This window comes from Streptomyces sp. NPDC057963, from assembly GCF_042887155.1.
Classification (GTDB): domain Bacteria; phylum Actinomycetota; class Actinomycetes; order Streptomycetales; family Streptomycetaceae; genus Streptomyces.
In genome coordinates this window covers 9,210-66,880 of sequence record NZ_JBHVPX010000010.1, presented here as the reverse complement: position 1 = coordinate 66,880, position 57,671 = coordinate 9,210, and the positions used below count along the sequence as shown (strand labels likewise).

Genomic DNA, 57,671 nt, shown 5'->3' with positions numbered 1-57,671 from the left:
ACCGCCACTGCTCGTCCGGCTTCTCGATGTCGTACGACACGTCGCTCCCTCAGCTCGACAGGTGGTCCAGGATCTGCGGGCCGAGGTCCGTGACATCACCCGCCCCCATGGTGAGAACGAGATCGCCGGGCTTCGCCATTCCCGCGACGGCCGCGGGAACCGCCGCCTTGTCGTGGACGGCGGTGACATCGGCGCCCGCCGCCCTCGCCGCGTCGATGATCAGGGCGCTGGTGACGCCGGGGACCGGGTCCTCGCGGGCCGGGTAGATGTCCAGGACCACGGAGGTGTCGGCCAGCGCGAGGGCCTGGCCCATCTCGGTGGCGAGCTCCTGGGTGCGGGAGAAGAGGTGGGGCTGGAAGACGACCAGGAGGCGGGCGTCGGACGCGGCGCCGCGCATCGCTTCGAGGTCCGCGGCCATCTCGGTCGGGTGGTGCGCGTACGAGTCGATGACCTGCACGCCCGCCGCCTCGCCCTTGAGCTGGAGGCGGCGCTTGACCCCGGTGTACGTGCCGAGGGCCGAGGCGAGGTTGTGGGCCGGGATACCGAGGGCGACACCGGCGGCGAGGGCGGCGACCGCGTTGTGGGCGTAGTGGCGGCCGGGCACGGAGACGGTGAACGTGAGGAACCTGCCGTTCAGGACCACCGTGACCTCGCTGGTCAGACCGCGCGGGGTGACCTTGTGGACCCGTACGTCGGCGGTCTCGGACTCGCCGTAGGTGACGACCTTCACCGACGAGAGCGCGCGCACCCGCTCGGTCAGCTCGACGGCGCCGGGCTGGTCGGCGGCGATCACCAGGGTGCCGCCGGGGACGATCTTGCCCGCGAACTTCTCGAAGGATTCGTAGATCTCGTCCATCGAGGCGTAGTTCGCGTGGTGGTCCAGCTCGACGTTGAGGACGATCGCGACCTCGGGGTCGTACTTCTGGAAGCTGCGGTCGCTCTCGTCCGCCTCGGCGACGAAGATCGCGCCCTCGCCGTGCGCGGCGTTGGTGCCGGGTCCGGCGAGGTCGCCGCCGATGGCGTACGAGGGGTCGAGGTTCAGTCCGGACAGGGCGACGGCCAGCATCGACGTGGTGGTCGTCTTGCCGTGCGTACCGGCCACCGCGATCGCGCGCGCGCCCTCCATCAGGGAGGCGAGCGCGTCGGAGCGGTGGACGACGGGGATCGACAGCTCGGCGGCGCGCACCAGCTCCGGGTTGTCCGGGCGGATGGCGCTGGAGACGACCACGCACGAGGCGTCGTCCGCCAGATGTGCGGCGGCGTGCCCGATGTGGACGGTCGCTCCCAGCGCCCGCAGCGCCTCGGCCGTACCCGATTCCTTGGCATCACTGCCCGCGACCTTCGCACCGCGCTGGGTGAGGATCTTCGCGATGCCCGACATTCCGGCGCCGCCGATGCCGATGAAGTGCGGCCGTTCCATGGCGGCAGGAATACCGGGTGCCATGCGTGTGTCTCCCAAAAGTCGATGTGATTCGCGCACAGCCTATTCGCTGTGCGCGAAGAGCTTGAGCACCGGTACGCCGACCTTGTGACGGGCTCTCGACGCCCAGTCCCGGTGGAAGAACTCCTCCACGTAGTGCGGCGCGGTCAGCACGATGACCTCGTCCGCCGCCGCGTCGTCGACCACGGTCTTCAGCTTGTCCAGCGGGTGCTCCTCGATCACCTGCCCGACCGCTTCGGAGCCTGCCTGCCGCAGCGCTTCGAGCGACACTTCGAGCGCCAGTTCGGCGGATTGCCGGGCATCCCCGCCCTCCGGCTCCTCGGCCTCGCGGGCGGCTTCCTTCAGTTCGCCCATCGCCAGGTCGTCGATGGCCCGCAACAGCACATCGGCCTGGTCACCGCGCGGCTGCATGAGCACGACGAAGGAGGTCTGCTCCTCCCCGTGCAGGGTGGTGACGAACTCGACGTCCTCGGAGGTGAGGGCCTTCTCGATCATCAAAACGCTGGTGAACACCACTGGCGCCCTTCTGCTTCAGTGACCGTCGCCGGTCTCTGCTGAAACCATCCTTCCCCGTGCTCACACGGGGTCTGCGAGAGTAATTGTGCCCACCGGAAGCTAACCGGAACGATAAATTCCGCTGATGGTCAGATCCGACGGTATCGGGTGAAGAGGAACCCGGCCTCTTCCAGCACCGAGGCCAGGGCGAATCGTTCCGGCACGGCCACCGAGGGGCCTCCGGCGATCCGCTGCGCGTCTCCGGCGGTCAGCATCGGAGAGAGGGTCAGACAGAGCTCGTCCAGTACGTCGGCCGCCACGAACTGACCCAGCATCCTGGGGCCGCCCTCGGTCAGCAGCCGCGTGAGTCCGCGATCCGCCAGCTCCCGTACGGCCCGGTCGGGGTCCACCCGGGAGCCCTCCCCCGCGATCACCACCTCGGCGCCCGCCCGCCGTGCCGCCGCGATCCGGTCCGCGGGGGCCCCGGCGCCGGTCAGCAGGAGGGTCGGGACGAGCGGCGAGACGAAGAGCGGCAGCGAGAAGTCCAGGTCCAGGCTGCCGCTCACCACGGCGATCGCCGGCGCGGCCCCCTGTCCGGCCGCAGCCCGGCGGGCGGCGAATGCCTCGCGCGCCCTGGCGGGCCGGTAACCCTCCAGCCGTACCGTCTCCGCCCCCACCACGACCGCGTCGGCCAGCCCGCGCAGGGTGCCGAAGATCCGCATGTCGCTCGCGCAGGAGATCGGCTGCGAGCGTCCGTCGTGCTGGGCGGCTCCGTCGAGCGTCGACACCATGTTGGCGCGCAGCCAGGGGCCGTCCGGCTCGGGGTACGCGTAGGCCGCGGCCAGATCGTCCAGGCTCCACTCCCCCTCGTCGTCGGCGGGTGTCAGGTCCGTCACAGGGAACAGGCGTCGCATGCTGTGCAGTCTGGCACGGCGCTTAAGCTAGAGAGTTGTGTCGTCCTCCACCGCCGTGCCGGGGCAGAGCCCCATAGCCGAAACGGCCCCGCTGTCCCTGTGCGCCCTTGAGCCGCACGTTCCCGCCGACCGCCTGGTCGCCGAGATGGTGCCACCGCCGCGCTTCGACTCCGTACGCTTCGATACGTATGTCCCGGACCCCGACCAGCCGAGCCAGGTCGAGGCGGTCGAGGTCCTGAGCGGGTTCGCGGCCGGGCTCGGCGGGGCGCACGCCAGCGGCTCGGGCAGGAGCAGAAAAGCGCGCGGCGCTTCCTCGGAGGGGTGGTGGCGGTTCGGCAACAAGAAGCCTTCGGCCCCTGCGGCCCCCCTCGGGGTCTACCTCGACGGCGGTTACGGCGTCGGCAAGACGCACCTGCTGGCCTCCCTCTGGCACGCCACGCCCGCCGAATCCTCGCTGAAGGCGTTCGGCACCTTCGTCGAGCTGACGAACCTGGTCGGCGCGCTGGGCTTCCAGCAGACCGTCCGGACGCTGAGCGGACACCGGCTCCTGTGCATCGACGAGTTCGAACTGGACGACCCGGGCGACACGGTGCTGGTGTCGTCGCTGCTCAGCCGACTGGTCGAGGCCGGGGTCGCGCTCGCCGCCACCTCCAACACGCTGCCCGGCAAGCTCGGTGAGGGCCGGTTCGCCGCCGCCGACTTCCTGCGGGAGATCCAAGGGCTCTCCGCGCACTTCCGTCCGCTGCGGATCGACGGCGAGGACTACCGCCACCGCGGGCTGCCCGAGGCCCCCGCACCATACTCCGACGGGCAGGTCACCAAGGCCGCGTACGCCACCGGGGGCGCCAGCCTGGACGACTTCCCCTCGCTCCTCGACCACCTCGCCCGGGTCCACCCGAGCCGCTACGGCGCGCTGACGGACGGTCTGCGGGCGGTCTGCCTCACCGGTGTCCAGCCGGTGCCGGACCAGTCGACCGCGCTGCGGCTCGTCGTTCTCGCCGACCGGCTGTACGACCGGGAGGTCCCGGTGCTCGCCTCCGGGGTGCCGTTCGACAGGCTGTTCAGCGACGACATGCTGAACGGCGGGTACCGGAAGAAGTACTTCCGGGCGATCTCCCGGCTGACGGCGCTGGCGCGCGACGCAAAGGCCCTGGTGGCGCAGTAGGTTCGGGGGCGTACCGTCCGGAGCGGGTTCGGGCAGTACCGGCCGAGGCCCCCCCGGGCGCCTCGGATCTCCCGTATTCAACCGCGCACACCGTTTGAAGGGATCCAGCATGGCTACCACGCGTCAGGCGCACACGGTCTGGGAAGGCAACCTGATCGAGGGCAAGGGCGTCGTCACCTTCGACTCCTCCGGCATCGGCGACTACGAGGTCTCCTGGCCGTCGCGCGCGGAGAAGGCGAACGGCAGGACGAGCCCCGAGGAGCTCATCGCGGCGGCCCACTCCAGCTGCTTCTCGATGGCGCTGTCCAACGGCCTGGCCACGGCCGGCACCCCGCCGACCCGGCTGAACACCCGGGCCGAGGTCACCTTCCAGCCCGGTACCGGCATCACCGGCATCCACCTCACCGTCCAGGGCGAGGTGCCGGGTCTCGACGAGGCGGGCTTCGTCAAGGCCGCCGAGGACGCCAAGGCGAACTGCCCGGTCAGCCAGGCGCTCACGGGCACGACGATCACGCTCGCCGCTTCCCTGGCCTGATTCCACGGGCCCTGCGGGCCCGTGACACACAAGAGGCCCAGTGGCCCGCATGGTTCCCGCGCGCGGATACGCGTGGTACACACATGCGGGTCACTTCACCTGTCCGCCAGCAGGGAGTTGCCTCATGTCATCAGCTGTGTCACGACGACCCGCAACACGACGACAGGTCCTGGCCGGCAGCGGCGCGGCCGTTGCCTCGATCGCCTTCGCCGGGGCGTTCTCCGAACTCTTCGCGGGTACCGCCGCCGCCCGGGGACACAGCGGCTACGGCCCGCTGGTGCCCGACCCGGACGGTCTGCTCGACCTCCCGAAGGGCTTCCGCTACCGGGTCCTGTCCCGGGAGGGCGACCCGCTCCGCTCCGGCGAGGGCCGGGTCCCCAGCAACCACGACGGCATGGCCGCCTTCGCGGGCCGGCACGGACACGTCCGTCTTGTGCGCAACCACGAGAACCGCGTCACCGCCACCATCGCGGTCCCGGCCGTCGAGGGCCTGACCTACGACCCGATGGGCAAGGGCGGCTGCACAGCCCTGGAGCTGGACGGCCGCAACAACGTCCTCGGCGAACGCGTCGCCATCGCCGGTACCGCGGTGAACTGCGCGGGCGGCCGCACTCCTTGGAACACCTGGCTGACCTGCGAGGAGACCGAGGACAAGGCCGGCACCAACGGCTACACCAAGGACCACGGCTTCATCTTCGAGGTGGACGGCGCCGATCCGCACCGCACCGGGGCGGTGCCGCTCACCGCGATGGGCCGCTTCCAGCACGAGGCGATTGCGATCGATCCGAAGAGCGGGATCGTGTACGAGACGGAGGACGCCTTCGACAAGCCGTTCGGGCTCTTCTACCGGTTCCTGCCGCGAAAGCCGCTCGGCGGGACCGGTTCGCTGCAGGCGGGCGGCCATCTGGAGGCCATGCGGGTGCCGGGCGTCCCCGACCTCTCCGTGGTCCAGGAGACCGGTGCGAGCTTCGAGGGCATCGAGTGGGTGCCCGTACCGGATCCGCTGGCCGCCGGGACCCCGATCCGGTTCCAGAACTTCGGCCCCGGGGGCATCACACACGCGCAGAAGCTGGAGGGCTGCTACTGGGGAGGTTCCGCGGTCTACTTCGTCTCCAGTTTCGCGCGGAGCTCGCAGGGTTCGGCGGCCGACCACTACGGCCAGGTGTGGCGGTACGAGCCGAAGCGGCGCCGCCTCACGCTGGTGATCGTCTTCGGCCCCGGTACGGACATCCAGCTGCCCGGCGAATCCCCCGACAACATCTGCCTGGCCTCCGACGGCGGGCTGATGGTGTGCGAGGACGGCGGCGGCGCGCAGCATGTGTTCGGCCTGACGCGGGGCGGCGAGGTGTACCCGATGGCGCGCGGCCGGCAGAACATCGGGACGGCCGAGGAGCCCGAGTGGGGCGAGTTCGCCGGGGTCACGTTCGCGCCGGACGGCGGGACGATGTTCGTCAACTGCTACACGCCGGGAACGACGTTCGCGGTGACGGGGCCGTGGCACTGACGCACTGACGCGTCGGGGGGCGGGCGGTCGCCGTCCGCCCCCTTCTGCCGTCCGCCCCCCTCCTGCCGTGCGCCCCGGCACGAGGCGGCGACGTGGTCACGCATCCGGCCGCCGAGAAATTCGCGCACCGGAACGCCGAACCTCCTGCCGGGTCCTGGCACCGACTCGCCCAGGACCGTGGACGCCCTCGCCGGTGTCGGCCGCGGCTGGCACCGTGCTGTCGCCGCGGTCGGGGGGAGCCGGCCCTTCGAGGCCGGTGATCTCCATGCCGCACTTCCATGAAATCGTTCCCGCAGTTTCATGACGGCCATCGGGATCGCATCCCAGCGATGAGCGGGACTCGGCACAACCCCCCTGCACACAGCGGATTTCCCTCAGAGAAGTGCTCTTGACACGCCTGGGGACGTTCGCAAGGATCCTCCACGTTCCGCAAGAAGCGAGAGGACAGCCGTGGCAGTCACCATCCGGGAAGTGGCGAGCGCCGCGGGCGTCTCGGTGTCGACGGTGTCCCGTGCGTTCACCGCGCCCGGCCAGGTCCAGGCGAAGACCCGGCAGCGCATCCTCGACGCCGCGGCCGGGCTCGGCTACTCCCCCAACCCGGCGGCGCGGAGTCTGCGGGGCGGCAGCACCGGAACCCTCGGGCTGATCGTCCCGGACATCACCAACCCGTTCTTCCCGCCGATCGTCAAGGCGATGCAGGCCCGCGCCCGGCGCCTGGACTACACGGTCCTGGTCGCCGACAGCGACGAGCGCGAGCAGGACGAGCTGGACACGATCACGGCGTTCTCCCAGCGGGTCGACGGCCTGATCCTCTGGGCCTCCACGCTTGCCGAGGACCGGCTGCGCGAACTCGCCGCCCGGATGCCGGTGGTGATCGTGAACCGCCATGTACCGGGCATTCCCGAGGTACGGATCTCGCTGTCGGCCGGCATGTCCCAGGCCGTCGAGCATCTGGGTGCCTACGGCCACCGGCGCTGTGCGTACATCAACGCCTCGCGGCCCGAGCTCAACCGCAGCAGGCCGATTCGCGAGTCCTTCGAGGCGATGGGCCTCTCCCTCGTCGAACTCGGCCCGTACGAACCGCGGTTCGAGACCGGTGTGCACGCTGCGACGCTGGCCGCCTCGCACGGGGCCACGGCGGTCGTCGCCCACAACGACCTGGTCGCCCTTGGCGTGCTGCACCAGCTGGCGGGCCTCGGCGTCAGCGTGCCGGGGGACGTCAGCGTCGTCGGCATCGACGACACACTGCTGGCCTCCGTCTCCACGCCCAGCCTGACCACGATCAGGATCGACCCCGAGGAGGTGGCCGGCCGGGCCGGCGACCTCCTCATCGAAACGATCAACAGCCGAACGAACGGCAGCCGAACGGCCGGCCACCGGACGACCGGCGACGGGACCCCGTACGTGGAGATCGGCTCCCGCCTGATCCCGCGCGCCTCCACGGGGCCCGCTCCGGCATCCGCACCCCCCGCGGCCGGCCCCGACGGGAAGTGAACGATGCTGGCCCGGCCGCAGCCCGTCACGCTCCGCCGGATCGACGTCCTCGCCGATGACGACGTCAACGAGGACCTGATCAACCTCCATCACCACAAGGCCCCGTTCGACACACTGCCCACCCTGCTGCGGGACTACCGCGTCGAGGCACGCGCGGCGGACGGCACCTGGCGGACCGTCTCCCGCACGACGGCAACCGGCGCCGCCGCCAGGTACACACCCTGGACGAGCCGGTCCGCACGGCGGCGTTGCGGATCGTCGTCGAGGCGGCCAACGGAGCCGCGTCGGCACACGTCGTCGCCGTTCCCGCGTACGCGTAGGAGCGCGGGAGCACAGGAGCGCGCGGAGCATCCGTCCGGCGGCCGAGGGGCGCCGACTCGACGGCCCGGGTGAATCCGCGCGCGACTCCCGGTACCAGGAAGCGCCACACGCACTTCCTCGTGAGCCAAAACGATACTTTCCGCCAGTGACCAACTCTGTACGGAAAATCACCGCTTTGGCTGTTCTGGGGACGGTTCTCGGCAGTCTCGCCGGGTGCGGGAGCCTCGGGGACGCCACCGCCGACCGCACCCCGACCGAGGGGCGTACGCCCTCCGCCATCCATGCTCCCGCGCACGCGGCCTCGGCACCGCCTTCTGCGGGCGCGCCTTCCGCGACGGAGCAGCCGCCCCCCACCATGGCTCCGGACCCGAGCACGCTGACGCCGGTCTTCGCCCATGGCGCGAGGACCGGCGAGAAGGTGGTGGCGCTGACCTTCGACGCCGACATGACGGCCGACGAGGGGCCGCGCGCGGCCGCGGGGGAACACTTCGACAATCCCGCGCTGATCGCACTCCTGCGCCGGTCGAAGGTGCCCGCCACGGTGTTCATGACGGGGCGGTGGGCCGACGAGTACCCGGCGCAGGCCCGGTCCATCGGCGCCGACGCGCTCTTCGAGATCGCCAACCACTCGTACAGCCACTACGCCTTCACGTCGCCGTGCTACGGGCTGCCGACCGTGGCGAAGGGCGGGATGCGCGGCGAGGTGGAGCGGGCCTTCGCCGCGTTCCGGAAGGCCGGTGTGCGGCATGTGGTGCCGTACTTCCGCTTCCCCGGCGGCTGCTACGACGATGCGACGCTGCGCGCGCTCGGGCCCGAGAAGGTGACGGCGGTGCAGTGGGACGTGGTCAGCGGGGACGCGTTCGCCACGGACGCGGACGCGGTGGCGCGGCAGGTGCTGGACGGGGTGAAGCCGGGCTCCGTGGTCGTCATGCACTGCACCCGCAGCGCGGCGCCGGTCACGGACGAGGCGGTCCGCCAGGTGGTCCCGGAGCTGCGCAAGCGCGGGTACCGCTTCGTGAAGGTCTCCGACCTGATGCGCGGATAGGACGGGTGCGGGCCGGCCGAGTCAGCCCGAGCAGGCCGAGCGCTGGGCCTCCTGCCATTCGCAGACCGGGCAGAGGGTGATGCCCCTGACCGCCTCCGGGTACTCGGTCGGCTTCCGGCACAGGACGCACTCAGCGTACGGGGGCCCCGCGGCGGTCTGCGCCCCGGCGGATGCGGGGGTCACGGCCGGCGTCCCGCAGTACGGCTCGTCCACGCGCTCATCCATGCGTACGAGCCTACTCAGCCGCGCAGCGAGGTGAGCCAACAGGCGAGCGCGGCCACCGCCGCGGCGAGGGCGGCTGCCGCCAGGAGCGGCAGGACCGGCAGGTGCACCGTGCCCGTCCGCGCTCCGGTGACCAGGCCCGTCACGGCGTGGTTCGCGGGCGAGCCGGTGGTCACCAGGGCCAGCAGTGCGGTGAGTACGGTGCCGGCGACGGACCAGCCGCGCCGGTGCAGCAGCGGCCGGGTGCACAGCGCGCCGGCCGCCGCCCCGACCAGCACGCAGCAGGCGGTGGCGAGCAGCCCGGCGAGACCGGCGGGCAGCAGATGCACCCGGACGGCGCCGTCGGTGCCGGCCGGCTTGCTGATCAGCAGCACGATCGGGGTGGCGACCGCGCCCAGGGTCCCGGCGCACGCGAGCGCGGCGAGGAGCGACGCGAGGTGGACCCGCGGCGATCCCGCCGCCGCGGCGGCGACGGTCCGCGCGGCGGGCGGCTCCTGGTTGACGCAGAGCTGTACGAGCCAGGCTGCGACGGGCAGGAGCCCGGCGGCGGCGTATCCGAGCGAGTCGAGGACGGGCTGCCCCGACTGCACGCCGATGCCGAGGAAGGCCGCGTACAGCAGTACGGGGGCGAGCCAGCGCTGGGAGCGGATCAGCAGGGCGGTCTGGTAGCGCAGGAGGGCGGTCATGGCGCCTCGGGGGCGGGGTCGGTACCCACGACGGTTCCCTGGTCCCGGGTGGCGGGGACCGGGACGGTCGTCAGGTGTCGGATGTGCCAGGGCGGGCGCGCGGTGAGGAGGGCGCGCAGCAGTGCGTCGGAGTGCGCGGCCGCGACGGTGAGCCGTACGCCCCCGTCGGCCGCAGGCGTGCGCGCGGGTGCGCCCGGCAGCCCGGTGGGGAGTGCGGCGCCGGGTGGGCCCGCCGCCTCGATCCGTACCCGCGGCCCCGTAGCCGCCGTGCGCGGCGAGGGGACGGCGGCGAGCCCGTGCCCCTCGACCCGGAACACGGCGTCGACCGCCCCGGCGAGCCGCCGCGGGTCGTGGTCGACGAAGACGACGGTGGAGCCCGCCGCGACCCGTTCGGCCACGGCCCGGTCCAGTTCGTCGCGGGCCGCCGTGTCGAGGCCGGTCCAGGCCTCGTCCAGGACCAGCAGCTCGGGTTCGGCGAGGAGTGCTTGGACGACGGCGACCTTCTGGCTGGTTCCCTTGGAGAGTTCCGCGAGAGGGGTACGGGCATGGCCGGCGGCCCCGAAGCGGGCGAGCCACGACTGCGCCCGGTCCGCGGCCTCGGAGGTCCGCAGGCCGTGGATCCTGCCGAGGTGGACGAGATACCCGGCCGCGGTGAACGGCAGCGCGGCCGGGAACCGCTCGGGGACGTAGGCCGTGCGGGGCCTGCGGCCGGTGATCCGGCCCTCCGTCGGGGCGTCGATCCCGGCGAGCAGCCGCAGCAGCGTCGACTTGCCGGTGCCGTTGGCGCCCTCGATCCGGAGCAGCGCGTGCGCGGGCAGATCGAGATCGACCCCGCGCAGCACCCATGGTCCGCCGAGGCCGTACCGGCGGCCCACCGCGCGCAGGTTCAGTTGGCGGACGCCTTCTCGGGCTTGGCCTCGCTGGGCCGCACGATCACGAATCCCTCCCCGTCCAGCCGCAGTTGGACGGCCTCTCCGGAACCGCCGCGCACCATCGATCCGAAGCTCTGCGAGCGGTGCAGCGATGTGGTCAGGTGGGCACTCCAGCCGACCACCGCGTCCGTGTCGACGCAGACCGGCTGCTGGGGCGTGACGGGTATCACGATGGGGTGGCCCTCACACATCAGGCCGAGCTTGCCGTATCCGGTGAAGACACTGTTGAAGAGTCCGCCGCCGGTCATCCCGGCGCCCTTCACGGTCTTGATCTCGTAGGAGAGCGTGGGGTCGAAACAGAGCACGTTGCGTCCGTTGATGGTGAGGACGTCGCCCTGTTCCATGTCCACGATGAAGCAGTTGGCGGCCTCGTGCGCGAACCAGGCCTCGCCCTGACCGCGGACCGCCATCAGCGGCAGCCCCTCGCCGGTGACGACGCGCTTGAGCATGCCGCCGAGGCCCTGCCCCTTGCGCTCGAACTGCAGATCGCCGCGGAAGGCGATCATCGATCCCTGCCGGGCGTGCATCTCGCCGTTGACGGCGTACTTGATGGATTTGGCGTTCTGCAGCGTCATCCCCGGGGCTGTTGCCTGCTGCGCCATGTTCTCGCTGGAAAAGAGATCGCTCTTCATGCGGTGCATCCTCACCCGGAGCGGTTCATTCCGCCAAGAAGGGTTTGCCGGGCGGCTGGCAGACTGGGACGAGTGAGCGAGAACGACACCCCCGTATCCCCGTCCGGACATCCGGCGACGCCCTGCTCCCCTGCGGCGGACAGCCCCTTCAGGACCGAGCCGACGAGTCGCGACGAGGCGCCGCAGTACGTACTGCCGCTGGTCGTGCACATCGAGAAGACGGCTCCCCCGGCCCGTACCGACGCACTGCGGACCGCCGCCCGCGCGGTGCTCGTGATGCTCTCCGACGAGCGTTCGGTCGGCGAGGGCGAGTGGGCGCGGGCGATGCGGGACTGGCAGGACGCCCGGATCCGCAAGGTGGTACGACGGGCGCGCGGCGCGGAGTGGCGCAAGGCGTGCGCACTGCCCGGCATCACGGTGACGGGCGAGAGCGCCGAGGTGCGGGTCTTCCCGCCGGTGCCCCTGGACGGCTGGCCGAAGGAGCTGGCGAAGCTTCAGGTCTCGGGGACGGATCTGGACGACCCCGAGCCGCCGGCCGCACCCGACCCCGCGGGCCCGGTGCTGTGGCTGAATCCGGAGCTGACCATGTCGGCGGGCAAGACGATGGCGCAGGTCGGGCACGGTGCGCAGCTCGCCTGGTGGGAGCTTTCGGACACCGAGCGCAAGGCGTGGCGCGAGGCGGGCTTCCCGCTCTCCGTCGCCACTCCGGACGCGGGCCGGTGGCGGGAACTCATGGTGAGCGGAGGTCCGGTGGTGCGTGACGCCGGGTTCACCGAGATCGCCCCGGGGGAAACGGTCGTGGTGGAGGGGGCCCACCGTGCCGGTTCCCTCTCCCCATCGGCTGAGCGCCTCGGGGGCTAGCCCCACCTGGAGCGGGCGGGTAGCAGGATCGCCCCGGGCGGCCGCCTCCGGAAATGCTGGACCCGGCATATTCGCTGGTTGTCCGGCAATTCCGAGGGGTTGGCTCGTGCGTGAGCAGGCATGGCAAAAATTTCGTTCTTCCAGGCGGCAGCGGGGCGGTCGGCGCAGAGCCGTGCCGGCTGCTGCCGCCGTGGCCGTCGGCCTCATGACGACGGTTGCCCTGGCACCGCCCGCGGTGTCTGACACCGCCCGTCCGGACACCGTCCAGCAGGGCCTGAACGCACTTGTGAAGTCCGACGGCATGCCCGCCGCGCTGGCGAGCGTCAGGGACCGCGGAGGCCGCACCCGCACCTACACCGCGGGCGTCGGCGACCTGGCCACCGGCTCGAAGGTGCCCGAGGACGGACAGGTGCGGATCGGCAGCAACACCAAGGTGTTCACGTCGGTGGTCGTGCTGCAACTGGTCGGCAGGGGGAAGATCCGCCTCGACGCCCCGGTCGACACCTATCTGCCGGGCCTCGTGCGCGGGAAGGGGATCGACGGACGCCGCATCACCGTCCGCCACCTCCTCCAGCACACCAGCGGACTTCCCAACTACACCGAGTACGACCTTCAGCTACGGCACTACGAACCCCGCGAACTCCTCGGCATCGCCCTCCGGCACGAGGCCCGCTCCGCCCCCGGGAAGAAATGGGAGTACAGCAACACGAACTACGTGCTGGCCGGCCTGATCGTCGAGAAGGTCACCGGCCGGCCCCTCGCCGAGGAGCTGGACCGGGGCATCATCACACGCATCGGGCTGCGCCACACCTACTTCCCCGCCCCCGGTGACACGACCCTCCGAGAGCCCCATCCCAAGGGCTACGACAGGGATTCGGCGGGCGCGCCCCTGCGCGACGTCACGGAGATGGACCCCTCCTGGGCCTGGGCGGCGGGCCAGATGGTCTCCACCAACTCCGATCTCAACCAGTTCTTCACCGCGCTCCTGGCCGGCCGCCTGCTCCCGCCGGCCCAGCTCGCCCAGATGCGCACCACCGTCCCCGCCGAGTACTTCGGCCCGGGCGCCCGCTACGGGCTGGGGCTCGTGAGCATGCCGCTGTCGTGCGGCGGTGTCTACTGGGGCCACGGCGGCAGCTTCCCGGGATACGAGACCCGGGGCGGAGTCACCGCCAAGGGCCGCGCCGCGAACGTCGCGGTGACCATCCAGCCGACCGACAAGGCAGCCATGAAGCATGTCGAGAGCGTCGTGGACACGGCGCTCTGCCGCTGAACCGCGCCTGTGGGGGGCCGTCGGACGCATGAGGACCTGTGCCTCGGACGTACGGCGGCCGGGGTGCTCGCCGGCCGTCCCGCGCCGCGCGACGGAGCGGCGCCGGGTCGGCTGCGCGAGCCGGCGGCGACGCCCTGACCTCCCCGGATCGGGAACCTCAAATCAACCTCTGAACGTCCTCGTCTTCGGGTTCACCACCGCTCGCCGGGGCCATGAGCCCTGCACCGAGCGGAGGAGGGGGCGGCATGGAGCTGGGAATCGGCATCGGCTGGCGGCCGGAGATCGCGGACGCCGTCGAGGCGCTGCCGGGGATCGACTGGGTGGAGGCCGTCGCGGAGAACATCTGCGCCGGCCATCTGCCCGATTCGCTGGTGCGGCTCAGGGAGCGCGGTGTCACCGTCGTCCCGCACGGCGTCTCGCTCGGCCTCGGTGGGGCCGAGCGCCCCGACGCCGGCCGGCTCGCGGATCTCGCGGCCCGTGCCGAACTGCTCGCCACCCCGCTGGTCACCGAGCACATCGCGTTCGTACGGGCCGGCGGGCCGCGCACCGCCTCGCCCGGACTGGAGGCGGGCCATCTGCTGCCCGTACCCCGGACCTGGGACGCGCTGGGCGTGCTGTGCGAGAACGTGCGGATCGCGCAGGAATCGCTGCCGGTGCCGCTGGCGCTGGAGAACATCGCGGCGCTGATCTCCTGGCCCGACGAGGAGCTGACCGAGGGGCAGTTCCTCGCGGAACTCGTCGAGCGCACCGGGGTCCGGCTGCTGATCGACGTCGCCAATCTGCACACCAACCACGTCAACCGCGGCGAGGACCCGGCCACCGCGCTCGACGAGCTGCCGGTGGAGGCCATCGCGTACGTGCATGTGGCGGGAGGCGTCGAGAGGGACGGAGTCTGGCACGACACCCACGCCCACCCGGTCACCGAGCCCGTGCTCGATGTCCTCGCCGAGCTCCGCTCCCGGGTGGACCCGCCCGGCGTCCTCCTGGAACGGGACGACGACTTCCCGCCGGCCGGGGAACTGGCGGGCGAACTGACCACGATCCGCGCCACGCTGGACCGGGCGACCGCCCCGAATGCGGACGCGCGGGCGCACACCGCGCGGACCGTCCCGAACGCCGGCCGGCCCGCGCCCGCCGCGAGGCCCGTAGTGCGCCCCCGAGGCGCCGCGTCCCCGGACTCCGCGCGCGACCGGGTCGCGGTCGCCCAGACCGCGCTGCTCTCCGCCCTCGTCGCCGGCACCCCCGCCCCGCAGGGCTTCGACCACCGCCGGCTCGGGATCCAGAGCCGGGCGCTGGCGGCCAAACGGGCCGGGGTCGTCGCCAAGGTGGCACCGGAACTGCCGGAGATCCTCGGTGACGGATACCGGGACGCCTTCCTCACGTATGCCAGGAACCGTCCGATGTCCGCCGGATACCGGCGCGACGCGCTGGACTTCGCCGAGGGGCTGCTGATCGCGGGCCGGCCCGCCGACGACGCGGCACGGCGCCGGCTGACGCACTGGTGGCAGGACCGGGCAGCCGCCCGGCCGCCGCGCCGCTCCACCCGGCTGATACGAGCGGCCCGCGCGGCCCTGATCGGGAAGTGACCGGACGATGATCGGCATCAACGCCCTCGCCCTGCTGGTGGATTCCTGCGTCGTGGCCTCCTCGGTCCTCCTGGTCGTGGGGCTCACGCGCGCCCGCCGCAGCTCCGGCGGCTCCGTCCACGACCTCTTCGAGGCCGCCTTCCTGAACGGTGGTCCGGGCCGGGTGGTGGACACCGCGCTCACCGCGATGCAGACGGACGGACGGCTCGTCATCGGCGGTCCCGGCATCGTCGCCGTCCAGCAGACGGACGCCCGTGACCCGGTGGAGCGCGCGGTGCTCCAGGAACACGCCCTGGCCCCCAGCGGCGCGCTGCACACCCTGCGCGACGCGGTGATGCGGCATCCCGCGGTGCAGGAGATCGGCGACGGGCTCGCGGCCCGCGGTCTGCTGGCCTCTCCCGCCGCGAGCCGCATGTGGCGGCGCTGGGGCGTCGCGCAGGGTCTGAGCTGCCTGCTGGCCGTGCCGCTCGCCGTCGTGGTGACGGTGACACAGGCCGTGGCCGACGACGAGGGCGACTTGTTCTCCTCCGTACCGTTCGCTCTCAAGGTCTTCCCGGCCCTGGTGATCGGCTTCCTGACCGGCTTCATCTGCGCGAGCGTCGCCCGGGGCCGCGTCACCAGGGCGGGACGGCGGGCGGCCGAGGCGTACCGCACCACCCGTGCCCACGACCCGCAGCCGGCCCATCTGGTGGCGACGCACGGACTGCGCGCCCTCCCCGATCCCGTACTCCGGGCGCAGTTGATCGCGGCGGCGCGGATGCGCCCGGCGGTGCGCGGATCGGGCCGGTCCGCCGGGGCCTCCTCGGGGCCGTCCGCGGACTCCTCCGCCCTGCTGCTCGCACCGGCGGTGTGGTGTGCCGATACGGGCACCGGCAGCGGCAGCTGCGGAAGTTCCGGTGACGGCGGCAGCAGCGGAGGGGGCGGCGGCGGATGCAGTGCGGGGTCGGGCTGCGGCTCGGCGTCCGGTTGCGGCGGGTCGAGCGGTTCCGGTTGCGGTGGTTCGAGCGGTTCCAGCTGCTCCGGCGGCAGCAGTTCCAGCTGCGGTGGAGGGTCCAGTTGCGGCAGCAGTTCCTGAGCGGCGGCGGCGACCCGCTCCTGGGCGCGGGCCGCCGAACCGTCCACATGGTGAACCGGCCGTGGCGTTCCCCCGCCCGGCCAGCGTAGGAATCCGTCATGATCTGGGTTCTGCTGCTGGTCGCATGGGGTGCGGCGGTCGTCTCGTGCATCCGGCTCTGTCTCGTGGCCGCTCGCGCGGGGCTGCTGCCCGAGGCGTCTTCGGACGCCGTACGGAGGGCGGCGGACGGTCATGAACTGACCCTGTACGAGACCGCTTTCCTGTCCGGCGGTCCGCACCGGGTGGTCGACCTGACGCTGGTCACCATGCATCTGCGCAGGCGGCTGCTGCTCGCCCACACCGGGTGGGCGACGGTCGTGGACCCGGAGGGCCGGGACGAGATGGAGCGCGCGGTGATACGCGCCATCGGCCCGGAGGGCCAGTCCCCGATTCCGCCGGTACGGGCGGCCGCGGCCACCGCCGACGCCGTGCGCGCGCTCGCCGACCGGCTCGTGGCCGCGGGCCTGGCCGCGCCCGGTGGCGCCGGGGACGGGGTCGCCGCCGCGGTCCGCGCGGTGCGTGGCGCGGCGCTGCTGGTGGCCGCGACGGGCGCCGCGGCGCTGCTGATACCCGGTCAGGTGGGCGGCCCCGGAGGCCCGGTGATGTCCTTGCCGGTCTGGTTCGGGCCGCCGCTCGCGCTGACCCTGGGCTGTCTGGCCATAGCCCGGATGGAGGTCCGTCCGTACAGCAGCACCTGGGCCTCACCGGCCGGTCAGCGGCTGCTGGCCGGGTACGAGAGTCCGGCGGCGGACATGGACCACGGTGTCCTGGCGGCGGTCGCCGTACGGGGTGTGCGCGCCGTGACCGATCCGGCGCTCCGGGCCGCGCTCGGGGGCGGGCCCGCCGTCCCGGGCCCGTAGGGCTTCCCGTTCCGCCGTCGGGGGAACGCGTGCGGAAAAGACGCCGGTGCGGCGCGCGGAACGCGCGCCGCACCGGGAGCCGAACCCGGTGTCGCTGGAACGACGGGCGGCGCGGAAACGCGCCGGGTGCCCGCCGTCTGATCTTCCGGGTTGGGGTGGTCGGAGCCCGCTCGCTACGCGAGCCCGGCCACCAGGTCTGCGACCGACTTCATGCGTCCCGTGAAGAACGGGACCTCCTCGCGGACGTGCATCCGCGCCTCGGAGGCGCGCAGGTGACGCATCAGGTCGACGATGCGGTACAGCTCGTCGGCCTCGAAGGCGAGGATCCACTCGTAGTCGCCGAGCGAGAAGGAGGCAACGGTGTTGGCCCGGACGTCGGGGTAGCCGCGGGCCATCTTGCCGTGGTCCGCGAGCATGCGGCGGCGGTCCTCGTCCGGCAGCAGGTACCAGTCGTAGGAACGCACGAAGGGGTAGACGCTGATGTAGTTGCGCGGCGTCTCGTCGGCCAGGAACGCCGGGATGTGCGACTTGTTGAACTCGGCGGGGCGGTGCAGCGCCATGTTCGACCAGACCGGCTCCAGCGCCAGGCCCAGCTTGGTGCGCCGGAAGAGGTTGTACGCCTCCTGCAGCTCGTCCGCGGTCTCGGCGTGCCACCAGATCATGACGTCGGCGTCGGCACGCAGGCCGGAGACGTCGTAGGTGCCGCGGACGGTGATGTCCTTCGCCGCGAGCTGGTCGAACAGCTCCTGGACCTCGTCGGCGTAACCGGCACGGTCCGCGGGCAGGACGTCGCGCAGCTTGAAGACGGACCACAGCGTGTAGCGGATGACCTCGTTGAGGTCCTTGGCCTTCTTACCGGCGTTGGGGATCTTCTCAGGCGCACTCATACGGCTATTGTCCCGCCTCGCTCCGAGTGCCCTGAACCAGGGTCGACGTGGCGATGATCTCTTCCCCGGGCCCGCCCCCGATGTCGCGGGCGATCTCGTCCGCGGCCCGGTGGGCGCTCGCGACGCACGCCGGGATGCCGACGCCGTCGTAGACGGCTCCGCACACCCGCAGGGCGGGCAGCTTGGCGACCTCGTCGCGGATCCGGGCGACCCGGGCGAGGTGTCCCACGGGGTACTGGGGCAGTCCGCCGATCCACCGGGTGACCTCGGTGTCCACGGGCTTCGCGGCCAGTCCGGTCGCCGCCGCCAGATCGCGCAGCGACACGTCGACCAGTTCGGTGTCCTCGCGGTGCAGGTGGTCCTCCTCGCCGTACCGGCCGACGGAGGTGCGCAGGAAGAACAGGTCGGGGGCGGAGTCGGCGACCCAGTTCCACTTGTGGGTGGAGAAGGTGGAGGCCTTGATGGTGCGGCCGTCCACCGGCGGCACCAGGAATCCGGAGCGCCCGTCGAGTGCGCCGGTGGCGGCCACGTCGGAGCGGCGGAACGCCATGGTGACGAGGGCCATCGACGCGTACTCGACCCCGGCGAGCTCGGCGGAGGCCGCCGGGGACTCGGCGGCGAGCAGGGTGGAGGCGGACCAGGCGGGCGCGGCCAGCACGATGCCGTCGGCGGCGATCACCCGGGCGTCCGTGCGGACGTCCCAGCCGTCGGTGGTACGGGTCAAGCCGAGCACCGGGGTGGCCGTCAGGATCTCGCCGCCCGCCGCGCGCACGGCGTCGGCGACCGCGTACGGGAGGGTGCCGATGCCGCCGTCGATGCCCTGGAAGACCGGTCCGGTCTGCTGCCGGGCCGCGGCCCGCTCCTGGATGCGCCGGACGCCGTCGAGCAGCGAGCCGCCCTCCCGCGCCACCTCGAAGAGCTGCGGCACGGCGGCGCGCATCGAGATCCGGTAGGCGTCGCCCGCGTACACGCCGCCGAGCAGCGGTTCCACGAGCCGGTCGACGACCTCGCGGCCCAGCCGGTCGGCGACGTACGCGCCGACCGCGACGTCGTCGCCGACAGCGGTCGGGGTGAGGTCGCGCTCCTGCGCGATGCGGGCGAGCCCCTCCGGGGAGAGCACGGCGCCGAGCGCCGCCGGGTCGCCCGGCACTCCCATCACATGGCCCTTGGGCATGGGGTGCAGGGCGTCGCGCGTCCAGACCGACGCGGTGGCGGTGGCGGGCGGCTGGAGACGGTCGCCGAGCCCGACGGCGCGTGCCAGGGCGACCGCCTCCGGGCGCCGGGCGAGCATCGACTCGGCGCCCAGGTCGACCCGGGTGCCCGCGATCTCACCGGTCATGAGCTTGCCGCCGAGCCGGTCGGTGGCCTCCAGGAGGGTTACCCGAAGCCCTGCCCCGAGAAGCCGGTGGGCGGCGGCGAGACCGGCGATGCCACCGCCGATGACGACGACATGACCCGTACCTGTGTCCGCGCGGTTGATTGAACGCTGCATGCCCCCACTCTCTCAAACCTCGTCCGAGTCCTGAACGTGACCGCTTCGAAACCGGTATCGGGCAACCCTCTCCCCCGCCCCGTACGTCGAACCGGCACCATCAACCACCCGCCCCGGGGGAGAAGTTATGCAGACAGACCGGAATTCCGGCCGCCCGGCCACCCGCCGTTCACGCGCAGCCTTGGCCGCCGGGCTGCTGGCCGGGCTCCTCGCGCTCAGCGGCTGCAGCGCCTCCGGCGGCGCGAGCGATTCGGGTTCCGGCGACAGCAAGAGGGCGCTCTCCGCGGGCGAGCGCAGCGCGGCGGACTCGGGGGCCGGCAAGGCGGCACAGGGCCCGAAGGAGGCCGGTGGCGCGCCGGCGGAGCGGAAGACGTCCGGCGGCCTGCCCGCCGGCACCCATGTCATCCGTACCGTCACGCTCTCCGTGGAGGTGAAGAGCGTGCCGGGGGCCGCCGCGGCCGCCCGCTCGGCGGCGGAGAACGCGGGTGGTCTGGTGGCCGGCGAGGAGACCGAGCGGGTCGACGACACACGTGAAATGTCACATATCGTGCTGCGTGTTCCGCAGGACGCGTACGACGCGGTGCTGCGGGAGCTCACGGGCGCCGGGAAGCTGCTGTCGCGCACGTCGTCCGCCAAGGACGTCACCGACCAGGTGGTCGACGTGGAGAGCCGGATCACCACCCAGCGGGCGAGTGTGACGCGGGTGCGCAAGCTGATGGACCGGGCCGGCAACCTCACCGACGTGGTCGCGCTGGAAGGCGAACTGAGCAGCCGCCAGGCGTCCTTGGAGTCGCTGCTCGCCCAGCAGGCGTCGCTCAAGGACCGCACCGCGCTCGCCACGATCACCCTCGACCTCTCCGAGCCGGAGCCGGCGGCGAAGGACGGCGGTGACGACGACCCCGGTTTCCTGGACGCGCTCGGCGGCGGCTGGCACGCCTTCGTCACGATGCTGCGGTGGCTCGCGGTGGCGGTGGGCGCGGCGGCCCCGTTCCTGGTCGCGGTCGCCGTACTCCTGCTGCTGGGGCGACTGCTGCGCAACCGGCTGCGTGGACGCGGCGCACCGCGGTCGCCCGAGCCGTCGGGGCCGTCGGGGCCCTCGGCCACTCCTCCGGCGTCGTAGCGTGGTCCCTTCGGACTCGGTGTCGAAGGGACCAGACATGACGGCGGAGCGACTGGTGGTCATCGGTGGTGACGCGGCGGGCATGTCCGCCGCGTCCCAGGCCCGCAGGCTCAAGGGCCCCGACGAGCTGGGCATCGTCGCCTTCGAGCGGGGCCATTTCACGTCGTACTCTGCCTGCGGCATCCCGTACTGGGTCGGCGGTGACGTCGCGGAGCGGGACGATCTCATCGCCCGTACGCCCAAGGAGCACCGGGCCCGCGACATCGAGCTGCGGATGCGCACCGAGGTCACCGAGATCGATGTCGCCGGGCAGCGGGTGCGGGCCCTGGACCGGGAGACCGGTGAGACGTACTGGACGGACTTCGACAAGCTGGTGATCGCGACGGGGGCCCGGCCGGTGCGCCCGGCGCTGCCCGGCATGGATGCGCCCGGAGTGCACGGGGTGCAGACGCTGGACGACGGGCAGGCGCTGCTGGAGTCGCTGGACCGGGTGGCGCCGGGGCGCAGGCGGGCGGTCGTCGTCGGGGCGGGCTACATCGGCGTCGAGATGGCCGAGGCGATGCTGAAGCACGGTTTCGAGGTGACCGTGCTCAACCGCGGCGAGCAGCCGATGGCGACGCTCGACCCCGACATGGGGCGGCTGGTCCACGACGCGATGGACGGCCTGGGCATCACCACGGTCAACCGGGCCGAGGTCACCGAGATCCACACCGGCCCGGACGGCCGGGTCCGCGCGGTCGCCACGGGCGACACCTCCTACCCGGCGGACGTGGTGGTGCTCGGTATCGGTGTGGAGCCGGAGACGACGCTGGCGCGCGCCGTCGGCCTCCCGCTGGGCCCGCACGGCGGACTTCTCACCGATCTGTCGATGCGGGTCGTCGGGCACGGCAACATCTGGGCGGGCGGCGACTGCGTCGAGGTCCTCGACCTGGTGGCGGGCCGCACCCGTCACATCGCGCTGGGCACCCATGCCAACAAGCACGGCCAGATCATCGGGGCCAACGTGGCGGGCGGCTACGGAACGTTCCCGGGAGTGGTGGGCACGGCCGTGAGCAAGGTGTGCGATCTGGAGATCGCCCGCACCGGGCTGCGCGAGAAGGACGCCCACGCGGTGGGCCTGCGGTTCGTCACGGCGACGATCGAGTCGACGGGCCGGGCGGGCTACTACCCGGGGGCGCGGCCCATGACGGTGAAGATGCTCGCGGAGTACCGCACGGGGCGGCTGCTCGGCGTGCAGATCGTGGGCCGGGAAGGGGCCGCCAAGCGCGTGGACATCGCGGCCGTGGCGCTCACCGCCGGGATGACGGTGGACCAGATGACAGCCCTGGACCTGGGCTACGCGCCGCCGTTCTCACCGGTCTGGGACCCGGTCCTGGTGGCGGCCCGCAAGGCGGTGACGGCCCTGCGGCGGGCGGGCACCGCCTGAGTGCGCGGCGCCCGGCGGCCCGGTCCCCTCAGCGTTCGGTCCGCTCGTGCACGTACTCCACGAGCCGGGTCAGGGCGTCCGGCTCCATCGACGGCATCACGCCGTGGCCCAGGTTGAAGACATGGCCCTCCAGGCCGGCGGCCGCGTCCAGCACCTCCTGGGCCTTCTCCTCCACCGCGGCCGTCGGGGCGAACAGCACCGCGGGGTCGAGGTTGCCCTGGAGCGCCTTGCCGGGGCCGACCCGGCGCGCGGCCTCGTCCAGCGGAACCCGCCAGTCGACGCCGACGACGTCCGCGCCCGCCTCGCCCATCAGCCCGAGGAGTTCACCGGTGCCGACACCGAAGTGGATGCGCGGGACCTCGTACGGGGCGACGGCCTCGAAGACCTTCGCCGAGGCGGGGAGCACCGAACGCCGGTAGTCGGCGGGGGCCAGCGCGCCCACCCAGGAGTCGAAGAGCTGGACGGCCGATACACCGGCCTCGATCTGCACCTTGAGGAAGGCGCCGGTGATCTCGGCGAGCCGGTCGAGCAGGTCGGCCCAGAGCTGCGGGTCGCCGTACATCAGGGCCTTGGTGTGTTCGTGGTTGCGGGACGGGCCGCCCTCCACGAGGTAGCTCGCGAGGGTGAACGGCGCGCCCGCGAAGCCGATGAGCGGGGTGGCGCCCAGTTCGGCCGTGAGCAGGCCGATGGCCTCGGTGACGTAGTGGACGTCCTCGGGCGTGAGGTCGCGCAGCCGGGCCAGATCGGCGCGGGTGCGGACCGGTTCGGCTATGACCGGGCCGACGCCGGGCTTGATGTCGAGGTCGATCCCGATGGCCTTGAGCGGTACCACGATGTCGCTGAAGTAGATCGCGGCGTCCACCTTGTGGCGCCGCACGGGCTGCATGGTGATCTCCGCGACCAGCTCCGGCATCATGCAGGAGTCGAGCATCGGGATGCCTTCGCGCACCTTCAGGTACTCCGGCAGCGAACGCCCCGCCTGGCGCATGAACCAGACCGGCGTGTGCGGCACGGGCTCGCGGCGGCACGCCTTCAGGAACGCCGACTCATGGGTGGCGGAGGTCTTCGTCTGCTGGCCCGTGGGGCGATCGTTGGCACTCACACCTGGAATCTTCGCACGAAGCCGTAAGCAGCCGGGCCCGGCCGGGTGTCCCTCCCTGCGCGAGGCTCCGGTTCCGCCTACTCTTCCCCGCATGGCTCCGGCTCAGGGACAGTTCTCCGATCAAACCGATGGCGCTGACAGCAAGGACAGCACGGAGGGTGGTTCCGTCCCGCCCGCGTTCCGGTCGGCGGTCGACGCGCTGCACTCGGCGCGGCTGCGCCCCGAGCTGGAGGTGGAGTCGACGCCGCCGCCCAAGCGGCTCGCTCCGCACGCGTACGCCCTGGAGGCCGCGGTGGTCCAGGGCGAGGAGGACCTCGCCGACGGCCGTCTCGTGCTGCTCCACGACCCGGCGGGGCACGAGGCCTGGCAGGGGACCTTCCGTCTGGTGACGCTGGTACGGGCCGAACTGGAGCCGGAGATGGCTTCCGATCCGCTGCTGCCGGAGGTGTGCTGGTCGTGGCTGACCGGTGCGCTGGAGGCGCGCGGTCTGTCGTACGGGGAGGCGGGGGGCACGGTGACCCGGGCGGGGTCGCACTACTTCGGCGCGCTGGCGACCCGGCGCCCGGCGACGCAGATCGAGATCCGGGCGTCCTGGACGCCGCGCGAGGGCCGGGGCGGGGTGCCGGACACGGCGGCGCATCTGATGGCGTGGGGGGATCTACTGTGCCAGATCGCGGGCCTGCCGCCGTCGGACCCCGCCGACGGGGCCGTGGTGACACTCCCCCAGCGTCGCGGCCCCCAGGCTCCCTGAGACGCCTCCCCCCTCTCTCCCATCCCCCGCCGCCCATCTCCCCTCCCCGTCTCCCGTCTCCCACGAAGCTTTCCCCACGCCGGTAACACTGCGTCACGAAAATCGCAGTATTACCGGCGTTCTTTTCGTACAATCGATCGCATGTCCGATTTGCCCGAATTGTTACTCACTAAATCGTGATCTTCCTCTAAAGGAGGACGGGTCTGCTGCCGAAGAGGTCAATGACCCTTCAAGCACGGTTCGCCCCGGCTTCATCCCCGAGCCGGCCCGTCCCGCCACTTCCCAGGAGGCCTGGTGTCCGTTCTCCTAGAGCAGCCCGCAAGCCTGGTCGCCTACCGCCCGAACAAGCCGACGGCCATGGTCGTCGTGGCCGACCCGCGCGTCCGTTCCACCGTCACCCGCCATCTGTGGGCACTCGGAGTACGTGACGTCATCGAGGCGTCGTCCATCGCGGAGGCCCGTCCCCGCGTCGGCAATCCACGCGACATCTGCGTAGCCGACGTCCACCTGCCCGACGGTTCCGGGCTGACCCTGTTGTCCGAGACCCGAGCCGCCGGCTGGCCGAACGGTCTCGCCCTTTCCGCCGCCGACGACATCGGCGCCGTACGCAACGCCCTCGCGGGCGGCGTGAAGGGGTACGTCGTCACCGGCACCCGAACCAATATCGGCCACCCCACCCGTCCCGGCGTCGCCCCCATCGGCGCCAACGCCGCCCGTATGCACCGCCGTCCCCCCGGTACCCCGAGCCACCCGGGCGGCTACCGCGAACTGTCCGGCCGCGAGGTCGAGGTCCTCCGGCTGGTCGCCGAAGGCCAGTCCAACAAGGCCATCGGTGTCTCCATGGGCCTGTCCGCCCTGACCGTCAAGAGCCACCTCGCCCGCATCGCCCGCAAGCTCGGCACCGGAGACCGCGCAGGAATGGTCGCCGTCGCCCTGCGAACGGGCATCATCCACTGACGCCCGCACCTCCGGCGCGGCTCCGCGCAGCGATACGGACCGGCTGGTTTGCATGCATCGGCGCCCGTCGACGGAACGTTCCGTCGACGGGCGCCGTACATACACAGATACCCTTGACACGTGACCGACGCCCAAGAGACCGCAGCAGACACTTCACTGCGAACCACCGGGGGCGCCCCCCCGGACGACGTCGCCCCGGCGCCGATCCCCTTGCTCGAACCTCGTGAGGGCATTCCCCCGGTGGTGGCATCCGATGACGCCCTCGCCCGGGTGATCACCGCCTTCGCCGCGGGCTCCGGCCCGGTGGCCGTCGATGCCGAGCGCGCCTCCGGCTACCGCTACGGCCAGCGCGCCTACCTCGTACAGCTGCGCCGCGACGGCGCGGGCAGCGCGCTGATCGACCCGGTCGGCTGCCCCGATCTGTCGGGGCTCGGAGAGGCGCTGAACGGCAGCGAATGGATCCTGCACGCCGCCACCCAGGACCTGCCCTGCCTGCGCGAAATAGGGATGATGCCCACCGGGCTCTTCGACACGGAGCTGGCCGGACGGCTGGCCGGCTTCCCGCGGGTCGGACTCGGCGCCATGGTCGAGAGCGTGCTCGGGTACTCGCTGGAGAAGGGCCACTCCGCCGTCGACTGGTCCACCCGTCCGCTGCCCGATCCCTGGCTGCGCTACGCGGCGCTCGATGTGGAGCTGCTGATCGATCTGCGCAACGCCCTGGAGGGCGAGCTCGACCGGCAGGGCAAGCTGGAGTGGGCGCGGGAGGAGTTCGACGCGATCGCCTCGGCGCCGCCCGCTCCCCCGCGCAAGGACCCGTGGCGCCGCACCTCCGGCATGCACAAGGTCCGCCGCCGCCGCCAGATGGCGGTGGTACGGGAGCTGTGGACCGTCCGCGACCAGGTGGCCCGGCGCCGCGACATCTCCCCCGGCAAGGTGCTGGGCGACGCCGCGATCGTCGAGGCCGCGCTCGCCCTCCCGCCGAACACGCACGCGCTGACCGCGCTGCCCGGTTTCGGTCACCGCATGGGGCGCCGTCAGCTGGAGCAGTGGCAGGCGGCCATCGACCGGGCCAAGGCGCTGCCGGATTCGGAGCTGCCGCAGCCCGGCCAGACCCTCGCCGGTCCGCCGCCGCCCCGCGCCTGGGCGGACAAGGACCCGGCGGCAGCGGCCCGGCTCGCGGCCGCCCGCACCGCGGTGTCGGAGCTCGCCGAACGGCTGCACATGCCGCAGGAGAACCTGATCACTCCGGACACGGTGCGCCGGGTCTGCTGGGAGCCGCCCAAGCATCCGACCCCGGACACGATCGAATCCGCCCTCACCGGGTACGGAGCGCGGCGCTGGCAGATCGAACAGGTGGCCCCGCTGCTGTACCGCGCGCTGGCGTCGGTGGCCTGAGGGTTCGCCGCCGGGGGTCGTATTCACGCCAGGTTGCGAGGCCCGGGTCGGACCGTGTCCTCGATCGCCGGACGGGCTGTTCTCTCCGCCCCGTCCGGCGATCGCCGTTTCCGGCGCGGCGCGCGGCCGGCCCTCCGGGCCGCCTTTGACGGCCCGCCCGGCCGGTACACCCGGCGGGCGGCACTTCGGCCCGTCCGGCGTTTGAGGACGAAACGGTCCTCGCTGCCTTCCCGCCCACATGTGACCTTCGCCGCTCCCGTCGGAAGGGGTGGGCAGTCTGGTTACCCGCAAGTAGCATGAGGGAAGCGGCACACCCGTGGGCGTGCCCCGCAGCAGTGCCATCCCGCACCCTGGAGGAGAGCCACCGTGCCTCGTACCATCCGGGACGTCGTCTTCGTCGACGGCGTCCGCACCCCGTTCGGCAAAGCGGGCCCGAAGGGCATCTACCACGAGACCCGCGCCGACGATCTCGTCGTGAAGGCCATCCGGGAGCTGCTGCGCCGCAACCCGGACCTGGACCCCGCGAAGATCGACGAGGTCGCCATCGCCGCGACCACGCAGATCGGTGACCAGGGGCTGACGCTGGGCCGTACCGCCGGAATCCTGGCCGGGCTGCCGCAGTCCGTCCCCGGCTACTCCATCGACCGCATGTGCGCGGGCGCCCTGACCGCCGTCACCTCGACCGCCGGCTCCATCGCCTTCGGCGCGTACGACGTCGTCGTCGCCGGCGGTGTCGAGCACATGGGCCGCCACCCGATGGGCGAGGGCGTGGACCCGAACCCGCGCTTCGTGTCGGAGAAGCTGGTCGACGAGTCCGCCCTGTTCATGGGCATGACCGCGGAGAACCTGCACGACCGGTACCCGCAGATCACCAAGGCCCGTGCCGACGAGTACGCGGTCCGCTCGCAGGAGAAGGCCGCCAAGGCATACGCCGACGGCAAGATCCAGCAGGACCTGGTGCCGGTCTCGGTGCGCCGCACCAACCCGGAGGGCGGCGAGACCGGCTGGGGCCTGGTCACCGCCGACGAGCCGATGCGTCCGGGCACGACCCTGGAGTCCCTGGCGGGTCTGAAGACCCCGTTCCGCCCCCACGGCCGGGTCACCGCCGGCAACGCCGCGGGGCTCAACGACGGTGCGACCGCCTCGATCATCGCCTCCGAGGACTTCGCCCGCGAGAACGGCCTCCCGGTCAAAATGCGCCTGGTCTCCTACGCCTTCGCGGGCGTCGAGCCCGAGGTGATGGGGTACGGGCCGATCCCGGCGACCGAGAAGGCCCTCGCCAAGGCGGGCCTGTCGATCGAGGACATCGGCCTCTTCGAGATCAACGAGGCGTTCGCCGTCCAGGTCCTTGCCTTCCTGGACCACTACGGCATCGCCGACGACGACGCGCGCGTCAACCAGTACGGTGGCGCCATCGCCTACGGCCACCCGCTGGCCTCCTCCGGCGTGCGTCTGATGACGCAGCTGGCCCGCCAGTTCGAGGAACAGCCGGAGGTCCGCTACGGCCTCACCACCATGTGCGTCGGCTTCGGCATGGGCGCCACGGTCATCTGGGAGAACCCGCACCACAAGGACGCCGGAGGCAGCAAGTGAGCACCACCGCTGAGCTTTTGAAGGGTGCGGCCGAGCTGTTCCCGGACGAGGTCGTGACGTCGGCGCACGTACGCCACCTCGACCTCCCCGCGGGTGCGGGCCGCTTCGCCCTCATCACGCTGGACAACGGCCTGGACCACACCAAGCCGACCACCTTCGGACCGCAGTCGCTGGCGAACCTGAACGCCGCCATCGACCAGGTCGAGAAGGAGGCCGCCGAGGGCACGATCGTCGGCATCGGCATCACGGGCAAGCCGTTCATCTTCGCGGTCGGCGCCGACCTCAAGGGCGTCGAGCTGCTGAAGAACCACGACGACGCGCTGGCCATCGGCAAGGGCGGCCACGACGTCTTCCGCCGCCTCTCCGGCCTCGCCGTCCCGACGTTCGCGTACTACAACGGCGCGGCGATGGGCGGCGGTGTCGAGGTCGGTCTGCACTGCTCGTACCGCACCGTCTCCAAGGCGCTGCCCGCGTTCTCGCTGCCCGAGGTCTTCCTCGGCCTGGTCCCCGGCTGGGGCGGCTGCGCGCTGCTGCCGAACCTGATCGGTGCCGACCGCGCGGTCTCCGTCATCATCGAGAACTCGCTGAACCAGAACCGCCAGCTCAAGGGCAAGCAGGTCTTCGAGCTCGGGATCGCGGACGCGCTCTTCGAGGGCGCGGACTTCCTGGAGCAGTCGCTGGTGTGGACCGCTTCGGTGCTGAACGGCACGGTCGCGGTGGAGCGCCCCGAGGTCGACCGCGGCGACGCCTGGGACCAGGCCGTCGCCCGGGGCAGGGCCGTCGCCGACTCCAAGGTGCACGGTGCGGCTCCGGCCGCGTACCGCGCGCTGGACATCATCGCCGCGGCGAAGAACGGCGACCTGAGCGCCGGCTTCGACGCCGAGGACCAGGCCCTCGCGGACCTGATCATGGGTGGCGAGCTGCGCTCCGGGATCTACTCCTTCAACCTGGTCCAGAAGCGTGCCAAGCGCCCGGCCGGTGCTCCGGACAAGGCCCTGGCCCGCCCGGTCACCAAGGTCGGCGTCGTCGGTGCCGGTCTGATGGCCTCGCAGCTGGCGCTGCTGTTCCTCCGCCGTCTGGAGGTGCCGGTCGTGCTGACCGACATCGACCAGGAGCGCGTCGACAAGGGCGTGGGCTATGTCCACGCCGAGATCGAGAAGCTGCTCGGCAAGGGCCGCATCAACCAGGACAAGGCCAACCGCCTCAAGGCCCTGGTCTCCGGTGTGCTGGACAAGGCGGAGGGTTTCTCCGACGCCGACTTCGTCATCGAGGCCGTCTTCGAGGAGATCGGCGTCAAGCAGCAGGTCTTCGCGGAGGTCGAGGCGGTCGCCCCGGCGCACGCGATCCTCGCCACCAACACCTCGTCCCTCTCGGTCACCGAGATGGCGTCGAAGCTGAAGAACCCCGAACGGGTCGTCGGCTTCCACTTCTTCAACCCGGTCGCGATCCTGCCGCTGCTGGAGATCGTGCGCGGCGAGCGGACCGACGACGCCTCGCTGGCCACGGCCTTCGGCGTCGCCCGCAAGCTGAAGAAGACCGCGGTGCTGGTGAAGGACGCCCCGGCGTTCGTCGTCAACCGCATCCTCACCCGCTTCATGGGCGAGATCCAGAACATCATCGACGAGGGCACGCCGGTCGAGACCGCGGAGAAGGCCATCGAGCCGCTCGGTCTGCCGATGTCCCCGCTGGTGCTCCTGGAGCTGGTCGGCCCCGCGATCGGCCTGCACGTCTCCGAGACCCTGAACCGCGCCTTCCCGGACCGCTTCACGGTCTCCGAGAACCTGGCCGCCGTGGTCAAGGCCGGCAAGCGCGGCTTCTACGTCTACGACTCCGGCAAGCCGGAGCTGGACCCGGAGGTCGCCGCACTCCTCAAGCAGGGCGACGCCGTCCTGTCCGAGGAGCAGGTCCGCGACCGCGTCCTGGACGCGGTCGCGCAGGAGATCGGTCTGATGCTGGACGAGGGCGTCGTCGCCGAGGCCCAGGACATCGACCTGTGCCTGATCACCGGCGCGGGCTGGCCCTTCCACCTGGGCGGCATCACGCCGTACCTGGACCGCGAGGGCGTCTCGGAGCGGGTGAACGGCAAGAAGTTCCTCGAACCGGGCGTGGCGAGCGTTCCGGCGTAGTGCGACCGGTCAACTGACACGGCTTCACGAAAAGTGCACAAGCGGAACCCTGACGGGCCGTACGAACCTCTCGTACGGCCCGCTTTCGCGTACCAAAAGTCCGAAACGTAGCCGGATCGGAACCTTTTACTTGCAGACTCAACCTTAGATTCTTGTTAATCTTCACCTCTACGACACGTTTGTTTCACTCGGCAGCACTGAACGGTGGACGTCCACCCCCACACTCCGCCGGATCGAGCAGACGGGCGTGCCGTTGTCACCGGTAGTGGTCGCTCGGCCAGAGGCAGAGCGGGGGAGCATGAGGTAGTCGAGCGATGGGTAATCCCGAGGCCTCTTCACTGGTGCGCTTCTACAGACGCCTCCTGCCCCATGCGCTCAGACGGCGGCTCGTGAGGATCTTCCCGGCGGACAGCCGGCTGTTTCTGCAGCGGCGCCTCGCGGGCCTGGGCAGCGCCTCGCGCGGCCTGCGCAAGCACCTGGCCCTGCGGCTCGGCAAGCGGCTCCGCCGGGACGCACGCCGGACCGGCGTGCGACTCGTCTGGTCCGGGCGCAAGGTACGGGCCGCCGAGATCACCGAGGGCCTGACGGCCTCCGTCGCGCGCGCCACCAACCTCCTGCGCGTCTGCGAGGTCCTGGAGCGCCACGGCATCCCGCACTTCTGCGTGCGCGGCAATTCCGTCACGATGACCGCCGTCGCGGTCCCCGCGAGCGAACGGCCCCGGGCCGAACGAGCGCTGCGGGTGAGCCCGCTCGCCGAGGGCGCGCTGCTCGCGGGCGGCGCGACGGGGGGCCGTCCGCTGTACGCGGATCAGCGGGGCTCCTGGTCGCAGCTCGATGAAGAAACGATTCTGCGGATCTGGTGGCTGCTCACCGACCCCTCGGGAAGCTGGACGCTGGGGCCCAACCACGCCTGTGTCATCGAGTTCTGGGCCGAGGACAACGGCCTGCTGATCGCCCCCGTCCCCAACCTCACCGCCACGGCCGTGGTCGCCGCCGAGAGTGCCGTGCAGGTACCGGTCAGCCACTTCACCGGACCGATCAGCGGCGCTGTGGGCACCCCGCCGCAGGTGGACACCCGGTCGGAGTTCACGCTCTCCCTCCCGGACGAAGTCACCTTCCCGGTGGACGCCGTCTACACCTGGGTGGACGGAGCCGACCCGGAGTGGATCCGCCGCAGGGCCACCGCCCTGGGCCGTACCGATTACCACGAGCAGGCCGTCAGCGCCGCCCGCTTCACCAGCCGCGACGAACTGCGCTACTCCCTGCGTTCGCTGCACCAGTTCGCCCCCTGGCTGCGCACCATCTACCTGGTCACGGACGGCCAGGTGCCGGCGTGGCTGAACAGCGACCACCCCGGTGTGAAGGTCGTCCACCACCGCGACATCTTCACCGACGCCACCGCGCTGCCGACCTTCAACTCGCATGCCATCGAAAGCCAGTTGCACCACATTCCCGGCCTCTCCGACCACTTCCTGTACTTCAACGACGACGTCTTCCTCGGCCGCAGCGTCACACCGGGCGAGTTCTTCCACGCCAATGGGCTCTCGAAGTACTTCCCCTCCAAGGCGCTGGTCCCGATGACCCCGCCCTCCCCGCAGGACCCGCCGTCGGAGATCGCCGCGAAGAACAACCGCGTCGTCATCGCCGGGACCTTCGACCGGGTACTGACAAGGAAGATGAAGCATGTGCCGCACTCGCTGCGCCGCGACATCCTCCAGGAGATCGAAGAGCGGTACGCGGCCGAGCACCGGCTGACCCAGCATTCGCGGTTCCGCAGTTCCGGCGACCTGTCGATCACTTCCTCGCTGCACCACTACTACGGGCAGCAGACGAGCCGTTCCGTGACCGGAAAGATCCGCTACACCTATCTGGACCTGGCCGCGCCGAACACCGGACGGCATCTGAACCGCCTGCTCGCCCAGCGCGATTACCACACCTTCTGCATCAACGACACGGTGGACGACCCCGACACGGCGGAGGCCCGCACGTCGATGCTCAAGACCTTCCTGGAGGGCTACTTCCCCGTACCCAGCCCCTACGAGCGACCCGGACCGGGCTCGCCACGGCCTCCCGCGAACCGGTTGGACACCGGCAGCTCTGAGCAACACCCAGCACCCCGACCTTTGTGAAGTGGAACGATGACCAATGACCAGCGCGTGATCCGCGCAGCAGCTCCGGTGATCGGAGAGGACGAGATCGAGGCCGCCGTGCGCGTACTGCGCAGCGGCATGGTCGCCCAGGGCCCCGAGGTCGCCGCCTTCGAGGAGGAGTTCTCGAAGTTCGTCGACGGCCGGCACTGCGTCGCGGTCAACTCCGGTACCAGCGCGCTGCACCTGTCGCTGATGGCGCTCGGCATCGGTCCCGGCGACGAAGTGATCGTCCCGTCCTTCACCTTCGCGGCAACCGCGAACGCCGTCCGCCTGGTCGGCGCCACCCCGGTCTTCGCGGACATCGAGCGCGACAGCTTCTGCCTCTCCCCCGAGGCGGCCGAGGCCGCGATCACCCCGCGCACGGCGGCGATCATGCCCGTGCACCTCTACGGGCATCCGGCCGCGATGGGCCGGTTCACCGCGCTGGCCGAGCGGCACGGTCTCGCGATCGTCGAGGACGCGGCGCAGGCGCACAGCGCTTCGCTGGACGGCACGCCGGTGGGCGCCTTCGGCGCGGCCGCCTGTTTCAGCTTCTACCCGACCAAGAACATGCACAGCCTCGAAGGCGGCATGGTCACCACGGGCGACGCCGCAGTCGCCCGGACCCTCCGTCTGCTGCGCAACCAGGGCATGGAGCAGCGGTACGCCAACGAGATCGTCGGTTTCAACGTCCGGATGACCGATGTCGCCGCCGCGATCGGCCGCGTGCAGCTGCGCAGTCTCGACACCTGGACGCGGCAGCGCCGGGCCAACGCGGCCGCCCTCGACGCCGGTCTGCGCGCAGTGGTCACCCCGCCGGTCGCGGAAGGGGCGGAGCACGTCTATCACCAGTACACGATCCGGGTCGGCGCCGGGGGCGGCGGGCACCGCGACGCGGTATCGCGCGAACTGCAGGAGCGGGGCATCGGCAACGCCGTCTACTACCCGACTCCGGTGCACCGTCTGGCGCCCTTCGCGACCGGCGAGAAGGTGCTCGGATACGCCGTCGGCGAGCTGCCCGAGACCGAGCGGGCCGCTTCGGAGGCGCTCTCCATACCCGTCCATCCGATGCTTGCGCCGGAGGAGCTCGACCACCTGATCGCCACCGTCAACGAGGTCGTGGGAGGCCGGGCATGAGCACGCAGAAGCCGCTGCGGGCGGGACTGATCGGCCTCGGCTCGATGGGCCGCAACCACGCCCGCGTCATGCACGGTCTGGAGGGCGTCGAACTCGTCGCCGTGGCGGACCCGGTGGCCGACCCGAGCAGCGCCCCCTCGGGCGTGCCCGTGGTGCGCTCGGTGGCCGAGCTGGCGGCCGAAGGGATCGACTACGCGGTCGTCGCCTGCCCCACGGCCCTGCACGAAGAAGTCGCCCTCGATCTGGCCGAACGCGGTGTCCACGTGCTCATCGAGAAGCCGATCGCCCCCTCGGTGCGATCGGCCGAGACGATCAGCCGGGCCTTCGAGGAGCGCGGCCTGGTGTCCGGTGTCGGTCACATCGAGCGCTTCAACCCGGCCCTGCGCGAGCTGCGCACCCGGCTGGATCTGGGCGAACTCGGCGACATCTACCAGGTGGTGACGCGACGCCAGGGACCCTTCCCGGCCCGGATCGCGGACGTCGGCGTGGTGTACGACCTGGCCACGCACGACATCGACCTGACTGCCTGGCTGACCAACAGCCGTTACGAGTCGGTGAGTTCGGCAACCGTTTCGCGCAGCGGCCGGGCGCATGAGGACATGGTGGCGTTCGTCGGACACCTCTCGGGCGGAGCCGTCACCAGTCACCTCGTCAACTGGCTGTCCCCGCTCAAGGAGCGGGTCACCATCGTGACGGGTGAGCACGGCTGCTTCGTGGCCGACACCCTCACCGCGGACCTGTGGTTCTACGCGAACGGCTCGCAGCCCACCGAGTGGGAGGGACTGCGGCAGTTCCGGGGCGTCTCCGAGGGGAACGTGACACGGTACGCGATCGTCAAGCGCGAACCCCTGCTGGTCGAGCACGAGACCTTCCGGGACGCCGTGCTCGGCAAGGAGGCCGGCATCGTGACGCTGGAGCAGGCCACCGGGACGGTCGCGGTGGCCGAAGCCGTACTCTCGGCGGCCGCGAGCAGGACCGCCGTCGATCTGACGCCCGGCCGGCCGCTGGCCTCCGTCTGACGCGCCCGGCGCCCGGGGTCCTGTCCAGCAGGCCCCGGGCCCGACGCAGTCGTTCCGGCGTCCTGAAGACGCACTGATGTACTGGAGAATTCGGTGATCCACCCGATCAACGCCGCTGCCGCCCGTCCGCAGCACCCGTTGCCGCCGGGGCTGCACGAGGTACCTGTCGGCATGCACCGCCGTCTGGCGCACGTGCAGCCCGGCCTCACGCCGCTCGCGGTCCGCGCCCAGCACCTGTCGCTGGTCTCCGCGGCGCTGACCCAGGCCGGCGTCGAGCACTTCGTGGTGCCCGGAACCGAGGACACCTCGTCCGCGATCGGCGTCCGGGACACCGACCGGGGGCGGGTCGCCCAGACGCTGCCGTCGCTCTTCAGGAGGAGCCCCGGGTACATCCAGCGCAAGGTGCCCGTCCAGCGCACCGGCGAGTTGCTGCACCTCGGATCCCGCGAGGCGTCCTGGCAGGGGCTGGAGACCGTCGACGTGCTGCGTGCCGTCTGGTTCCAGGCCGATCCGTCGGGTGAGCTGGTGTACGGCACCGAGTACGGCTGCGACATCGAGTTCTGGCGGGAGGAGGAGGGGCGGCTGCTGCCGCCGCGGATCAACCGGGGTGCGAGCTTCCTGCCCGCACACGGCGAGATGACGCTCGTCTCGCCGCACCGCTTCTCCCGCCTCGCCCCACCGCAGGAGGACGCCCCGCACAAGCAGCGCCGCTGGGGCCGGAAGCCAGAACGGAGCGGGCTGCCGACCCGGCAGGAGTTCGTCTGCACCGGCGCCGACGAGATCACCTTCCCCATCGATGTCGTCTACACCTGGGTGGACAGCGACGACCCGGCCTGGCAGCGCCGCCGCGCCGAGGCCACGGGCGACGTCTTCCACGAGGAATCGGCGAGCGCCGGGCGCTACATCAACCGTGACGAGCTGCTCTACTCGATGCGCTCGCTCCACATGTACGCGCCCTGGGTGCGGCACATCTTCCTGGTCACCGACGACCAGGTCCCCCGGTGGCTCGATGAGACGGCCGAAGGCATCACCGTGGTCTCGCACCGGGAGATCTTCCGCGAGACCAGCCGGCTTCCGGTCTTCAACTCCCACGCCATCAGCGCCCAGTTGCACCGGGTGCCGGGGCTTTCGGAGCACTTCATCCACTTCAACGACGATGTGTTCGTCGGCCGGCCGATCACCCCGCACGAGTTCTTCCTGCCCAACGGGGCGTCCAAGTACTACCCGGACAGCGTCCGCATCCCCATGGGACCGGTTCAGCCGGAGGACCTGCCGCACGAGGTGGCCCGCAAGAACGTCCGGGCGCTGCTGGAGGACCGGTTCGGCCGCACCATCATCGATGCGATGAAGCACACCCCCGTGCCGCTGCGGCGCAGTGTGCTGGAGGAGATGGAGCGGGAGTTCGCTGAGGTGTTCCGGGCAACCGCGGCCGCGCGATTCCGCAGCCGGACCGATATCGACGTCGGCACCTGCATGTATCCGTACTACTCCTACTTCACGGGGCGCGGGGTGCCCGACACCATTCCGTACGCCTATCTCCATCTCTCGATGGTCCAGCTCTCCAAGAAACTGGACCGGTTGCTCAAGCGGCGTGACGCGGCGGTCTTCTGTGTGAACGATTCCTTCACCACGGAGGACGATGTGGCCGATCAGGAAGCTCTGATCCACCCCTTCTTCGAGGCGTACTTTCCGCTTCCGAGCCCGTACGAGAAAACCGCGGCGCCGCGATGAAGATCGAATTCCTGGTTCAGAACGCCTACGCCGCGGACGGCTCGACCCGCGCCGTGCTCAACCTCGCGGCCGCGCTCGCCGATACGCACGAGGTCCGGGTGGTCTCGGTGTTCCGCTGGCTCGACCGTCCCGCCATCGCTCCCGCCCACGGGGTACGGATCGTCCCCCTGCTCGATCTGCGCGAGGGCCGTCGTCCGGACAAGCAAGATGTGCGCAGGCTCACCCCGTCCCGGATCATTCCGCGTACGCAGGAGATGTCCTGGCGCTACAGCCAGTTGACGGACGACAAGGTCGAGGAGCACCTGCGGGCGAGCCAGGCGCAGGTGATCGTCGGCACCAGCCTCGAACTGGCCGCCTATGTCGCGCGCTGGGGCCGGCCGCGGGCGCTGCGCCTGGGCCAGTTGCACAAGCTGAGCACCGTGCTCTCCGCCCAGGAGCAGAGCCGCGCGTGGGCCGGGCTGGGCAGGCTCGACGCGGTGGTGGTGCCGAGCGCCGACGAGGCGGCGGCGGTCACCCGGGCGGGGCTGGCGGGCGACATCACGGTCCATGTCCATCCCGACTGTGTGCCGGATCCCCGGGTGCGTCCCGCCGACGGACGGTCGCGGGTGGTGATGGCGGCCGGGCGACTGGTTCCGGAGAAACGTTTCGACCTGCTCATCCAGGCGTTCGCACGGGTCGTGGGGCACCATCCGGACTGGCAGTTGCGGATCTTCGGGACCGGCCCGGAGTACGGTCAGCTCCGGGCCCTGGTGGCCGAACTGGAGCTGTACAACCATGTGTTCCTGATGATGGAGGAGCCTCGGCTGGAGGCTCAGTGGGCCGCGGCCGCCATCGCCGCCGTGACGTCGGACCGGGAGTCCTTCGGTCTGGCGCTGGCCGAGGCCATGCGGTGCGGGGTGCCCGTCGTCTCCACCGCCTGTCCGGGCGGGCCGCCGGAGATCGTCCGCCACGAGATCAACGGACTGCTCACACCGGTGGACGACGTCGACGCGTTCGCCGCCGCGCTGCTGCGCCTCGTCGAGGACGACCCGGCACGCGCCGCGCTGGGCCACCAAGCACGGGAGGATGCCCGTGCCTACGGTCCGGAGGTCTCGGCGGGACGGTTCGAGAGTGTCATCAGAGCGGCCCGCAGGACCCGCCGGGAGGCCCGGCCCGCCGCCGAGGTCACCGTCTCCTGCTCGGTGGCGCCGAGCGGGCTGATCGGCCTGCGCCTGGAGGGTGTGCGGGACGGCCGCGACGACCTGTGCCTGGTACTGCGCAAGCGGAAGGCGGCGCGCGGCGAACAGCCCGTCACGCTGCCGCTGGCGCCGGCCGAGGGGGCCGCGCCCCATCGGTACGAGGCCCTCGTCCCGTCGGACCCGGGTGTCCTCACGGAGGGCCGCTGGGACGTCCATCTGGACACCGGGGAGGGCAAACCGGCCAAGGTGCGGCCAGGAACCCTGGATCTGCGCGGCTTCGGCCCGGTGGCCACCGGCCCCGCGTACACCGTGGTGCAGCTTCCCTACGCCTCCGAGAGCGGCCATCTCGCGCTGCGTACCTGGACCCGGGAGCGCCACGCCGAGGCGACCGAGGTCTGGGTCGACCAAGGGGTCGTGCATCTGCGGGGTCTGCTCTACGGCTCCGACTTCGGCACTGCGGAGCCCCTGCTGCTGATGCGCAGGCGCGGTGTCGAGGAGTCGGGTTTCTGGCTGCCCGGTGTCTCCTCGGGCGGCGCGGACTTCTCCTTCTCGCTGCCCGCGTCCGATCTGTCCGAGCATCTGGTGTCCCGGCACGAACTGTGGGACCTGTGGGTCGGCCGGCGCCACGACCCGGTCGTGGCGCGGCTGGGCCGCTTCCTGACGGATGTGGTGGACGTGAAGAGTGTGTTCGCCTATCCCACCGTGGTCGTGCCCACCGACGAGGGTCAGCCGGTCATGGTGAAGCCGTACTACACGGCCGGTACGGAGCTGTCCGTCCGGGTCTCCGAAAAGGCCGAGTGACGGCGGCAGGTGGACATGACCGGAACAGCGGGCCGGGGGCGCCGCACACGGATCACCGGCAGCGGCTCACAGCCGCTGCCAGCCCTCCAGCGCCATTCCCTGCTGGTCGGTGCGTTGCCTGGTGACGTTCAGCCGGCCGTCCCGGCCGATGATCGCGACGACCAGCCGCCCGTTCCGGTCCAGGGCGAGCGCCGGTGTGCCCTCGCAGGGTTCGCGGGTGTCCGCCCACCAGGCTCCGGCGGACTCCAGCTCGGTCGGGTAGGCGGTGAGGGCAAGGGTGCCGGCTTCCTCCCGCTGGGCCAGCACGGTGCAGTCGTAGCCGTCGACGAGGCACCGGGCGAGGGCGAGGGGGCCGCGGCCCGAGTGCCCGCCCAGCGGGGCGGGCAGGGCATCCGGGGCGCCCGCTGCCGGCAGGCGGTGGGCGACCACCTCGCCGGACTCCTCGTCACGCCAGAAGTGGGTGATCCTGCCCTCGTAGGACTCGGTGCCGCAGGCCGTGTCGGGCCGGGCGATGAAGACCAGGTTCGGGGCGCGGTCCAACAGGCCCCCCGGGGCCTCCTGACGCCAGACGTACACCCCCTTGTCGGCGGGCATGAAGAGTTCGATGCGACCGGAACGCGTGACGACGGCGGACAGCCCCTCCCGCACCCGCTTGCACGGCATGGCCGTCCACTTGCCCCACACGCCTTTGGGGTCACGCCTGCGGGTGGAGACGCCCCCGGCGGCATTGCGGACGAAGACATGGAGTGCGTCGCTGCCGTCGGCAACGGCGACGGGCGCGCCGATGGCCGCCGCCTGCTCGGCGTCGTTGCCGTGGGGGTTGCCGATCGTGTGCCAGCCGGTCATCGGACGGCCGGTCTGGTACTGGGAGGCGTACACGATCTCGACGGGTGCCTGGGGGCCGTGGCCCTTGCGTCGCAGGGAGAACAGGTCGACGAAGCCGGTCGAGCCGTGCGCCACGGAGAGGTACGGGAGCAGCCGGTCGTCGGGAAGCAGGCATTCGGCCGCCGTCCAGCCGTCGCGGCCCCCGGGCGCCTCCGTCCAGCGGACGACACCTCCGGTCCGGGCCGGGGCGTACGCGGTGAGACGGCCGTCGGGCGCGGGGATCAACCAGTCGGCCCTCGGCGGTGCCGCCGCCGGCGCCTCCGGCGCCACCGCGGCCTGCTGGACCGGATCGGCAGGGCCCCTCCCGGAACGAACTGCGGCACGCCTACGCCCCGTACGCAAACTCATCGTTCCCCGACCGTTCTCCGCTGAATGCCTTCTCCGGTGCCGAACGGCGTTGGTCGGAGTCCCCATGTGCCTCTGTCGAGCGTCCGGTTTCGCCATAGCAGCAACAACAGATGTCACAATACTACTCGACAGGGGGCGATTTCTGGGTGATTCCTGTCGCACAATGCGACTTTGAGGCACGAATCATGCCCGGGCAGAAGCGCGGTACCCCACGGAGCGACTTCGGCACGTATGGCCCGCCCGTTGCCCATTCCTCTCCTCCCGCACGCATTCAGGCGTGTCCCGACGGAAGAACCAGACAAATCCATGACAGATCAGACCACTGGCACCGGATCACACATATCCCATGACCGTCAGTCAAGACGGGTTCCCCGCAAGCGCCGCCGCGGCCTCAAGATCACCCTTGGTGTCCTGCTCGTCCTGCTGCTCGCGGCCGGTGGCACCGTCTACTGGCTCTACAGCAGCCTCGACGGGAACATCAAGGGCGTCGACATCGACAAGGCGCTCGGCGACGACCGCCCCGAGAAGCTGCCGACGAGCGGTCAGAACCTGCTGGTTCTGGGCTCCGACTCGCGGGCGGGCGCGGAGAACAAGAAGCTCGGCGGTGGCGGCGACATCAGCGGTGCCCGGTCCGACACCGCGATGGTGGTGCACATCCCCGAGGGCCGCACCAAGGCCGTCGCCGTGTCCATACCCCGTGACACCCTGGTGACCCGGCCCGAGTGCACCAAGGCCGACGGCTCCGCGGTGGGGTCGGCGGACCGCGTGATGTTCAACTCGGTGTACTCGCAGGTCGGGCCGGCCTGCGTGGTCAAGACCGTGGAGAAGATGTCCGGGGTCCGGATCGACCACTACCTGGAGATCAACTTCGCCGGGTTCAAGGACCTGGTCGACGCGATCGGCGGCGTCACCGTCGACGTCCCGCAGGACATCCACGACACATCGTCCGGCCTCGACCTCACCAAGGGGCCGCACAAGCTCGACGGCACGCAGTCGCTCGCGTACGTGCGCACCCGGCACGGCATCGGGGACGGCAGCGACCTCGGCCGGATCGGGCTGCAGCAGCAGTTCCTGCTGGCGCTGCTGAGCGAGGTCAAGTCGCAGAACCTGCTGAGCAGCCCGACGAACACGTACCGGATAGCCAACTCGGCGACCAAGTCGCTGACGACCGACGACGGTCTCGCCTCGCTGACGTCGCTCTCGAAGTTCGCCCGCTCCATGCAGGGCGTCGATCCGGCCACGATGGAGACGATCATGCTTCCGGTGGCGTACGACAAGGCCGATCCGAACCGGGTGGTGGCGGCGCAGCCGCAGGCCGGAACGTTGTGGAAGGCCATCCGCGAGGACGCCTCGATCCCGGAGTCCGCGAAGAAGTCCCCTGCCGCCGGCGGCTGACGGACTCCGGCTGCGGCCGGCGCATGGCACCCTTCGAGGATGCGGAGCGAACCGGCCCTGGTGATCGTCGACGCGGCCAATGTGGTCGGGTCGGTACCGGACGGATGGTGGCGGGACCGGCGTGGGGCGGCGGTACGGCTGCGGGACTCGCTGGTCCCGTTCGCCGTGGCCGGTCTGGAGGCCCTGCCCGGTCCCGTCGAGCTGGTCCTGGTCGTCGAAGGTGCGGCCCGGGGGGTCGAATCGGTTCCCGGGGTGCGGGTGGAGCCGGCGCCCGGAAGCGGTGACGACCTGATCGTGGAACTGGTCGCCGCCGCCCTGTCCCGTACGCCGGACCGCACCTGTGCCGTGGTCACCGCGGACCGGGAGCTGCGGCGGCGGGTGGCGGCGTACGGGGCTCGGTGCGCGGGCCCTCGTGCGGTACGGCCGCTGCCGCCGCGCAGCGGCTGAGCTACGGCCGGCCGACGGGCCGGCCGATCCTGCTGTGGCTGCGCCCGTACACGAAGTAGATGATCACGCCGAGGATCATCCAGACGGCGAACCGCAGCCAGGTCTCGGCCGGCAGGTTGAGCATCAGCCACACCGAGGCGGCCACCGAGAGGATCGGGAGCAGCGGCACCCACGGGGTGCGGAACGCGCGGTGCAGATCGGGGCGGGTGCGGCGCAGTACCAGAACGCCCAGGGCGACGACGACGAACGCGAAGAGCGTGCCGATGTTCACCAGCGTCGCCAGTTCGTTGATGCTCGTGAAGCCCGCGACGATCGCGATGACCACGCCGAGCAGGATGGTCGGGCGGTACGGGGTGCGGAAGCGGGGGTGCGTCACGGAGAAGAACCGCGGGAGCAGCCCGTCGCGGCTCATCGCGAAGAACACCCGGGTCTGCCCGAGCAGCAGGATCAGGCAGACCGAGGTGAGGCCGATCGCGGCGCCGAAGCTGATGAATCCGGCGTAGACGGGATGGCCGACCGCCTTGAAGGCATCGGCCAGCGGGGCCTCGACGGACAGGTCGGAGTAGTGCTCCATGCCCGTGACCACCAGGGACACGGCGACGTAGAGCAGGGTGCAGATGAAGAGCGAGGCGAGGATGCCACGTGGCATGTCACGTTGCGGAACCTTCGTCTCCTCGGCGGCGGTGGCCACCACGTCGAAGCCGATGAAGGCGAAGAAGACGACGGAGGCGGCGGTGAAGATGCCCATGACGCCGAAGTTCGTGGGCGCGTAGCCGAACATCAGCTGGACCAGGGGCGCGGTCAGCCCGGATCCGGAGGGCTGCGGCTGCGCCTCGGGGATGAACGGCGAGTAGTTGGCGGCCTTGACGAAGAACAGTCCCGCGACGATCACGATCAGGACCACGGCGACCTTGATGGCGACGACGATCGTCGTGACCCGGGCCGAGAGCTTCATGCCGAGCACCAGGACGACGGTCAGGACGAGCACCAGGACGAAGGCGAGGATGTCGAAGCCGAATCCTTTCGCCACATCGGTTCCGGAGAGCACGCCGGGCATGGTCCAGCCGAAGCTGTCCAGCAGCGAGCGGACATAGCCGGACCAGCCGACCGCCACCACCGCCGTGCCGAGCGCGAACTCCAGCACCAGGTCCCAGCCGATGATCCAGGCGACGAGTTCGCCGAGCGAGGCGTACGCGAAGGTGTACGCGGAACCGGCGACGGGGACGGTGGAGGCGAACTCGGCGTAACAGAGCGCGGCCAGGCCGCAGACGATGGCCGCGGCCACGAAGGCGAGGGCGGTGGCGGGGCCGGCGGTCTCCTTGGCCACCTTGCCGGTGAGCACGAAGATGCCGGTGCCGATGATGACGCCCACTCCGAAGACCGTGAGGTCCAGCGCGGAGAGGGACTTCTTGAGCGCGTGCTCCGGCTCCTCGGTGTCGCGGATGGACTGTTCGACCGTCTTGGTCCGGAACAGTCCGTCGCTGCTGGGTGGTGTGTCCTGCTGGGCAGTCACCGGCGTACCTCCACGCACTCGTCGTGTACGCCATGATTGGGACCACATATACCGCAAAGGGCCACACACTGGGCGATTTCACGCGAATGGGCCGGTCGGGCCACCCGTACAGGGTGGCCCGACCGGCCCATCGGCCGTAGCGCGGTTCGCTCGTACGGACCCGTGGCCCCGCGGCCCCGAGACCGCCCGGACCCGGGCCCTCCGGTCAGTCCCGGACGGGCTCGACGATCACGGAGCTGTCGTCCGCGCCCGTCTCGTAGCGGCCGTCCAGCTTGGCCACCAGGCCGGTGACCTGGCGGGCGATGTCCGGGGCGGTCAGCCCGATCTCGGCCAGTACCTCCTTGCGGGAGGCGTGGTCCAGGAAGCGGGGCGGAATGCCGAAGTCACGCAGCGGTACGTCGACCCCGGCGTCGCGCAGCGCCTGGGCGACGGCGGAACCGACGCCGCCCGCCCTGCTGTTGTCCTCGACGGTGACGACGACCCGGTGCCGCTCGGCGAGCGGGGCCATGGCCTCGTCGACCGGCTTGACCCAGCGCGGGTCGACGACGGTCGTCGAGATGCCCTGGGCGTCCAGCAGATCGGCGATCTCCAGGCACATCGGGGCGAGCGCGCCGACGGAGACGAGGAGGACGTCCGGCCGGGCGGCGTCCGGCTCGCGCAGGACGTCCATGCCACCGACCCTGCCGACGGCCTTGACCGCCGGACCGACCGCGCCCTTGGAGAAGCGCACCACGGTCGGCGCGTCGTCGACCTCGACGGCCTCCCGCAGCTGGGCACGGACCTGGTCGGCGTCGCGCGGGGCGGCGATCCGGAGCGTGGGCACGCACTGCAGGATCGACATGTCCCACATGCCGTTGTGCGAGGCGCCGTCGGTGCCGGTGACACCGGCCCGGTCGAGGACGAAGGTCACCCCGCACCTGTGCAGCGCGACGTCCATCAGGACCTGGTCGAAGGCGCGGTTGAGGAAGGTGGCGTACACCGCGAAGACGGGGTGCAGTCCGCCGGTGGCGAGGCCGGCCGCGGAGACCGCGCCGTGCTGCTCGGCGATGCCGACGTCGTAGATCCGGTCGGGGAACGCCTTCTCGAACTTGGTCAGGCCGACCGGCTGGAGCATGGCCGCGGTGATCGCGACGATGTCCTTGCGCTCCTTGCCGAGCTTGACCATCTCCTCGCCGAAGACGGAGGTCCAGTCGAGCCCCGAGGTGGCGACCGGCAGGCCGGTGTCGGGGTGGATCTTGCCGACGGCGTGGAAGCGGTCGGCCTCGTCGAGCAGGGCGGGGGTGTAGCCGCGGCCCTTCTCGGTGAGGCAGTGCACGATGACCGGGCCGCCGAAGCGCTTGGCGCGCTGGAGCGCGGACTCCAGGGCCTCGATGTCATGGCCGTCGATCGGGCCGACGTACTTCAGGCCGAGGTCCTCGAACATGCCCTGCGGGGCGATGAAGTCCTTCAGCCCCTTCTTGGCGCCGTGCAGCGTCTCGTACAGCGGCCGCCCGACGACGGGGGTGCGCTCCAGGAGGTCCTTGCCGCGGGCCAGGAAGCGCTCGTAGCCGTCGGTGGTGCGCAGTGTCGCGAGGTGGTTGGCCAGGCCGCCGATGGTCGGCGCGTAGGAGCGCTCGTTGTCGTTGACGACGATGACGAGCGGGCGGTCCTTGGCGGCGGCGATGTTGTTCAGCGCCTCCCAGGCCATGCCGCCGGTGAGCGCGCCGTCACCGATGACCGCGACGACGTGGTCGTCCTTGCCCAGCACCTCGTTGGCCTTGGCGAGGCCGTCGGCCCAGCCGAGCACGGTGGAGGCGTGCGAGTTCTCGATGACGTCGTGCTCGGACTCCGCGCGGGAGGGGTAGCCGGAGAGGCCGCCCTTGCTCTTGAGCTTCGAGAAGTCCTGGCGACCGGTGAGGAGCTTGTGCACATAGCTCTGGTGACCGGTGTCGAACAGCACCTTGTCCTTCGGCGAATCGAAGACGCGGTGCAGGGCGATGGTCAGCTCGACCACGCCCAGGTTGGGACCGAGATGGCCACCGGTCTTCGAAACGGCGTCGACGAGGAAGGTCCGGATCTCTTCGGCGAGCTGGTCCAGCTGCTCGGGAGTGAGCCGGTCCAGGTCACGCGGTCCACCGATGCGGGTCAGCAGAGCCACCCGTTCCTCCTTGCGTTTGAGCTGGTCGAGCATGCCGATCCGATGAGTCTAATGTTCCGCACGTCGCGGCAGGCATCGGGCGGGGGGTGTGCTGTCACACGCCCTCCCCGCACCCGGCAGTGCCCGGCGCCCGATCCGGGCGCCGGGCACTGGTGCGGGCGGGCCTGATATCACGCGCGGCCTGCGGTCTTCTGGGTGCGGCGGGAGACCGAGTCGATGACCACGGCGGCCAGCAGAACCGCGCCGGTGATCATGTACTGAATGGCGTTCGCCATACCGATCATGTTCAGGCCCTGCTGGATCGACTGGATCACGATCATGCCGAGGAGCGCGGACCAGACCTTGCCCCGGCCGCCGAAGAGGCTGGTGCCGCCGATGACGGCGGCCGCGATGACCAGCATCAGCGTATTGCCGCCGCCGACGCTCTTGGTGGCTCCGCCGGAGAGGCTGGCGATGAAGAGTCCGCCGAAGGCGCCCAGCATTCCGGAGAGCGCGAAGACGGTGATCCGGATCCGGTCGACGTTGATGCCGGCGCGGCGCGCGGCCTCCGGGTTGCCGCCCACCGCGAAGACCTGGCGGCCGAAGGTGGTCCGGCGGGCCACGAAGTCCGCGACGACCAGCACGGCGAGGAAGAGCACCAGGGCCAGCGGCAGACCACGGGCGCCGGAGGGCTCGTTCAGGACGTACGCGACGGCGAAGCACAGGATCGCGACGACGCCGGTGCGGAGCAGGACCTCGGTGGTGGGACGGGCCGGCAGGCCCGCGGCCCCGCGGCGCCGGCTGTCCAGCAGGAGCGACCCGGCGTAGGCGAGGACGGCGACCAGGGCGACACCGTACGCGACGGCCTTGTCCTCGAAGAAGTAGTTGGTGAGGTTCTCGACGATGCTGCCGGACGGCGTGTTGATCGAGCCCTCACCGCCCATCATCCACTCCTGCAGACCGCTCCAGCCGAGGAAACCTGCCAGGGTGACGACGAAGGCCGGCACCCCGATCTTGGCGAAGAAGAAGCCGTGCAGCGCGCCGAGCACCATGCCGGAGAGCACCGCGGCGACCACCGCCGACCAGTCGTTCCAGCCGTGGTTGACGTTGAGCACGGCCCAGACGGCCGCGCCGACACCGGCGACCGAGCCGACGGACAGGTCGATCTCGCCGAGCACCAGCACGAAGACGATGCCGACCGCCATGATGCCGAGGCCGGAGCTGTAGACGGCGACGTTGGCGATGGAGCTGGCGGAGAGGAAGTTGCTGTTCTGGAGCTGGAAGACGACCGCGATGACGATCAGGCCGACGAGGACCGGCAGTGAGCCGAGCTCGCCGCCGCGCACCTTGCGGGTGAACTCGGACCAGTAACCCTTGAAGCCCTCCTCGCGGACGAGCAGGCGCGGGTCCACCGCGGGGACGGGGGCCGCCGACGGCTCGGCCTCGGTTGTCGCCGCGGCGGGCTTGTCGGTGGCGGTTTCGGGGGTCTTGGCGAGGTCGCTCACTTCGCGTCCTCCTTCGTGGCTGTGCGGGCCTGACGGCGCGTGACGGCGTTGTCCGTGGCACCGGTGATCGCGGAGATGATCTCCTCGTGGGACGTGGTCGCCACGTCGAAGACCCCGTTGTTGCGGCCCAGCCGCAGCACCGCCACCTTGTCGGCGACGGCGCGCACGTCGGCCATGTTGTGGCTGATGAGGATGACGCCGTGGCCGCGCTCGCGCAGCCGCTCGACGAGGTCGAGGACCTGCGCGGTCTGCTCGACGCCGAGGGCGGCGGTCGGCTCGTCGAGGATGACGACCTTGGGGTCGCCGATCAGGGCGCGGGCGATGGCCACGACCTGGCGCTGACCGCCGGAGAGCGAGGCGACCGGGATACGGACGCTGGGTATCCGGATGGACAGCGTGTCGAGCAGTTCCTTGGCGCGCTTCTCCATCCCGATCTCGTCGAGGACGGCGGCCTTGCGCAGTTCGCTGCCGAGGAAGAGGTTGGCGACGACATCGAGGTTGTCGCAGAGCGCCAAGTCCTGGTAGACGGTGGCGACTCCGAGCTCCTGGGCGTCGTTCGGCCGGTTGATGCGGACCGCTTCGCCCTCCCACTCGATGGCGCCTTCGTCGATCGGGTGGACACCCGAAATGGTCTTGACGAGGGTCGACTTGCCGGCGCCGTTGTCGCCGACCAGGGCGACCACTTCGCCGGAGCGAATCTCCAGGTCCACATCGGTGAGCGCCTGGACGGCGCCGAACCGCTTGGAGATTCCGCGCAACGCCAGCACGGGCGTAGCGGACACGTGAATCATCTCCTTCGCCGCCTGACCGGCGGGGATGGTACTGCTGAGCACTGGGGCGGAGCCGGTCGCCGGACCACCGGGGCGACCGGGGGGGTGCCCTCGGAGCGCCGTCGCCCGGGGACGACCGTGCGCCGAGGTCCGGAACCGGGGGTCCGGGGTCCGTGAGAAGTCCGGAACCGGTGAGAAGTCCGGCGCCCGCCCCTGCTGCGGGGCATGTGACGGGGCGGGTGCCGGACCGGACCGGGGGACGCCTGCCGGCGGGTGACTACTTGATGCCGGCGGCGTCGCAGGCCGCCTTGTACTGGGCGGTGCAGATCTCCTCGACCTTGTAGACCTTGTCCGCGACGATCGTGGACGCGATGTTGTCCTTGGTCACGACCGAGGCGTCGTAGAGCTTCGACGGGGTGCCCTTGAACTCGCCGGAGATGCTGTCGACCTTGACCGGGGTCAGGTCGTCGATCTTCTCGCCCTTGAGCAGCCGGACGGCGATCTCGGCGGTGGTCTCGGCCTCCGGCTTGATCTGCTTGTAGATCGAGAAGGCCTGCTCGCCCGCGAGGATGCGCTGCAGACCGGCGAGCTCGGAGTCCTGGCCGCCGACCGGGATCTTCACGCCCTGCTTCTTCAGGGCGGTGATGATGCCGCCGGCCATGCCGTCGTTGGCGGAGTAGACGCCCTGGAAGCCGTTCTTGCCCAGGGAGTCGATGGCCGCTCCCATCTTCTTGTTGGCCTCGTCGGCCGACCAGTCCGGGATGTCCTGCTCGTAGACGACCTTCTTGACCTGCTTGTCGAGGACGCTGTGCGCGCCCCTCTTGAAGAAGGGGGCGTTCGGGTCGGTCGGCGAGCCGTTGATCATGACAACGTTGCTGTCCTTGGCCTTGGCGCCGAGCGCCTTGACCAGTGCCTCGCCCTGGAGCTGGCCGATCTTCTCGTTGTCGTACGAGACGTAGGCGGAGATCGGACCCTCGGCCAGACGGTCGTACGCAACGACCTTGACGTCCTTCTTCGCGGCCTGCTCGACCCAGGACTTCGCGGCCTTGTAGTCGACGGTGTCCAGGATGATGACCTTCACACCCTGCGTGACGAGCGCGTCGAACTGCTTCTTCTGGGTCTCGGTGTCCTGCGCGGCGTTGTTGTAACTGACCTTGCAGTCGGAGCACAGCGCCTTGATCTTCGCCTCCATGATGGGGCGGTCGAAGGTCTCGTAGCGCGTGGTCTTGTTCTCCGGAAGGAGCAGGCCGATGGTCTTGCCGTCGCCGCCGCCGCCGGAGTCCTTGTCGTCGCCGGCCTTGCCACACGCCGCGAGGGAGACGGCCATGGAGAGTGCGGCCGCGCCTATGACAATGCGTCGCGTCGTTGCGTTCATTACGGGTTGCCTCCCTGACGAGGCCGCGACGTCGCGGCCGAGGTGGCTGGCAGTCAACTCGGCTGTGCCGTCAGCGTCAAGGAGTAAATTCTTAACGAGATGACAACGGTGCCATTCGTTATCTAAGTGAAGGCAGGGGTCGCCGTCGACAGGGTGCTCCCCAAAAGGGTTGAATCCCCCATCTCGCTCAGCACCAGGGCCAGCGCACCCAACACCTCGGCCCGGCCGCCGAGCGCCCCGGGCAGCACCGAGAGCTGGCGGGCGGCGCTGGGAATGGCGTAGCGGGAGACCGAGTCGCGGATCGGTGCGAGCACCAACTCGCCCGCCTCGGCCAGCGATCCGCCGAGCACCACCCGGCTGGGATTGAGGAGATTGCAGAGGTTGGCCACCCCGCTGCCGATGTGGCGCCCGACGTCCCCGATCACCCGCCGGCAGCCCGGGTCGCCCTCCCGGGCCAGCCGCACCACCCGTTCCATGGTGAGATCGGGGCCGTGACTGGGCTGGAGCAGCGGCAGGACGTAGCGCGCGGCCGTGAACGTCTCCAGGCATCCCCGGTTGCCGCAGCGGCAGACCGGGCCCGATTCGTCGAGCGTGATGTGCCCGATCTCGCCTGCCGTGCCGCCCGGCCCCCGGTAGATGCGCCCGTCGATCACCAGACCGGCGCCGACACCGCTGGCGACCTTGATGTACGCGAGGTCCCTGACCCCTCGGCCGCTCCCCCAGACCAGCTCGCCGAGCGCGCCGAGGTTGGCGTCGTTGTCGACGTGCACCGGCACACCGAGCCGGCCCGCGAGCTCCTCGCTGGGGTTGATGCCCGTCCAGCCCGGCAGGATCGATGTGGAGCCCAGCGTGCCGGACTCGACGTCGATCGGGCCGGGAACACCGAGGCCGACCCCGATCACCTTGTCCGGGCTGATCCCGGTCGCCTCGACGAGTCGTTTGACCAGCCGTTCCGCCCGTCCGAACCCCTCCGCCGCCGAGGCGTCGACATCCATCGGCTCGGACTCCTCGGCGAGCACCTGGTGGGCGAGGTTGCCGATCGCCACCCTCAGATGCGTATGACCGAAGTCGACGCCGACCACGATGCCGGCGTCACCGCTGAGCGAGACGCTGCGGGCCCGGCGTCCGCCCGCCGAGGTGGGGGTCACCTCGACCGTGCCGCTTTCCTTCAGTTCGCGAACGATGTTGGAGACGGTGGCCGCCGAGAGGCCGGTGCTCCGTGCGATCTCCGCCTGGGTGAGTGAGCCCGCCATGCGTACCGCGCGCACGACCCGCTCAAGGTTGGCGCGATGCAGAGATGTCTGCGATCCCGGAGTCTCCATCGACTCTCTCACTCCTACCGTTTTCTCCAACATGTGAACTCTAAGCTGAGCGTTTTGGGGCACTCCCCGTCAAGACCTTGAGCATGCGAAGCCTCGGAAGAGCGCGGCGCCCGCGTCCGGGGCACCGTCACGCACACGCGAACCGCCCGCCGGCGGATGGCCGGCGGGCGGTTCGCGTGTGTGCAGAGGCGTACGGAGCCTCCCCGGTGCTACTTCACCGCACCCGCGGTGAGCCCGGCGACGACCTGGCGCTGGAAGATGATGTAGGCCGCGAGGACCGGCAGCATCGCCATCACCAGACCGGCGAAGAGGCCGGACCAGTCGCCCTTGTATCCCTGGCTGGTGGCCAGCTCGACGAGGCCCTGGGAGAGCACCCGGTAGTTCGGATCGGTGTTGAGCACCGTCGGCAGCATGTACTGGTTCCACTGCCCGAGGAAGTTGAAGATACCGACGCTGATCAGGCCGGGCTTCGCCATCGGCAGCATCACCTGGAAGAACGTCCGGCTGTGCGAGGCCCCGTCGAGCATCGCCGCCTCCGCCACCGAGCTCGGCAGCGTCCGGAAGAACGAGGTGAGGAAGAAGACGGTGAACGGCAGCGAATACGCGATGTAGACCAGGATCAGCCCGTGCCGCGTGTTCAGCAGGCCCATGTTGTTCATGACGAAGAACAGCGGGACCAGCGCCAGGATGATCGGGAAGCTCATCCCGCCGATGAACAGGTAGTAGATGAAGCGGTTGCCGGGAAACTCGAACCGCGCCAGGACGTACGCCGCCATCGACCCGAGCAGCAGGGTGCCGACGAGCGAGCAGCCCACCACCACGACCGTGTTGAAGAAGTAGTCGCTCATGTGCGCCTGGCTCCAGGCGCGGGACCAGTTCTCGAAGTGCAGTTTGTCGGGCAGCGCCCAGGGCGTCGACAGGATCGAGTCGTCGGTCTTGAACGACGCCATGACCGCCCAGAGCAGCGGCATGACGACCAGGATCGCCCAGATGATCAGCACACCGTGCGAGAAGACATTGAGGACGTGGCCCTCGCTGCTCTTCTCCTTGGCGGCGGGTGCGGGCGCCTTGGCGACCGGGGCCGGGTCCGCTGCCGGGACCGCGGGAGGGGTGTCAGTCGTCTTCACGTGTACTCACCTCGTACTGTCGAGCCGGACACGGAGACCGACCTGTGGTGCCTGCTGGGGGTCCGGGGGTCGTCTCCCGGGAGTCGCAGCATCAGAACTCCAGCCGCTCGCGCCGGCCCAGTCGCATCACGATGGCGGCGAAAGCCATGGTGACGACGAGCAGTCCGACACCGATCGTCGTCGCGTAGCCGGCCTGCCCGTCGCGGAAGGCCGTCTGGTACACGTACAGCGGCAGGACCGTGGTCGAGTAGTCGGGACCACCCGGGCCGACGGTCATGACCTGTACGGCGGTGAACGCCTCCACGCCGAGGGCCAGGATCCCCATGTAGACCCAGCCCGACTGCACCGTGTCCCAGAGCAGTGGCAGCGTGATCCGGAAGAACGTGGTGAAGCGGTTGGCGCCGTCGAGGAGCGCCGCCTCGTAGAAGTCCTTCGGGATGGACGCCATACCGGCCGAGAACAGGACGACGAAGAATCCGACCGTCGACCAGACCAGTACCGACATGACGCAGATGAGCGCGAGGTTCGGATCGCCGAGCCAGTCCGGCTGGACGGATCCCAGACCGATCGTCTTCAGTGTCGAATTCAGCATCCCGCTGGTGGGATTGAAAGCGAACTGGAAGAGCAGGGCGACGATGACGATCGACAGCACCTGCGGGAAGAAGTAGGCGATCTTGTAGAACCCCGAGCCGCGTACGCCGGAGACCGCGGCGTTCTTGCGCCGCCGGCCTCCGACATTGAGCATGAAGGCGAAGAACAGCGCCAGGCCCAACGTCACCAGCGGCAGCAGCAGCACGAGCAGCACGCTGTGCTGCAACGACTTCCAGAAGATGTCGTCCTTCAGCATCCTCGTGTAGTTGTCGAACCCGACCATCTTGAAGTCCGGGCTCAGACCGGTCCAGTCCGTGAACGAGTAGTAGATCGACTGGATGAACGGCCAAATGACGAAGACCGCGTACAACGCGAGTGGGACTACCAAGAACCCCACGATGAAACGGTACTTGCCGTGCTGCATCGTTTACCGACCCCGATCTTTCCGCGGGTGCCGCCGCTGGTGACGGTTGCTCACTGGTGCTTGTAGTGCTTGATGGACTGGTCCTTGGCCGCCGCGTCGGCGAAGGCCTGGATCTTCTTGATGGCTTCCGCCGGGGTCGCGCGGCCGGCCATCATCTCGCCGATACCGGCGACACCGATCTGCTCCTTCTGAAGCTTCACGTACCAGTCCTGCATACGCGGGTTCACCACGTTGTCGCCGGCCTTCTTCAGCGAGTCGACACCGGACTGCATGGCGGTCGACAGGGTCAGGCCGTCGGTGCCGCCGTTGAAGGCGCTGAGCGACTTGACCTGCTTGGTGAAGTTCTTCGAGGACTCCTCGGAGAGCATGATGCGCAGCTGCTCCATGCCGCCCTCGGGGTTCTTCGCGTTGGCCGGGACGATGAAGGGCTCGCCGCCGGACGCCCAGATGGTGCCGAACGGCATCTTGTCGGACGAGTCCAGGCTGGACGGCGGCGCGACCATCATCTTGAAGTCCTTGGGCGTGGTCGGCGCCGCCTCGTTCTCCACCCACGAGCCGTTCGGGAGGAAGAGCGCCTTGCCCTTGGTCCACTCGGTCTGCGACTGGATGTGGGTCAGGCCGGGGGTGCCCTTGAGGATGTACCCCTTCTTGTACAGCTCGTAGTACGCCTCGAACGCCGCCTTGACCGCGGGGTCCTTCCAGGCGTTCGGCTCCAGGTTGTCGATCTTGTCGAGAACCTCCCGGCCACCGATCTTGGCGATGAACGGGTAGAGCGAGAACGGCAGGTAGTACGGGTACTTGCCGGCGTACGTCCAGCCGGCGATGCCCTTCTTCTTCGCCTTCTCGCAGAGGGCGAGCATGTCGTCCCAGTTCTCGGGGTACTGCGCGTCGAGGTTGTCGAGCGCGGTCTGCGAGTACCAGACGCCGTACACCGTGTACGCGTAGTACATGATCCAGACCGGGTCGCCGTCGAACTGGCCCATCTCCAGGACACCGGGGCGCAGCGTGTCGCGGACCTTCTTGGACGGGTCGTCGAGGGACGGGGCGTCCATCAGCGGTGTCAGGTCCAGCAGCTGCTTCTTGCCGACCAGGACACCCATGTCCATCTGCTCGGCGCCGGAGTTGTCGATCAGGTCCGGCGGGGTACCACCGTTGAAGCGCGGCTGCAGCTGCGACTGGATCTTCTGGGTCGCGACGTGCTTGACCTTCGGGGCCTTCGGGAACGCCGCGTTGTACTTCTTCTCCGCGTCGATCGCGTACTGCTGGCCGAAGCCGCCGTCGAAGATGACCACCTCGAGGGGGGCCGTCTCATTGACGCCGAGCGGGTTCGCCTTGCTGGTCTTGCCCTTCTCGACCTTCTTGTCGCCACCGCTGTCGCTGCTCGCACACGACGACAGGAAGCCCATCGTCGGAACGGTGATCAGACCGAGTGCGGCAGATCGCTTGATCACATCGCGACGGCCAAGGCCCTCATTCTTGTGGGCGGAGGTGGATCCCATGCTCAAGTCCTCGCCTTCTCCAGGACTCAGGCGGTGTGTACCGGTCGCCCGTCGATATTCGCCTCAGGCGAAGGGCCCCGCCACCGCGGTCAGTTGCGCTTGGGTAGTGCTGATTTCAGGCTAGCCATGTGCAGTGGGGGGTTTCGGGAGGCCGGGCAGCGGATGCACTTGTCGTGCCCGCCTTGGTGCCCTCCCCCGTTCCCCCTTGTCCACGTCGCCGGAAACGGCTGTGCAGACGCCGACAGGTATAGTCCACTTGCGGTCGACTGAGCAAGATCGAATGCAAGTTTGAGCAGCAGTCTTTCCCGAGTTGAGACCTCGCGGATACCTGGACCCCGTGCGTCCCGATCCGGGTGTAACGATTTCCGCATTCCGGTCGATTCCGCTGGCGCTTCACGCCCAACACCCTTGACACATCCCGGCACTTGGCTCCCTACTGGACCTTGCGCAGCTCCCTGACAACGTTGTCCAGGCGCACTTCCTCGGGAGGAATCGCTCGGCATGCAGCCCCGACATGGTTCTCGCAAGAGACGTACGGCCGCGCTGATCGCGGCTTCACTGGTTCTGGTCACGACCGCCCCCACCGCGGCCGCCGCGCAGTCGGCACGGACAGGAGAAAAGGGCCAAGGCCCCTTGGGGGAGCGGACATTCAGCTCCTCCTTCGAAGCGGACGAAAAGCAGCCGGACTGGCGCAACACCGTCGAAGAAGGCCCTGACGGAAAGAAGCGGTCATCGGGTGTCGATGGCGGATTCTCCACAGGAATACCGGGCAATGTCACCGACAAGGTGACGGACGTCCGCGCCGACGGGGAGAACGCCGGTGGCGGGGAGGTGAAGGAGAACCTGATCGACGGGGAGCCCGGCACCAAGTGGCTGACCTTCGCCCCCACCGGCTGGGCCGAGTTCGATCTCGTCGAACCGGTCGAGGTCGTGACCTACGCGCTGACGTCGGCCAATGACCACGCCGAGCGCGACCCGAAGGACTGGACCCTGCAGGGCTCCACCGACGGCAAGGTCTGGAAGGACCTGGACTCCCGGACCGGCCAGGCCTTCGCCGAGCGGTTCCAGACGAAGTCGTACGATTTCACATCCGACACCGCGTACCAGCACTACCGCCTGCGGATCACGAAGAACAACGGCGCCTCCGACGCGACCCAGCTCGCCGACGTCCAGTTCTCCGACGGCAACACCTCGGTACCGGCCCCCGACTCGATGCGCAGCCAGGCCGACCGCGGCCCGTCCGGCTCCCCCACCGCCAAGGCGGGCGCGGGCTTCACGGGCCGCAAGGCCCTGCGGTACGCCGGTACGCACAAGGCGGACGGCCGGGCCTACTCGTACAACAAGGTCTTCGATGTGAACACGGCTGTCACCCGTGACACCTCACTCTCCTATCTGATCTATCCCCAGATGGGCGAGACGGACCTCTCGTACCCGGCGACGCATGTCTCGGTGGACCTGGCGTTCACCGACGGCACGTATCTGAGCGATCTGCGGGCCACCGACAGCAACGGCGGCCTGCTCACCCCGCAGGGTCAGGCCGATGCCAAACGGCTGTACGTCAACCAGTGGAACAAGGTCGACTCGGCGATCGGCACGGTCGCGGCGGGCAGGACCGTCGACCGCATTCTGGTGGCGTACGACTCCCCGCAGGGCCCGGCGAAGTTCCAGGGCTGGATCGACGACATCAAGATCGCCCCGAAGGCACCCGAGAAGCGCCGCCCGCACCTCTCCGACTACGCGTCGACGGTCCGCGGCACCAACTCCAGCGGTGGCTTCTCGCGCGGCAACAACTTCCCCGCCACCGCGCTCCCCAACGGCTTCAACTTCTGGACGCCGGTCACCAACGCCGGATCGACGAGCTGGCTGTACGACTACGCGCGCGGCAACAACGACGACAACCTGCCCACGCTCCAGGCCTTCAGCGCCAGCCACGAGCCGAGCCCCTGGATGGGCGACCGGCAGACCTTCCAGCTGATGCCGTCGGCGGCCTCCGGCACCCCGGACGCCTCACGCACGGCGCGCGCGCTGCCGTTCCACCACGAGAACGAGACGGCGAAGCCGCACTACTACGGTGTCACCTTCGACAACGGCCTCAAGGCGGAGATGACACCGTCCGACCACGCGGCCCGGATGCGGTTCACCTACCCCGGTGACGACGCGAGCGTCGTCTTCGACAACGTCTCCAACGACGGCGGGCTCACCCTCGACCCGGGCACCAGCTCCTTCACCGGTTTCTCCGACGTGAAGAGCGGCGGTTCGACCGGCGCGACCCGCCTCTTCGTCTACGGCGTCTTCGACGCTCCCGTCACCGCGAGCGGCAAGCTGTCCGGCGGCGGTGGCGACGATGTCACGGGCTACCTCCGCTTCGACGCGGGCAGGGACCGCACGGTGGATCTGCGCCTGGCGACCTCGCTGATCAGCGTCGACCAGGCGAAGCGGAACCTCGCCGCCGAGATCCCCGCCGCCCGTTCCTTCGGCCGGGTCGAGGACCGGGCGCAGCGGGCCTGGGACGGCATCCTGGGCAAGGTGGAGGTCGAGGGCGCCACGGCCGACCAGCTGACCACCCTGTACTCCAGCCTGTACCGGCTGTATCTGTACCCGAACTCGGGCTTCGAGAAGGTCGGTGGCAAGGACAAGTACGCGAGCCCCTTCTCCCCGCAGGTCGGCTCCGACACCCCGACCCACACGGGCGCGAAGATCGTCGACGGCAAGGTGTACGTCAACAACGGCTTCTGGGACACCTACCGGACGACGTGGCCCGCGTACTCCCTCCTCACACCGGACAGGGCCGGCGAGATGGTGGACGGCTTCGTCCAGCAGTACAAGGACGGTGGCTGGATCTCCCGCTGGTCGTCCCCCGGCTACTCGGACCTGATGACCGGCACCTCCTCCGACGTCGCGTTCGCGGACGCCTACGTCAAGGGCGTGAAGTTCGATGCCGAGGCGGCTTACGACGCGGCGCTGAAGAACGCCACGGTGGTTCCGCCGTCCTCGGGCGTCGGCCGCAAAGGCATGGAGACGTCCCCGTTCGTCGGCTACGCGAACACCGCCACGCACGAGGGCCTGTCCTGGTCGCTGGAGGGCTACCTCAACGACTACGGCATCGCGCAGATGGGCCGGGCGCTCTACCGGAAGACGAAGAAGGAGCGGTACAAGGAGGAGTCCGAGTACTTCCTGAACCGCGCCCGCAACTACGTCGGCCTCTTCGACGGCAAGGCCGGCTTCTTTCAGGGCAGGGACGCCAAGGGCGACTGGCGGCTCCCGTCGGACCGGTACGACCCCCGGGTCTGGGGCTACGACTACACGGAGACCAACGGCTGGGGCTACGCCTTCACGGCCCCGCAGGACAGCCGGGGTCTGGCGAATCTGTACGGCGGGCGCGCCGGCCTGGCGAAGAAGCTCGACACCTACTTCACCACGCCGGAGACGGCCGGCCCCGAGTTCGTCGGCTCGTACGGCGGTGTCATCCACGAGATGACGGAGGCGCGTGACGTACGGATGGGGCAGTACGGCCACAGCAACCAGGTCGCACACCACGTCGCCTACATGTACGACGCGGCCGCGCAGCCCTGGAAGACACAGGAGAAGGTCCGCGAGGTCCTGAGCCGCCTCTACACGGGCAGCGGGATCGGCCAGGGCTACCACGGCGACGAGGACAACGGCGAGCAGTCGGCCTGGTACCTCTTCTCCTCGCTCGGCTTCTACCCGCTCGTCATGGGCAGTGGCGAGTACGCCATCGGATCCCCGCTCTTCAAGAAGACCACGGTCCACCTGGAGAACGGCCGCGACCTCGTCGTCAGGGCTCCGAAGAACAGCGCGAAGAACATCTACGTCCAGGGCCTGAGGGTCAACGGCAGGAAGTGGACCTCGACCTCACTGCCGCACGACCTGCTGGCCAAGGGCGGGGTGCTGGACTTCGACATGGGCCCGAAGCCGTCGTCGTGGGGCACCGGCAAGGACGCGGCGCCGGTCTCGATCACCACGGACGACCAGGTGGCCTCGCCGAAGGCGGACGTACTGAAGGGCGACGGCGCCCTGTTCGACAACACGTCGGCCACGTCGGCGAAGGTCGCCTCGGTGGACCTGCCGGTGGCCTCGGCCGTGGACGCGGTCCAGTACACGCTGACGTCGAGCGCGGCGGACAGGGCCCCGACGGGCTGGGTCCTCCAGGGCTCGTCGGACGGCACGGCATGGAAGGACCTCGACAAGCGGTCGGGCCAGTCGTTCGCCTGGGACAGGCAGACGAGGGTGTTCTCGGTGAGCGCGCCGGGCCCGTACGCGCACTACCGCCTGGTATTCGCCGGTGAAGGGACCCTCGCGGAGCTGGAGTTGCTCTCCTGATCCGGTGTTCTCCGCGCCACGGCCGTCGGGGGGGGCCCCCCCCCCCCGGGACCCCCCCCGCCCCCCACCAGGGCCCCCCCCCCCCCCCCCCG

The 57,671-nt window shown here is 70.5% G+C and carries 47 protein-coding genes (1 of these 47 only partly in view); 26 read left to right on the top strand and 21 right to left on the bottom strand.

Annotated features, from left to right (window positions below; all coding sequences use genetic code 11):
* From msrB to ACFVT1_RS23430, 4 genes are all read right to left on the bottom strand, one after another.
* On the bottom strand, nt 1–40 hold the 5' end (the start) of the coding sequence (msrB, locus tag ACFVT1_RS23445) for a peptide-methionine (R)-S-oxide reductase MsrB (RefSeq protein ID WP_362197960.1). The gene continues 368 nt to the left of window position 1, outside the view; the window shows 40 of its 408 coding nt (coding positions 1–40); the start codon lies at nt 38–40; the stop codon falls past the left edge of the window.
* A gap of 9 nt (nt 41–49) precedes the next feature.
* On the bottom strand, nt 50–1,444 hold the full coding sequence (gene murC / locus ACFVT1_RS23440) for a UDP-N-acetylmuramate--L-alanine ligase (RefSeq protein ID WP_389798583.1): 1,395 nt from the start codon (nt 1,442–1,444) through the stop codon (nt 50–52).
* Between the two features lie 39 nt (nt 1,445–1,483).
* Nucleotides 1,484–1,936 (bottom strand): indole-3-glycerol phosphate synthase, encoded by a 453-nt coding sequence (locus tag ACFVT1_RS23435; protein WP_389798581.1) that lies wholly within the window; start codon nt 1,934–1,936, stop codon nt 1,484–1,486.
* Between the two features lie 149 nt (nt 1,937–2,085).
* Nucleotides 2,086–2,850, bottom strand: a complete 765-nt coding sequence (locus ACFVT1_RS23430) for a pyrimidine reductase family protein (RefSeq protein ID WP_389798578.1) — start codon at nt 2,848–2,850, stop codon at nt 2,086–2,088.
* 37 nt (nt 2,851–2,887) lie between these two features.
* On the opposite strand from ACFVT1_RS23430, the gene zapE reads away from it, so the two are divergent.
* The 6 genes from zapE to ACFVT1_RS23400 all read left to right on the top strand — a co-directional run bounded on the left by zapE (nt 2,888) and on the right by ACFVT1_RS23400 (nt 8,914).
* Nucleotides 2,888–4,015: a cell division protein ZapE gene (zapE, locus tag ACFVT1_RS23425; protein ID WP_389798575.1), complete on the top strand. Its 1,128-nt coding sequence runs from the start codon at nt 2,888–2,890 to the stop codon at nt 4,013–4,015.
* A gap of 109 nt (nt 4,016–4,124) precedes the next feature.
* A complete protein-coding gene (locus tag ACFVT1_RS23420) occupies nt 4,125–4,550 on the top strand; it encodes an OsmC family protein (protein ID WP_389798572.1) in 426 nt (141 codons plus the stop codon).
* A 124-nt stretch (nt 4,551–4,674) separates the two neighbouring features.
* Nucleotides 4,675–6,054, top strand: a complete 1,380-nt coding sequence (locus ACFVT1_RS23415) for an alkaline phosphatase PhoX (RefSeq protein ID WP_389798569.1) — start codon at nt 4,675–4,677, stop codon at nt 6,052–6,054.
* A gap of 450 nt (nt 6,055–6,504) precedes the next feature.
* Nucleotides 6,505–7,548 carry a LacI family DNA-binding transcriptional regulator gene (locus ACFVT1_RS23410; protein WP_389798567.1) on the top strand — a complete coding sequence of 348 codons (1,044 nt, stop codon included), beginning with the start codon at nt 6,505–6,507 and terminating at the stop codon, nt 7,546–7,548.
* Nucleotides 7,549–7,551: 3 nt separating this feature from the next.
* Nucleotides 7,552–7,941, top strand: coding sequence for a hypothetical protein (locus tag ACFVT1_RS23405; protein ID WP_389798565.1), 390 nt, complete (start codon nt 7,552–7,554; stop codon nt 7,939–7,941).
* Nucleotides 7,942–8,035: 94 nt separating this feature from the next.
* Nucleotides 8,036–8,914, top strand: coding sequence for a polysaccharide deacetylase family protein (locus tag ACFVT1_RS23400; RefSeq protein ID WP_389799108.1), 879 nt, complete (start codon nt 8,036–8,038; stop codon nt 8,912–8,914).
* A gap of 21 nt (nt 8,915–8,935) precedes the next feature.
* Here ACFVT1_RS23400 and ACFVT1_RS23395 read toward each other — a convergent pair whose 3' ends face one another.
* Genes ACFVT1_RS23395 through ACFVT1_RS23380 form a run of 4 tightly spaced genes read right to left on the bottom strand, consistent with a single transcriptional unit; the run spans nt 8,936 to nt 11,386 of the window.
* The gene (locus tag ACFVT1_RS23395) at nt 8,936–9,139 is read right to left on the bottom strand and encodes a hypothetical protein (RefSeq protein WP_389798564.1); all 204 of its coding nucleotides are present in this window, start codon (nt 9,137–9,139) and stop codon (nt 8,936–8,938) included.
* 14 nt (nt 9,140–9,153) lie between these two features.
* Entirely contained in the window at nt 9,154–9,822 is a 669-nt protein-coding gene (locus ACFVT1_RS23390; protein ID WP_389798561.1) for an ABC transporter, read from the bottom strand.
* Nucleotides 9,819–10,664, bottom strand: a complete 846-nt coding sequence (locus ACFVT1_RS23385; protein WP_389799106.1) for an ATP-binding cassette domain-containing protein — start codon at nt 10,662–10,664, stop codon at nt 9,819–9,821. The genes ACFVT1_RS23390 and ACFVT1_RS23385 overlap by 4 nt, the downstream gene beginning before the upstream one ends.
* A gap of 44 nt (nt 10,665–10,708) precedes the next feature.
* Nucleotides 10,709–11,386 carry an AIM24 family protein gene (locus tag ACFVT1_RS23380; RefSeq protein ID WP_389798558.1) on the bottom strand — a complete coding sequence of 226 codons (678 nt, stop codon included), beginning with the start codon at nt 11,384–11,386 and terminating at the stop codon, nt 10,709–10,711.
* A 72-nt stretch (nt 11,387–11,458) separates the two neighbouring features.
* Here ACFVT1_RS23380 and ACFVT1_RS23375 point away from each other — a divergent pair, with 72 nt between their 5' ends.
* The 5 genes from ACFVT1_RS23375 to ACFVT1_RS23355 all read left to right on the top strand — a co-directional run bounded on the left by ACFVT1_RS23375 (nt 11,459) and on the right by ACFVT1_RS23355 (nt 17,077).
* Nucleotides 11,459–12,247: a peptidyl-tRNA hydrolase gene (locus ACFVT1_RS23375; protein WP_389798555.1), complete on the top strand. Its 789-nt coding sequence runs from the start codon at nt 11,459–11,461 to the stop codon at nt 12,245–12,247.
* 205 nt (nt 12,248–12,452) lie between these two features.
* Nucleotides 12,453–13,517, top strand: a complete 1,065-nt coding sequence (locus ACFVT1_RS23370) for a serine hydrolase domain-containing protein (RefSeq protein ID WP_389798552.1) — start codon at nt 12,453–12,455, stop codon at nt 13,515–13,517.
* Nucleotides 13,518–13,762: 245 nt separating this feature from the next.
* Nucleotides 13,763–15,103, top strand: a complete 1,341-nt coding sequence (locus ACFVT1_RS23365) for a DUF692 family multinuclear iron-containing protein (RefSeq protein ID WP_389798549.1) — start codon at nt 13,763–13,765, stop codon at nt 15,101–15,103.
* A gap of 7 nt (nt 15,104–15,110) precedes the next feature.
* Nucleotides 15,111–16,178, top strand: coding sequence for a TIGR04222 domain-containing membrane protein (locus tag ACFVT1_RS23360; protein WP_389798546.1), 1,068 nt, complete (start codon nt 15,111–15,113; stop codon nt 16,176–16,178).
* Between the two features lie 98 nt (nt 16,179–16,276).
* Nucleotides 16,277–17,077, top strand: coding sequence for a TIGR04222 domain-containing membrane protein (locus ACFVT1_RS23355; protein ID WP_389798544.1), 801 nt, complete (start codon nt 16,277–16,279; stop codon nt 17,075–17,077).
* Between the two features lie 173 nt (nt 17,078–17,250).
* Here the strand turns inward: ACFVT1_RS23355 and hemQ are convergent, their stop codons facing one another.
* Nucleotides 17,251–17,964: a hydrogen peroxide-dependent heme synthase gene (gene hemQ / locus ACFVT1_RS23350; protein ID WP_389798541.1), complete on the bottom strand. Its 714-nt coding sequence runs from the start codon at nt 17,962–17,964 to the stop codon at nt 17,251–17,253.
* A gap of 4 nt (nt 17,965–17,968) precedes the next feature.
* On the bottom strand, nt 17,969–19,456 hold the full coding sequence (hemG, locus tag ACFVT1_RS23345) for a protoporphyrinogen oxidase (RefSeq protein WP_389798539.1): 1,488 nt from the start codon (nt 19,454–19,456) through the stop codon (nt 17,969–17,971).
* 127 nt (nt 19,457–19,583) lie between these two features.
* Here hemG and ACFVT1_RS23340 point away from each other — a divergent pair, with 127 nt between their 5' ends.
* Together ACFVT1_RS23340 and ACFVT1_RS23335 are read left to right on the top strand one after the other, a co-directional pair.
* Complete coding sequence (locus ACFVT1_RS23340) at nt 19,584–20,576, top strand: DUF4349 domain-containing protein (RefSeq protein ID WP_389798536.1); 993 nt, start codon at nt 19,584–19,586, stop codon at nt 20,574–20,576.
* Between the two features lie 37 nt (nt 20,577–20,613).
* Complete coding sequence (locus tag ACFVT1_RS23335) at nt 20,614–22,002, top strand: FAD-dependent oxidoreductase (RefSeq protein WP_389798535.1); 1,389 nt, start codon at nt 20,614–20,616, stop codon at nt 22,000–22,002.
* 28 nt (nt 22,003–22,030) lie between these two features.
* Here ACFVT1_RS23335 and hemE read toward each other — a convergent pair whose 3' ends face one another.
* A complete protein-coding gene (gene hemE, locus ACFVT1_RS23330; protein ID WP_389798532.1) occupies nt 22,031–23,104 on the bottom strand; it encodes a uroporphyrinogen decarboxylase in 1,074 nt (357 codons plus the stop codon).
* 91 nt (nt 23,105–23,195) lie between these two features.
* Here hemE and ACFVT1_RS23325 point away from each other — a divergent pair, with 91 nt between their 5' ends.
* From ACFVT1_RS23325 to ACFVT1_RS23280, 10 genes are all read left to right on the top strand, one after another.
* On the top strand, nt 23,196–23,855 hold the full coding sequence (locus ACFVT1_RS23325) for a DUF3000 domain-containing protein (RefSeq protein WP_389798529.1): 660 nt from the start codon (nt 23,196–23,198) through the stop codon (nt 23,853–23,855).
* Between the two features lie 294 nt (nt 23,856–24,149).
* Nucleotides 24,150–24,812, top strand: coding sequence for a response regulator transcription factor (locus ACFVT1_RS23320; protein ID WP_024488613.1), 663 nt, complete (start codon nt 24,150–24,152; stop codon nt 24,810–24,812).
* A gap of 120 nt (nt 24,813–24,932) precedes the next feature.
* Entirely contained in the window at nt 24,933–26,207 is a 1,275-nt protein-coding gene (locus ACFVT1_RS23315) for an HRDC domain-containing protein (RefSeq protein ID WP_389798527.1), read from the top strand.
* Between the two features lie 366 nt (nt 26,208–26,573).
* Nucleotides 26,574–27,800 (top strand): thiolase family protein, encoded by a 1,227-nt coding sequence (locus ACFVT1_RS23310; RefSeq protein WP_389798525.1) that lies wholly within the window; start codon nt 26,574–26,576, stop codon nt 27,798–27,800.
* Nucleotides 27,797–29,926 carry a 3-hydroxyacyl-CoA dehydrogenase NAD-binding domain-containing protein gene (locus tag ACFVT1_RS23305; RefSeq protein ID WP_389798522.1) on the top strand — a complete coding sequence of 710 codons (2,130 nt, stop codon included), beginning with the start codon at nt 27,797–27,799 and terminating at the stop codon, nt 29,924–29,926. Before ACFVT1_RS23310 ends, ACFVT1_RS23305 begins: the two co-directional genes overlap by 4 nt.
* A 314-nt stretch (nt 29,927–30,240) precedes the next feature.
* Nucleotides 30,241–32,055, top strand: coding sequence for a stealth family protein (locus ACFVT1_RS23300; RefSeq protein WP_389798520.1), 1,815 nt, complete (start codon nt 30,241–30,243; stop codon nt 32,053–32,055).
* 9 nt (nt 32,056–32,064) lie between these two features.
* Nucleotides 32,065–33,192, top strand: a complete 1,128-nt coding sequence (locus ACFVT1_RS23295; RefSeq protein WP_389798518.1) for a DegT/DnrJ/EryC1/StrS family aminotransferase — start codon at nt 32,065–32,067, stop codon at nt 33,190–33,192.
* Nucleotides 33,189–34,211, top strand: coding sequence for a Gfo/Idh/MocA family oxidoreductase (locus ACFVT1_RS23290; RefSeq protein ID WP_389798516.1), 1,023 nt, complete (start codon nt 33,189–33,191; stop codon nt 34,209–34,211). The genes ACFVT1_RS23295 and ACFVT1_RS23290 overlap by 4 nt, the downstream gene beginning before the upstream one ends.
* A gap of 93 nt (nt 34,212–34,304) precedes the next feature.
* Complete coding sequence (locus tag ACFVT1_RS23285) at nt 34,305–35,942, top strand: stealth family protein (protein WP_389798513.1); 1,638 nt, start codon at nt 34,305–34,307, stop codon at nt 35,940–35,942.
* Nucleotides 35,939–37,921, top strand: a complete 1,983-nt coding sequence (locus ACFVT1_RS23280) for a glycosyltransferase (RefSeq protein ID WP_389798511.1) — start codon at nt 35,939–35,941, stop codon at nt 37,919–37,921. Before ACFVT1_RS23285 ends, ACFVT1_RS23280 begins: the two co-directional genes overlap by 4 nt.
* Before the next feature lie 66 nt (nt 37,922–37,987).
* Here the strand turns inward: ACFVT1_RS23280 and ACFVT1_RS23275 are convergent, their stop codons facing one another.
* Nucleotides 37,988–39,031, bottom strand: a complete 1,044-nt coding sequence (locus tag ACFVT1_RS23275) for a hypothetical protein (RefSeq protein WP_389798509.1) — start codon at nt 39,029–39,031, stop codon at nt 37,988–37,990.
* Nucleotides 39,032–39,460: 429 nt separating this feature from the next.
* Between ACFVT1_RS23275 and ACFVT1_RS23270 the strand changes: the two genes are divergently transcribed.
* Together ACFVT1_RS23270 and ACFVT1_RS23265 are read left to right on the top strand one after the other, a co-directional pair.
* Complete coding sequence (locus tag ACFVT1_RS23270; protein WP_389798507.1) at nt 39,461–40,549, top strand: LCP family protein; 1,089 nt, start codon at nt 39,461–39,463, stop codon at nt 40,547–40,549.
* A gap of 39 nt (nt 40,550–40,588) precedes the next feature.
* Complete coding sequence (locus ACFVT1_RS23265) at nt 40,589–40,996, top strand: NTP pyrophosphohydrolase (protein WP_389798505.1); 408 nt, start codon at nt 40,589–40,591, stop codon at nt 40,994–40,996.
* Between the two features lies 1 nt (nt 40,997).
* Here ACFVT1_RS23265 and ACFVT1_RS23260 read toward each other — a convergent pair whose 3' ends face one another.
* The 9 genes from ACFVT1_RS23260 to ngcE form a co-directional block, all read right to left on the bottom strand.
* On the bottom strand, nt 40,998–42,509 hold the full coding sequence (locus tag ACFVT1_RS23260) for an amino acid permease (protein ID WP_389798503.1): 1,512 nt from the start codon (nt 42,507–42,509) through the stop codon (nt 40,998–41,000).
* 205 nt (nt 42,510–42,714) lie between these two features.
* On the bottom strand, nt 42,715–44,646 hold the full coding sequence (dxs, locus tag ACFVT1_RS23255) for a 1-deoxy-D-xylulose-5-phosphate synthase (RefSeq protein WP_389799103.1): 1,932 nt from the start codon (nt 44,644–44,646) through the stop codon (nt 42,715–42,717).
* A gap of 170 nt (nt 44,647–44,816) precedes the next feature.
* Nucleotides 44,817–46,130: a sugar ABC transporter permease gene (locus tag ACFVT1_RS23250; protein WP_389798501.1), complete on the bottom strand. Its 1,314-nt coding sequence runs from the start codon at nt 46,128–46,130 to the stop codon at nt 44,817–44,819.
* A complete protein-coding gene (locus tag ACFVT1_RS23245; RefSeq protein WP_362209948.1) occupies nt 46,127–46,921 on the bottom strand; it encodes an ATP-binding cassette domain-containing protein in 795 nt (264 codons plus the stop codon). Before ACFVT1_RS23245 ends, ACFVT1_RS23250 begins: the two co-directional genes overlap by 4 nt.
* 256 nt (nt 46,922–47,177) lie before the next feature.
* Entirely contained in the window at nt 47,178–48,275 is a 1,098-nt protein-coding gene (locus ACFVT1_RS23240) for a substrate-binding domain-containing protein (RefSeq protein ID WP_389798498.1), read from the bottom strand.
* Between the two features lie 122 nt (nt 48,276–48,397).
* Nucleotides 48,398–49,597: an ROK family protein gene (locus ACFVT1_RS23235; RefSeq protein ID WP_389798496.1), complete on the bottom strand. Its 1,200-nt coding sequence runs from the start codon at nt 49,595–49,597 to the stop codon at nt 48,398–48,400.
* A 209-nt stretch (nt 49,598–49,806) separates the two neighbouring features.
* Nucleotides 49,807–50,724, bottom strand: a complete 918-nt coding sequence (locus ACFVT1_RS23230; RefSeq protein ID WP_362209940.1) for a carbohydrate ABC transporter permease — start codon at nt 50,722–50,724, stop codon at nt 49,807–49,809.
* A 91-nt stretch (nt 50,725–50,815) separates the two neighbouring features.
* A complete protein-coding gene (locus ACFVT1_RS23225; RefSeq protein WP_362209937.1) occupies nt 50,816–51,739 on the bottom strand; it encodes a sugar ABC transporter permease in 924 nt (307 codons plus the stop codon).
* A gap of 50 nt (nt 51,740–51,789) precedes the next feature.
* Nucleotides 51,790–53,238, bottom strand: a complete 1,449-nt coding sequence (gene ngcE, locus ACFVT1_RS23220; RefSeq protein ID WP_389798493.1) for an N-acetylglucosamine/diacetylchitobiose ABC transporter substrate-binding protein — start codon at nt 53,236–53,238, stop codon at nt 51,790–51,792.
* Between the two features lie 501 nt (nt 53,239–53,739).
* On the opposite strand from ngcE, the gene ACFVT1_RS23215 reads away from it, so the two are divergent.
* Entirely contained in the window at nt 53,740–57,579 is a 3,840-nt protein-coding gene (locus ACFVT1_RS23215) for a GH92 family glycosyl hydrolase (protein ID WP_389798491.1), read from the top strand.
* Nucleotides 57,580–57,671 lie beyond the last annotated feature (92 nt).

Bases quoted from the DNA above. Each gene is read 5' to 3' on its own strand.
- murC (WP_389798583.1), bottom strand. From the start codon at position 1,444: ATGGCACCCGGTATTCCTGCCGCCATGGAACGGCCGCACTTCATCGGC.
- ACFVT1_RS23295 (WP_389798518.1), top strand. From the start codon at position 32,065: ATGACCAATGACCAGCGCGTGATCCGCGCAGCAGCTCCGGTGATCGGA.
- ACFVT1_RS23215 (WP_389798491.1), top strand. From the start codon at position 53,740: ATGCAGCCCCGACATGGTTCTCGCAAGAGACGTACGGCCGCGCTGATC.
- ACFVT1_RS23360 (WP_389798546.1), top strand. From the start codon at position 15,111: ATGATCGGCATCAACGCCCTCGCCCTGCTGGTGGATTCCTGCGTCGTG.
- ACFVT1_RS23390 (WP_389798561.1), bottom strand. From the start codon at position 9,822: ATGACCGCCCTCCTGCGCTACCAGACCGCCCTGCTGATCCGCTCCCAG.
- hemQ (WP_389798541.1), bottom strand. From the start codon at position 17,964: ATGAGTGCGCCTGAGAAGATCCCCAACGCCGGTAAGAAGGCCAAGGAC.
- ACFVT1_RS23280 (WP_389798511.1), top strand. From the start codon at position 35,939: ATGAAGATCGAATTCCTGGTTCAGAACGCCTACGCCGCGGACGGCTCG.
- ACFVT1_RS23265 (WP_389798505.1), top strand. From the start codon at position 40,589: ATGCGGAGCGAACCGGCCCTGGTGATCGTCGACGCGGCCAATGTGGTC.
- ACFVT1_RS23225 (WP_362209937.1), bottom strand. From the start codon at position 51,739: ATGCAGCACGGCAAGTACCGTTTCATCGTGGGGTTCTTGGTAGTCCCA.
- ACFVT1_RS23235 (WP_389798496.1), bottom strand. From the start codon at position 49,597: ATGGAGACTCCGGGATCGCAGACATCTCTGCATCGCGCCAACCTTGAG.
- hemG (WP_389798539.1), bottom strand. From the start codon at position 19,456: ATGCAGCGTTCAATCAACCGCGCGGACACAGGTACGGGTCATGTCGTC.
- ACFVT1_RS23245 (WP_362209948.1), bottom strand. From the start codon at position 46,921: ATGATTCACGTGTCCGCTACGCCCGTGCTGGCGTTGCGCGGAATCTCC.
- ACFVT1_RS23380 (WP_389798558.1), bottom strand. From the start codon at position 11,386: ATGAAGAGCGATCTCTTTTCCAGCGAGAACATGGCGCAGCAGGCAACA.
- ACFVT1_RS23300 (WP_389798520.1), top strand. From the start codon at position 30,241: ATGGGTAATCCCGAGGCCTCTTCACTGGTGCGCTTCTACAGACGCCTC.
- ACFVT1_RS23395 (WP_389798564.1), bottom strand. From the start codon at position 9,139: ATGGATGAGCGCGTGGACGAGCCGTACTGCGGGACGCCGGCCGTGACC.
- ACFVT1_RS23435 (WP_389798581.1), bottom strand. From the start codon at position 1,936: ATGATCGAGAAGGCCCTCACCTCCGAGGACGTCGAGTTCGTCACCACC.
- ACFVT1_RS23365 (WP_389798549.1), top strand. From the start codon at position 13,763: ATGGAGCTGGGAATCGGCATCGGCTGGCGGCCGGAGATCGCGGACGCC.
- ACFVT1_RS23335 (WP_389798535.1), top strand. From the start codon at position 20,614: ATGACGGCGGAGCGACTGGTGGTCATCGGTGGTGACGCGGCGGGCATG.
- ACFVT1_RS23415 (WP_389798569.1), top strand. From the start codon at position 4,675: ATGTCATCAGCTGTGTCACGACGACCCGCAACACGACGACAGGTCCTG.
- ACFVT1_RS23420 (WP_389798572.1), top strand. From the start codon at position 4,125: ATGGCTACCACGCGTCAGGCGCACACGGTCTGGGAAGGCAACCTGATC.
- ACFVT1_RS23270 (WP_389798507.1), top strand. From the start codon at position 39,461: ATGACAGATCAGACCACTGGCACCGGATCACACATATCCCATGACCGT.
- ACFVT1_RS23340 (WP_389798536.1), top strand. From the start codon at position 19,584: ATGCAGACAGACCGGAATTCCGGCCGCCCGGCCACCCGCCGTTCACGC.
- ACFVT1_RS23240 (WP_389798498.1), bottom strand. From the start codon at position 48,275: ATGAACGCAACGACGCGACGCATTGTCATAGGCGCGGCCGCACTCTCC.
- ACFVT1_RS23405 (WP_389798565.1), top strand. From the start codon at position 7,552: ATGCTGGCCCGGCCGCAGCCCGTCACGCTCCGCCGGATCGACGTCCTC.
- ACFVT1_RS23290 (WP_389798516.1), top strand. From the start codon at position 33,189: ATGAGCACGCAGAAGCCGCTGCGGGCGGGACTGATCGGCCTCGGCTCG.
- ngcE (WP_389798493.1), bottom strand. From the start codon at position 53,238: ATGGGATCCACCTCCGCCCACAAGAATGAGGGCCTTGGCCGTCGCGAT.
- ACFVT1_RS23355 (WP_389798544.1), top strand. From the start codon at position 16,277: ATGATCTGGGTTCTGCTGCTGGTCGCATGGGGTGCGGCGGTCGTCTCG.
- ACFVT1_RS23325 (WP_389798529.1), top strand. From the start codon at position 23,196: ATGGCTCCGGCTCAGGGACAGTTCTCCGATCAAACCGATGGCGCTGAC.
- ACFVT1_RS23430 (WP_389798578.1), bottom strand. From the start codon at position 2,850: ATGCGACGCCTGTTCCCTGTGACGGACCTGACACCCGCCGACGACGAG.
- ACFVT1_RS23370 (WP_389798552.1), top strand. From the start codon at position 12,453: ATGACGACGGTTGCCCTGGCACCGCCCGCGGTGTCTGACACCGCCCGT.